The 57,671-nt window shown below is 45.0% G+C and carries 48 protein-coding genes and 1 tRNA gene (2 of these 49 cut by a window edge); 19 read left to right on the top strand and 30 right to left on the bottom strand.

Translation table 11 applies throughout. The features are described 5' to 3' along the window. Window positions 1-760, top strand: partial view of a DUF1853 family protein gene (locus HL061_RS05790; protein WP_186475042.1) — the 3' portion only. 209 nt of this gene lie to the left of the window's left edge; 760 of the gene's 969 nt are visible here — the last part of the coding sequence; its start codon lies beyond the left edge, outside the window; the stop codon is at window positions 758-760. Between the two features lie 62 nt (window positions 761-822). On the opposite strand, the gene HL061_RS05795 is transcribed toward HL061_RS05790, so the two are convergent. The 7 genes from HL061_RS05795 to HL061_RS05825 form a co-directional block, all read right to left on the bottom strand. Continuing rightward, window positions 823-1,353, bottom strand: a complete 531-nt coding sequence (locus HL061_RS05795) for a DUF2726 domain-containing protein (protein ID WP_212563840.1) — start codon at window positions 1,351-1,353, stop codon at window positions 823-825. 291 nt (window positions 1,354-1,644) lie between these two features. Beyond that, window positions 1,645-2,787: a LysM peptidoglycan-binding domain-containing protein gene (locus HL061_RS05800; protein ID WP_212563841.1), complete on the bottom strand. Its 1,143-nt coding sequence runs from the start codon at window positions 2,785-2,787 to the stop codon at window positions 1,645-1,647. 248 nt (window positions 2,788-3,035) lie between these two features. After that, window positions 3,036-4,394, bottom strand: a complete 1,359-nt coding sequence (locus HL061_RS05805; protein ID WP_240365957.1) for a folylpolyglutamate synthase/dihydrofolate synthase family protein — start codon at window positions 4,392-4,394, stop codon at window positions 3,036-3,038. Window positions 4,395-4,580: 186 nt separating this feature from the next. Then, window positions 4,581-5,525, bottom strand: coding sequence for an acetyl-CoA carboxylase, carboxyltransferase subunit beta (gene accD / locus HL061_RS05810; protein ID WP_186475420.1), 945 nt, complete (start codon window positions 5,523-5,525; stop codon window positions 4,581-4,583). Window positions 5,526-6,009: 484 nt separating this feature from the next. Beyond that, the gene (gene trpA, locus HL061_RS05815; RefSeq protein ID WP_212563843.1) at window positions 6,010-6,834 is read right to left on the bottom strand and encodes a tryptophan synthase subunit alpha; all 825 of its coding nucleotides are present in this window, start codon (window positions 6,832-6,834) and stop codon (window positions 6,010-6,012) included. 140 nt (window positions 6,835-6,974) lie between these two features. Beyond that, a complete protein-coding gene (gene trpB, locus HL061_RS05820) occupies window positions 6,975-8,249 on the bottom strand; it encodes a tryptophan synthase subunit beta (RefSeq protein ID WP_240365956.1) in 1,275 nt (424 codons plus the stop codon). Window positions 8,250-8,384: 135 nt separating this feature from the next. Further along, complete coding sequence (locus HL061_RS05825; RefSeq protein WP_252962615.1) at window positions 8,385-9,056, bottom strand: phosphoribosylanthranilate isomerase; 672 nt, start codon at window positions 9,054-9,056, stop codon at window positions 8,385-8,387. A gap of 201 nt (window positions 9,057-9,257) precedes the next feature. On the opposite strand from HL061_RS05825, the gene HL061_RS05830 reads away from it, so the two are divergent. Further along, the gene (locus HL061_RS05830; RefSeq protein WP_252962616.1) at window positions 9,258-10,877 is read left to right on the top strand and encodes an FAD-binding domain-containing protein; all 1,620 of its coding nucleotides are present in this window, start codon (window positions 9,258-9,260) and stop codon (window positions 10,875-10,877) included. A gap of 1 nt (window position 10,878) precedes the next feature. On the opposite strand, the gene HL061_RS05835 is transcribed toward HL061_RS05830, so the two are convergent. Further along, window positions 10,879-11,622: a DUF4230 domain-containing protein gene (locus HL061_RS05835; protein ID WP_240365951.1), complete on the bottom strand. Its 744-nt coding sequence runs from the start codon at window positions 11,620-11,622 to the stop codon at window positions 10,879-10,881. A 594-nt stretch (window positions 11,623-12,216) separates the two neighbouring features. Between HL061_RS05835 and HL061_RS05840 the strand changes: the two genes are divergently transcribed. After that, window positions 12,217-13,935 (top strand): proline--tRNA ligase, encoded by a 1,719-nt coding sequence (locus HL061_RS05840; RefSeq protein ID WP_186475049.1) that lies wholly within the window; start codon window positions 12,217-12,219, stop codon window positions 13,933-13,935. 117 nt (window positions 13,936-14,052) lie between these two features. On the opposite strand, the gene queF is transcribed toward HL061_RS05840, so the two are convergent. From queF to HL061_RS05860, 4 genes are all read right to left on the bottom strand, one after another. Then, window positions 14,053-14,922 (bottom strand): NADPH-dependent 7-cyano-7-deazaguanine reductase QueF, encoded by an 870-nt coding sequence (gene queF, locus HL061_RS05845; protein WP_071002227.1) that lies wholly within the window; start codon window positions 14,920-14,922, stop codon window positions 14,053-14,055. An 84-nt stretch (window positions 14,923-15,006) separates the two neighbouring features. Further along, window positions 15,007-15,780 (bottom strand): ABC transporter permease, encoded by a 774-nt coding sequence (locus tag HL061_RS05850; protein ID WP_071003675.1) that lies wholly within the window; start codon window positions 15,778-15,780, stop codon window positions 15,007-15,009. 29 nt (window positions 15,781-15,809) lie between these two features. Further along, complete coding sequence (locus HL061_RS05855) at window positions 15,810-16,772, bottom strand: ABC transporter ATP-binding protein (protein ID WP_071002228.1); 963 nt, start codon at window positions 16,770-16,772, stop codon at window positions 15,810-15,812. A gap of 299 nt (window positions 16,773-17,071) precedes the next feature. Then, window positions 17,072-17,728, bottom strand: coding sequence for a c-type cytochrome (locus HL061_RS05860; protein WP_186475051.1), 657 nt, complete (start codon window positions 17,726-17,728; stop codon window positions 17,072-17,074). 352 nt (window positions 17,729-18,080) lie between these two features. On the opposite strand from HL061_RS05860, the gene HL061_RS05865 reads away from it, so the two are divergent. Next, window positions 18,081-18,157, top strand: a tRNA-Arg gene (locus tag HL061_RS05865). Window positions 18,158-18,426: 269 nt separating this feature from the next. Here HL061_RS05865 and HL061_RS05870 read toward each other — a convergent pair. Further along, complete coding sequence (locus HL061_RS05870) at window positions 18,427-18,789, bottom strand: hypothetical protein (RefSeq protein ID WP_186475052.1); 363 nt, start codon at window positions 18,787-18,789, stop codon at window positions 18,427-18,429. A gap of 35 nt (window positions 18,790-18,824) precedes the next feature. On the opposite strand from HL061_RS05870, the gene HL061_RS05875 reads away from it, so the two are divergent. Then, window positions 18,825-19,625, top strand: coding sequence for an NAD-dependent deacylase (locus HL061_RS05875; protein WP_186475053.1), 801 nt, complete (start codon window positions 18,825-18,827; stop codon window positions 19,623-19,625). A 133-nt stretch (window positions 19,626-19,758) separates the two neighbouring features. Here the strand turns inward: HL061_RS05875 and HL061_RS05880 are convergent, their stop codons facing one another. The 4 genes from HL061_RS05880 to HL061_RS05895 form a co-directional block, all read right to left on the bottom strand. Beyond that, window positions 19,759-20,754: an adenosine deaminase gene (locus tag HL061_RS05880; RefSeq protein ID WP_071002232.1), complete on the bottom strand. Its 996-nt coding sequence runs from the start codon at window positions 20,752-20,754 to the stop codon at window positions 19,759-19,761. A gap of 167 nt (window positions 20,755-20,921) precedes the next feature. Further along, a complete protein-coding gene (locus HL061_RS05885) occupies window positions 20,922-21,446 on the bottom strand; it encodes a TPM domain-containing protein (protein ID WP_071002233.1) in 525 nt (174 codons plus the stop codon). A 98-nt stretch (window positions 21,447-21,544) separates the two neighbouring features. After that, window positions 21,545-22,732, bottom strand: a complete 1,188-nt coding sequence (locus HL061_RS05890; RefSeq protein ID WP_071002234.1) for a TPM domain-containing protein — start codon at window positions 22,730-22,732, stop codon at window positions 21,545-21,547. Between the two features lie 117 nt (window positions 22,733-22,849). Then, entirely contained in the window at window positions 22,850-23,476 is a 627-nt protein-coding gene (locus HL061_RS05895; protein WP_071002235.1) for a LemA family protein, read from the bottom strand. A gap of 1,018 nt (window positions 23,477-24,494) precedes the next feature. Between HL061_RS05895 and HL061_RS05900 the strand changes: the two genes are divergently transcribed. Then, entirely contained in the window at window positions 24,495-26,033 is a 1,539-nt protein-coding gene (locus HL061_RS05900) for an alanine/glycine:cation symporter family protein (protein WP_071002236.1), read from the top strand. Between the two features lie 220 nt (window positions 26,034-26,253). Here the strand turns inward: HL061_RS05900 and HL061_RS05905 are convergent, their stop codons facing one another. Both HL061_RS05905 and HL061_RS05910 read right to left on the bottom strand, forming a co-directional pair. Next, on the bottom strand, window positions 26,254-26,874 hold the full coding sequence (locus HL061_RS05905) for a fasciclin domain-containing protein (RefSeq protein WP_093069503.1): 621 nt from the start codon (window positions 26,872-26,874) through the stop codon (window positions 26,254-26,256). A 424-nt stretch (window positions 26,875-27,298) separates the two neighbouring features. Then, window positions 27,299-27,853, bottom strand: coding sequence for a fasciclin domain-containing protein (locus HL061_RS05910; protein ID WP_093069500.1), 555 nt, complete (start codon window positions 27,851-27,853; stop codon window positions 27,299-27,301). Window positions 27,854-28,424: 571 nt separating this feature from the next. Here HL061_RS05910 and metH point away from each other — a divergent pair. The 3 genes from metH to HL061_RS05925 are packed head-to-tail and all read left to right on the top strand — an operon-like array spanning window position 28,425 to window position 34,204. Further along, window positions 28,425-32,228 carry a methionine synthase gene (gene metH / locus HL061_RS05915; protein WP_252962617.1) on the top strand — a complete coding sequence of 1,268 codons (3,804 nt, stop codon included), beginning with the start codon at window positions 28,425-28,427 and terminating at the stop codon, window positions 32,226-32,228. Between the two features lie 19 nt (window positions 32,229-32,247). Further along, window positions 32,248-32,712 (top strand): hypothetical protein, encoded by a 465-nt coding sequence (locus HL061_RS05920; protein ID WP_186475060.1) that lies wholly within the window; start codon window positions 32,248-32,250, stop codon window positions 32,710-32,712. A gap of 43 nt (window positions 32,713-32,755) precedes the next feature. Next, window positions 32,756-34,204, top strand: a complete 1,449-nt coding sequence (locus tag HL061_RS05925; RefSeq protein ID WP_355457218.1) for an AAA family ATPase — start codon at window positions 32,756-32,758, stop codon at window positions 34,202-34,204. A gap of 1 nt (window position 34,205) precedes the next feature. Here the strand turns inward: HL061_RS05925 and HL061_RS05930 are convergent, their stop codons facing one another. The 8 genes from HL061_RS05930 to HL061_RS05960 all read right to left on the bottom strand — a co-directional run bounded on the left by HL061_RS05930 (window position 34,206) and on the right by HL061_RS05960 (window position 40,425). Beyond that, complete coding sequence (locus HL061_RS05930; RefSeq protein ID WP_186475062.1) at window positions 34,206-34,706, bottom strand: hypothetical protein; 501 nt, start codon at window positions 34,704-34,706, stop codon at window positions 34,206-34,208. A 26-nt stretch (window positions 34,707-34,732) separates the two neighbouring features. Then, window positions 34,733-34,879 (bottom strand): DUF2256 domain-containing protein, encoded by a 147-nt coding sequence (locus tag HL061_RS05935; protein ID WP_186475063.1) that lies wholly within the window; start codon window positions 34,877-34,879, stop codon window positions 34,733-34,735. 15 nt (window positions 34,880-34,894) lie between these two features. Further along, a complete protein-coding gene (locus HL061_RS05940; RefSeq protein ID WP_186475064.1) occupies window positions 34,895-35,299 on the bottom strand; it encodes a hypothetical protein in 405 nt (134 codons plus the stop codon). A 262-nt stretch (window positions 35,300-35,561) separates the two neighbouring features. Continuing rightward, window positions 35,562-36,581 carry a PD40 domain-containing protein gene (locus HL061_RS05945; RefSeq protein WP_186475065.1) on the bottom strand — a complete coding sequence of 340 codons (1,020 nt, stop codon included), beginning with the start codon at window positions 36,579-36,581 and terminating at the stop codon, window positions 35,562-35,564. 156 nt (window positions 36,582-36,737) lie between these two features. Further along, window positions 36,738-37,226 (bottom strand): META domain-containing protein, encoded by a 489-nt coding sequence (locus tag HL061_RS05950; protein WP_071002243.1) that lies wholly within the window; start codon window positions 37,224-37,226, stop codon window positions 36,738-36,740. Window positions 37,227-37,915: 689 nt separating this feature from the next. Continuing rightward, window positions 37,916-38,047, bottom strand: coding sequence for a hypothetical protein (locus HL061_RS13980; RefSeq protein WP_269778230.1), 132 nt, complete (start codon window positions 38,045-38,047; stop codon window positions 37,916-37,918). Between the two features lie 173 nt (window positions 38,048-38,220). Continuing rightward, window positions 38,221-39,321, bottom strand: coding sequence for a lipase secretion chaperone (locus HL061_RS05955; protein WP_071002244.1), 1,101 nt, complete (start codon window positions 39,319-39,321; stop codon window positions 38,221-38,223). Window positions 39,322-39,348: 27 nt separating this feature from the next. Beyond that, complete coding sequence (locus HL061_RS05960) at window positions 39,349-40,425, bottom strand: triacylglycerol lipase (RefSeq protein ID WP_071002245.1); 1,077 nt, start codon at window positions 40,423-40,425, stop codon at window positions 39,349-39,351. A gap of 296 nt (window positions 40,426-40,721) precedes the next feature. On the opposite strand from HL061_RS05960, the gene map reads away from it, so the two are divergent. After that, entirely contained in the window at window positions 40,722-41,516 is a 795-nt protein-coding gene (map, locus tag HL061_RS05965; protein ID WP_071002246.1) for a type I methionyl aminopeptidase, read from the top strand. Between the two features lie 241 nt (window positions 41,517-41,757). Next, complete coding sequence (gene glnD / locus HL061_RS05970; RefSeq protein WP_071002247.1) at window positions 41,758-44,514, top strand: [protein-PII] uridylyltransferase; 2,757 nt, start codon at window positions 41,758-41,760, stop codon at window positions 44,512-44,514. Between the two features lie 35 nt (window positions 44,515-44,549). Here glnD and HL061_RS05975 read toward each other — a convergent pair whose 3' ends face one another. Next, window positions 44,550-45,221, bottom strand: a complete 672-nt coding sequence (locus HL061_RS05975) for a hypothetical protein (RefSeq protein WP_071002248.1) — start codon at window positions 45,219-45,221, stop codon at window positions 44,550-44,552. 253 nt (window positions 45,222-45,474) lie between these two features. Here HL061_RS05975 and dapC point away from each other — a divergent pair, with 253 nt between their 5' ends. The 8 genes from dapC to HL061_RS06015 all read left to right on the top strand — a co-directional run bounded on the left by dapC (window position 45,475) and on the right by HL061_RS06015 (window position 54,413). Then, window positions 45,475-46,707 carry a succinyldiaminopimelate transaminase gene (gene dapC, locus HL061_RS05980; RefSeq protein WP_071002249.1) on the top strand — a complete coding sequence of 411 codons (1,233 nt, stop codon included), beginning with the start codon at window positions 45,475-45,477 and terminating at the stop codon, window positions 46,705-46,707. A gap of 142 nt (window positions 46,708-46,849) precedes the next feature. Next, window positions 46,850-48,796, top strand: a complete 1,947-nt coding sequence (locus tag HL061_RS05985; protein ID WP_071002250.1) for a DUF294 nucleotidyltransferase-like domain-containing protein — start codon at window positions 46,850-46,852, stop codon at window positions 48,794-48,796. Window positions 48,797-48,830: 34 nt separating this feature from the next. Next, window positions 48,831-49,436: a 3'-5' exonuclease gene (locus HL061_RS05990; protein WP_178379268.1), complete on the top strand. Its 606-nt coding sequence runs from the start codon at window positions 48,831-48,833 to the stop codon at window positions 49,434-49,436. Between the two features lie 99 nt (window positions 49,437-49,535). Next, entirely contained in the window at window positions 49,536-51,524 is a 1,989-nt protein-coding gene (dacB, locus tag HL061_RS05995; protein WP_252962619.1) for a D-alanyl-D-alanine carboxypeptidase/D-alanyl-D-alanine-endopeptidase, read from the top strand. A 152-nt stretch (window positions 51,525-51,676) separates the two neighbouring features. After that, window positions 51,677-52,162, top strand: a complete 486-nt coding sequence (locus HL061_RS06000) for an ABZJ_00895 family protein (RefSeq protein ID WP_240365933.1) — start codon at window positions 51,677-51,679, stop codon at window positions 52,160-52,162. A gap of 149 nt (window positions 52,163-52,311) precedes the next feature. Next, window positions 52,312-52,860, top strand: coding sequence for a YetF domain-containing protein (locus HL061_RS06005; RefSeq protein ID WP_240365932.1), 549 nt, complete (start codon window positions 52,312-52,314; stop codon window positions 52,858-52,860). A gap of 89 nt (window positions 52,861-52,949) precedes the next feature. After that, window positions 52,950-53,438: a 23S rRNA (pseudouridine(1915)-N(3))-methyltransferase RlmH gene (rlmH, locus tag HL061_RS06010; protein WP_075106889.1), complete on the top strand. Its 489-nt coding sequence runs from the start codon at window positions 52,950-52,952 to the stop codon at window positions 53,436-53,438. Window positions 53,439-53,642: 204 nt separating this feature from the next. Next, window positions 53,643-54,413, top strand: a complete 771-nt coding sequence (locus HL061_RS06015; protein WP_071003678.1) for a class III extradiol ring-cleavage dioxygenase — start codon at window positions 53,643-53,645, stop codon at window positions 54,411-54,413. A gap of 49 nt (window positions 54,414-54,462) precedes the next feature. On the opposite strand, the gene HL061_RS06020 is transcribed toward HL061_RS06015, so the two are convergent. Together HL061_RS06020 and HL061_RS06025 are read right to left on the bottom strand one after the other, a co-directional pair. Next, window positions 54,463-55,956, bottom strand: a complete 1,494-nt coding sequence (locus HL061_RS06020; RefSeq protein WP_252962620.1) for an amidase — start codon at window positions 55,954-55,956, stop codon at window positions 54,463-54,465. Window positions 55,957-56,439: 483 nt separating this feature from the next. Next, a protein-coding gene (locus HL061_RS06025) for a DNA translocase FtsK (protein WP_252962621.1) crosses the window boundary here: on the bottom strand, window positions 56,440-57,671 show its final stretch. Its footprint extends 2,098 nt past the window's final position; the window shows 1,232 of its 3,330 coding nt (coding positions 2,099-3,330); its start codon lies off the right edge, out of view; it ends in the stop codon at window positions 56,440-56,442.

Raw genomic sequence — 57,671 nt, forward strand, 5'->3', positions numbered from 1 at the left:
TGAGCAACGATTAACAGAGCTAGACACCACTGCCACCTATCAAGAGCTGACTCGCTATTTACTCAAACGCCCTAGTCCCAATCGATTGGGGTTTCACTTTGAGGGACTACTATCGTTTTGGTTAGAGGATGGGTTTGCGCGTAATCTGCATCCGTACGAGACACTAGCTAATAATGTACAGCTGTACAATGGTAAGCAGACTGTCGGTGAGCTTGATTTGATTTTGTATAATCATGAAGAGAGGCTGGTGGAGCATTGGGAACTAGCCATTAAATTTTTTATGGGATCAGCACCTTTTGAGCCTGTGAACTGGGTAGGGATTAACTCCAATGATAATCTACAGCGTAAGATGACGCACATGCAAACCAAGCAGTTTCGAGCCGTCTGGGTAGATACGGAAGATCACGGGCAGGTCAAAATAGACAAACGCTATGGTGTAATCAAAGGGCGATTCTTTTTACCGATTAACACAACCAACCTTGGTGATTATGATTGGCCTCATTGGCTAACACCCAGCTTTCCGATACATGAATGGTGTGATAAGAGAGATAAAGCCGCTCTTGCGACGATTGACACCACTTCATTGCGAGCCGCGCATTATATTGAATGGTTCACTAAGCGCGACTTTTATGACCGCTATGGTCGGTGTCAGCCGCCCCTTACCTACCCTGACACGCCAAACCTCAGAACAGGATTGTACTTCGAAGGTGAGCGACTGATTGTCATTTATCCAAGGCAGTTAAGCCAAATAAAAGAATAGTCTAAGCTAGATAGTTTGAATAACTGTCTCATTTTAACAACCAAAGAAGCTTAGTGAACCATTTAATAACTCTCAATCACCTGCATTAGCTCGTATCTCAGCATATCGGCACTAGGCATACGCTCAGCGTGAAAACGAACGATGGCGATGCCTGCACTAGCTAGGGCTTTGTCTTTTTTATCATCAGCCTTTTGCCGCGCTTTGCTGCTATGTGTCCAGTCATCAAGCTCGATGGCAACTAGCGTGGTCTGAGCGTCAACATCCACGATTACATAATCAACGCTCTGGCGACAGATACGATTAAACCAAAAGCTGCGCTCGGATGTCTCGTCACTATTGGCTTCAATGATTCGTGACAGCTGAACTTGCACAAAGATATGATACTCTGGCAGCGCATTTTTTAATTTATTAAAAAATATCACTTCAGTGTCGGTCATGATTGGCATTGGGGCAAATGGCCAGATAGCCAGCTCATCACCGCGCACAGGCTTTGACTCAGGCTCTGCGACTGGACGTTTCGCCAATAGCTTTGGTAACGTAATCAGTCCTAAAAACCCAACGGCCAAGATTAAAAATATAGCGCCAAATGACATGGTTTTACCTTATACAATATAACAGTGACCGGCTAGCGTTCAAGACTCTGAAGAGTCAATGATCGGCTGATCACCACAGGGCAACCTTTATAGGCTGACAGGTTATACAAAAATGAGTAATAAAAATGTGCTCATCGTAACCAAGCTTGCGCCAATCGGCAAACGATAAAACAAAAAACACGACAGTGGTTGTCGTGTTTAAAAATAATCATGGTCTAAATCGATAAGATGACAGCTAAGCCATATATCAGCGTGTAGGTCGTGATAAGGGATACCCCACTGATGTCTTATTTAACGCCAATAAAGCACCCAAGCACCGGTCGTATTGACGTTAGAATCACTATTGATCTTATCTTTTAGTGCCAATGCGGCAACCTTTCCACGTTCAGGACCAACAATGACGCGTACACCGCGACTGGTCGGACTGGTCTTCACTTGATATCCAGCCTCTTTGAATTTTTTCGCTAGTTGATCCGCTTTGGCCTGATTATCTGCGAGCGCTACTTGCACCCCAAAGCTGCCTTTCGCATCGGTTTCTTTGACTTTTTGACGAGCCTCACGAAGCTTTTGCTGAGCGTCTCGCTTAGCCTCAGCCGCTTTTTTGGCGGCGGCCGCTTCTCGCTCCAGACGTTGCACTTGACTGCGCGAAGGTATGGTAATGTTTTGACCTAACTGTAATGAAGTCGATGGTGAAATGTTATTTGCTTGAGCCAAGACTTCGACAGGCATGTTGTATTGTCTTGCAAGCTTAATCAACCCATCGCCTTTTTTGACTTGATACTCAGAGGGCGATTTTGGTGGTTCATTTTTAGCCGCTTCAGCTGCCTCTCTCTTTTTTTCGGCCGCAGCTTGAGCGTCCGCTTGTCTTTTCGCTTCTGCTTCTTTTTTACTTTCTGCTAGTTTTTCAGCAGCGGCTTTTTCTTGTTTTGCTTTGGCTTGTTGCTGCTCATCTTCCGCCTGCTTTTTTGCTTTGGCTTCATTCACTGCATCATCGGCTGCCTTGACCAATTTTTCAGCATCTTGCACTTCCTTACTTTTGACACTTTTTTCTGTGTCTTTTACGTCTTCTGAACTCTCACTCTGTTCATTTGTCGCCGCGATATTTTTGACATACTGCTGGCTTTCAGCACGGGCTTTGGCCAACGCTTCTGCTTCAGCCACTTCTTGTTCTGTCAAAAACTCCTGTGCGCGTCTCTCCTGCTCGGCAACACGAGCAGCACGTTCTTTTTGCTTTTGCGCAAGGATACGTTTTTCTGTCTCAATGTCAGTCGTTAGCGGTTGCGGAGATTCTTGCTCGGTCGTTGGTTTCTCTATCATCGCTGATGTTGGCTGTGGCTGGTTGCTCTCGCCAATCTGCTGCACCATGGCGTATAACATCACGCTACCGCCTAGAATCATCCCAATGCCCAATAAGGCTTGTCTCGAAAAGTTCATCCGTTTACGTCTCTTAGTTGGTGATAAGGTTGATTGAGCGGCGCAGGGACTGTCTTACAGCAATATAGATAATTGCGCTAATAAATACCTCGTACCGCCAGTTACTGCCATCAGTGTTCAAAATCTATGCCGACCCATTTATGCCAGTCTTGCAAATCATTTTGATTATAAAGCATATTTTTCGTGCTGTCTGCCATCAGGCAAGTACTAAGATTAACACTAAACAGGCGCCACCTTAACTTAAATGATCATACGGCAAGTGCAGCAAGCGCTTCGCCAATCGTATGAAACGAACCACATACGACGATCAAATCTTGTGGTTGGCTTGCCTGTATGACCGCCTCCGTCGCTGCTTGTAAACCATCAAAATCATGGACATGGCGAGTATCTATGTATTTGGCTAAGACGCCTTGTAGCTGCTCGGTACTCGCGGCACGAGGATAATCAATCTCAGCAATGAACCAATCACTAATCGGCAAGCCTGCTTGAGTCAGACGTTGTACTACTTTGTCGATATCTTTATCACCCAACATAGAGAACAACATTTTGATTTTTGGAAGGTCTCTATCAGCTTGGCTGCCGTGTTTACTCAAATGCTGATGCCAAAATGGCAATAACTGCGCTAATAAAAATTCCACACCTTGCTCGTTGTGCGCCACATCAAACAACCAATGGCGATGATGGCTTTCACGATAATCAAAGCGCCCTGCCAGTTTGACAGTTTGCAATGCCTGCTCGATGGCACTTACATCGACTTTCAACGGGCTTGCAAGTACCGCCGATAGTGCATTAGCAGTATTGGTCAAGGATAGCGCAGGGCATGGTAGTTGCAAGGTAACTGCCGCATTACTGTATTGCCAAATCATTGAGTCAATATCGCGGTAGCTAAAATCTTGCCCAATTTGATAACAAGTCGCTTGCTTATTATCGATAGCGTGCTGCACGCTAGATGGCATTTCAATAGCACCATAAACTAAAGAAATACCTTGGCGCAATATACCTGCTTTCTCGCGACCGATGTCCTCAACATTGTCACCGAGCCAGTCGACATGATCGATACCAATATTAGTAATCACTGCCATATCAGGATCAATAATATTGACCACATCTAACCGTCCGCCTAATCCAACTTCTAACACCCATACATCACAGTCTGCCTCAGCAAATATGAGTAATGCGGCCAGCGTTGTCATCTCAAAGAATGACAAGGTCAAATCGCACTCTAAACGTGCTGCTTCGACTTTGCTAAAAGCATCAATCAGCGTCTCATCGCTGACCATTTCGCCATTGATACGCACGCGCTCATTAAATACGCTCAAGTGTGGCGATTGATATAGTGCCGTCTTATAACCTGCGGCTTTACACATTTCGGCGATAACAGCGGTCGTAGAGCCTTTACCATTGGTGCCTGCCACAGTGAAGACATAAGCGTCATCTTTAGCTGACTTTACTACTCCTAGCGCTTCGGCAACAGGCAATACACGCGATAGTCCCATATCTATCGCAGACACATGTATTTGCTGCATATAATTTAGCCATTCGGTCAAGCTGACCAAACCAACGTTGTCGTTAGGGCTACTAGAGTTGGGCGCTACAAGATCAGACATGGATAAAACCTATAGGAAATTTAATAAGAAACAGAAATATATTTGTTGGCTAAAACCAAAAATAGCATTTACCGTGCAATGACGATAAATGCTATTAGAGGGTCTTGCATATGCAGTAGATGTTAGCACGCGGCTAGGCGTTTATGCACTCAATAATTGACTCATGATACTGAGCCATACATCTTATTAAGCATCTACATTAGGTACGTGGCACAGTTTTGCGAGCAAACGATAGATCGTATCAATCAGTTGATGACGATGCACCACTTCATCTACGACGCCATGCTCTAATAAGAACTCTGCACGTTGGAACGGCTCTTCTAACGTCTCACGCACGGTCTGCTCGATTACACGCTTACCCGCAAAGCCAATCATCGCTTTTGGTTCTGCCAAATGAATATCACCCAGCATGGCCAATGACGCAGTCACACCGCCGTAGACAGGATTGGTCAATACCACAATATACGGAATACCAGCGATTTTTAGACGTTCAATCGCTGCCGCCGTGCGTGCCATTTGCATCAATGACAACAGACCTTCTTGCATACGTGCACCGCCTGACGCGGCAAAGCAGACTAATGGGATTTTTTGCTCAAGCGCTCTTTCAGCGGCTTGTACAAAACGATCGCCAACCACTGAACCCATCGAGCCGCCCATAAAACGGAAATCAAAGGCACAAGCGACAATATCAAGGTTACGCAGCTTGCCGTACATGGCAACCAGCGCTTCACTCTCGCCCGTTTTTTCTTGTGCTTCGCTCATACGCGCAGGATATGGCTTGCTATCCACAAAGCTCAGCGGATCTTTGGCAGTGAATTCTTGCCCTGTCTCACCGTCTATTTGATCAAGCAACCAATTTAAGCGCTCACGAGCACTCATCGGTAAATGATGATCACAGTGCGGACACACATAGCAGTTAAAAATCAGTGCGGTGTTGGTAATCACAGAATGACAATTGCTACATTTGGTCGACGGTTCAGTCTCTACCGCGGTCAATTGCGCAGTTAATTGCTGCTTGATACCTGGTATAGGACGGTTAAACCATGACTGCCTATCCGCGTTGCTGTTTGGCTCGGCTTTAGCAGTATTATTATCGAGTTTTGTTGCTGTATCAGTCATATTATTTGCCATCATAAAAGGCTTATTGACAAGTTGGCTCATTCGCTTGTCATTGAGAGTTTAATGGTTGTCTAAACAAAGCGTCAAACCCAGTCATAACATGAGCAATTATGCGACACGCTAATGTATCAATCTTACGTGTCGATCATTTGGTTAGGTGCTTGTTGATAGATGATGTGCTTGTTGAGACTTTTTGGCAAATGCTTTTTGGCAGATGCTTTTTGAAACTAGTCACTGACAAATCACGGCTATCAGACGCCATATAATAGTCATGTTAGTTTACACTCGTAAACTAAATTTAGCAAAGTCATTTAACGTCATCTTTCAGTAACGTTTTTGAGTCATTGATTCCCATTATTTAACTTCGCGATTCAAGGACAACTACTCAAAATAACCCCTTCAAACCAGCTATTACCTTTATCAAATTGCCTCAATGAGATACTTAAAACATCTTGCCGCTGTTAGATTAATAAAAGCGATACTAGGATAATGAATATTAAGCACTCAGACTGTCTAATGCCGCACGCAGCTCATCCATTTTTGCCATAATGTTTTGCTGAGCCTTGGCCACAGCCGCGGTGTCATTGGCATCAATATCTGCAAAATTCTGTACCAATGCACTACCCACGATAACACCATCCGCATGAGTACCAATTGCTTTTGCAGAAGCGCCATCACGGATACCAAAGCCGACGCATACTGGCAAGTCTGTTTCTGCTTTGATTGCTTGCACTTGAGTTGCTACATCGTCAGTATCTAGCGTGGCTGAGCCCGTCACACCTTTTAGCGATACATAGTAAATATAACCACCGCAATGGGTCAATACTTGCTCACGGCGCTCAGGCAAAGTGGTCGGCGACAGCAAAAAAATCTCATTCATTGAATGGTCGGTCAAATGCTGCGTAAAGCTACCCGCCTCGGCTGGTGGCAAATCTACCATCAATAAACCATCAACGCCTGACTGCTCGCATAGCGTGACAAAATTGTCATAGCCGATAATCTCTACAGGATTAAGATAGCCCATCAAGATGATTGGCGTTTGCGTGTCGGTTTGGCGAAACTCTGCCACCATCTTGAGCGCATCACGCGTACTGGTACCTGCAGCTAATGCACGCTCACCCGCTAGCGATACGGTTGGGCCATCTGCCATTGGATCAGAGAACGGTAAGCCCACTTCAATCATATCTGCGCCGTGCTTGACTAAGTCGTGCAATAGACCAACGGTCGTTGCAGGATTAGGATCGCCTGCCATCACATAAGGAATCAGGGCTTTTTTGTTTTGTGATTTTAAAGTTTCAAAAGTGCTTTCAATTCGGGTCATAGTGGTCTCTTAATTATTATAAACTGGCTTACTTAACCCTTTATCTAACAAGCTATATTAGGTAAAGGGCATTAGGCAATTTTCTTTATGAAGGAGAGTTTAGCAACTTATAAATTGATCATTCATCAAATGACTTGTTACTACATCTCAATCCCTTCTGCCTTCATTACTGAATGCAAATCTTTGTCACCGCGACCTGACATATTAACGATGATTGTCTGATCAGGCGTCATGGTTTTCGCCAGTTTTAAGGCATAAGCGATAGCATGAGAAGTCTCAAGCGCAGGGATGATACCTTCTTTGCGCGTGGCTTCATGGAAACCTTCTAGCGCCTCTTTGTCAGTACAGCCGACATACTCAACGCGTTTCATGTCTTTTAAGAAGCTATGCTCCGGACCAACACCTGGGTAATCAAGACCGGCTGAGATAGAATGCGTCTCTTGAATCTGACCATCATCATCTGCCATGAGGTAAGTACGGTTACCATGCAGCACGCCGATACGACCAGCCGCCAATGGTGCAGAATGACGACCTGACTCGATACCATCACCCGTGGCTTCGACGCCATACATCTTAACGTCGGTATCATTGAGGAAATCAAAGAACAAGCCAATCGCGTTTGAGCCACCACCGACACAAGCAACCAACGCATCTGGCATTTTGCCTGTTTTTTCTAAATGCTGAATGCGCGCTTCTTTTCCAATAATCGCTTGGAAATCACGAACCAATAGCGGATAAGGATGCGGCCCTGCAACGGTACCAATAATATAATACGTGCTATCAACATTGGTCACCCAATCACGCATCGCCTCGTTCATCGCGTCTTTTAGCGTGCGTGAGCCAGACGTTACTGGCACCACTGTCGCACCAAGCAAACGCATACGATAGACGTTCATTTTTTGACGTTCAACATCGTCAGCACCCATATAGACGATACATTCTAGGCCCAAGCGCGCAGCAATCGTTGCGGTCGCGACACCATGCTGTCCTGCGCCAGTTTCGGCGATGATACGTTTTTTGCCACACATCTTGGCAAGCAATGCTTGTCCAATGGTGTTGTTTACTTTGTGCGCGCCAGTATGGTTCAGGTCTTCACGCTTAAAGTAAATTTGCGCGCCGCCGATCTCATCACTCAAGCGTTTGGCATGATACAGCGGCGTTGGACGACCGACATAATTAACCAAATCGTTATGATACTCTTCCCAAAACGCTGGATCTGCTTTGACTTTGGTATAAAGCGTCTCAAGCTCTTCTAATGCGGCCATCAGCGTCTCAGAGACAAAGCGTCCACCATGTACACCGAAATGGCCACGTGCATCAGGGTATTGGTTAAAATCTTGCACGTTTTCAGGATTGGTAAAGGTGTTTACAGATTGTGCTGTAGTAGATAAATCTTTGTTCGCGACATGACTCATGGTAATTCCTACTGTAATAAGTGGTATTTTTTAGAATAAATATAAAGAGAAAAATGAAATAAGATTGGAACGGAAAAATCGGAATAACGACCAAATAAGCCTATTATATATAGAAAATAACCTACGATAACAAACTTAAATGGCGTCAGTGACCGTAGCGTTTTGCCATCGGTCGCGCTTGACCGCTTTCATAAAGGCACGCATCTTGGCAGCATCTTTTTTGCCTTTATCAACCTCGATACCACCACTGACATCGACGCCGTAGATGGGCAGATTTGATGTCTCTGCGACATTTTGCGCATCAAGACCACCAGCCAATACAATTGGTAGCGCGCTGTCATGGGGAATGAGACTCCAGTCAAAGCGCTGCCCTGTCCCGCCATATGCCGCTTGATGATACGCATCCAGCAAAATACTACTGGCACCTGCGTCAGCAAACTGTGCAATCTGAGCACGAACGCTATCTGGCGTGTCTTGCTCTGCATTGATACGCAATGCTTTGATCCAGCGTTTATTGACACGGCTTGCCAGCTGCTCGCATTGTTCAGGCATTTCATCACCGTGAAACTGAAGGATATCAAAAGGTACATCGTTTGCTAATTTGACCAGCTCTTCTTTAGGCATATTGACCACTAACGCCACTACGCTCACAAAAGCAGGTACCGCAGCACTCAATGTCTGTGCTTGCTCTATCGTGACCGCACGCGGACTTGGCGGATAAAACACCAAACCGACTGCGTCTGCACCTAACTGTGCCGCAGTCTGTATATCACTAAGCTGAGTAAATCCGCAAAACTTAACGTGCATTTTGTGACCTTGGATTTTATATTCATAAATCTGACATCGATTCTAGCGACATCAGATAGCGTCAGACTAAAGATAAATCGAGAGATATGATGAGAGTTTGTTACGCAAACGGCAAAGCCATTGCATCCAAAAACTTATCCTAGCATACTTTTATGCCGAGTTTTGTTTATGATTGCGATTGATTCATATAGGGATACTTTGATGTCAAAGACTACTAACAACAATGGTAGCAATAATAAAAACAATGACAGTAGCGATAGCGACAGTCCGTTGCATTACTTGATGTGGTTTCGTCGAGATTTGCGTATTCATGACAATACTGCATTGGCAGCACTGTGCGAGCGGGCTAATGAAGACAATGCATCGGTATCCGCCATATTCTTTTTGACGCCCGAGCAGTGGCAACAGCATGACACCTCTCTGGTGCAAGTCGACCATATTGCCCGTACGTTACCTATACTAGCAAAGGATTTGAAATCACAACTGAATATCACTTTAATGGTACAGCTCTGTCCAAGCTTTTCTGACTGTATAGAGTCTCTGACGAGCTTATGTAAGGACAACGACATCAGCTGCGTCATGGCTAACCATGAATACGAAGGCAATGAGATTGGTCGTGATGAGCAATTGTGTGAGCAGCTTGCAAAAGACGACATCGAGTTTGTCCGCTGGCATGACCAATGTATCTTGCCACCGCTGAGTATCACGACAAATGACGGCGATAGTATGTATAAAGTCTTCACGCCGTTTTATAAGAAATGGCGACATACGCTAGACGTTAGCACCATTCAAATGCATGACGCACCAGCAGTCGACTGCGATGATAAAATCGAGCTAAAATCATCGAAAAATAGTGCCCATACAGCTGACGATATCAAAGCCCTCAGTGAAGAAATGCTTGGCGATTATCAAAAGACGCTGCAAAAAGAGGACTCGTTACAGCATATCGATATAAAAGCCCAACTCACTGCCGCAAGGGACGCCTATCCTGCAGGGGAGTCTGCTGCTTGCCAGCGCTTAGATGAGTTTGTCGCTGATGATATCAATGACTATGATGTCAGCCGTGATGTGCCGCACCTGCATGCCACCAGTCAGCTATCCGCTTATCTCACTATAGGCACCATCAGCCCGCGGCTCTGCTATTTACAAGCCAGCAAAGTACAAGAAAAGCTACACGGTAATGATGGCGATAATGAAGATATCGACCGCTGGATAAGCGAGCTTGCTTGGCGAGATTTTTATCGTCATGTGCTGGTCGATAAGCCAAACCTGATTCGCCATAAAGCGTATAAAGAGGACACTGACACCAAAGTCAGCTGGTCATACGATGACGATGATTTTCAAGCATGGTGCACGGGCAAAACAGGCGTACCACTCGTTGATGCGGCGATGCGCTGTCTGAACGCTACTGGATTTATGCACAATCGACTGCGCATGGTCACAGCAATGTTTTTGACCAAAGACTTGTTGATTGATTGGCGCTTGGGTGAGCGTTACTTTATGCAGCAGCTCATCGATGGGGATTTTGCCTCCAATAATGGCGGCTGGCAATGGAGCGCATCAACAGGTACTGACTCAGCGCCCTACTTCCGTATTATGAACCCCTTTAGCCAAGGCAGCACTCATGATAAAAAAGCGATATTTATCAAAACGTGGCTACCAGAACTAAAAGACATCCCCGCGAGCACTTTGCATAGTGAGGATAAAATGCGTAAAGCACTGGCGAAGGGTGGAGACTTTGCAAATGCTGACTACCCTGCGCCGATAGTCGAACATAAATCAGCACGTAAGCTCGCCATTGCTGAATTTAAAAAAGAGTAAACTAGCTGTTAGTGACTGCTGGCAACTGACATGCGCCTGCACCCTGCGTGTTGACCGTCACGACAGCACCCGTTAAAGCAAACAGCTGCTGCAATTGCGTTTGAGCATTTTGCAGCGCCATATTCATGACATCTCCTCGGCAGGCACGCTCTAGCACTTCTTTTTTTGCCATGGTTTGTGCTTGCGCCAATATCTTAGGATCAACTTGCATCATGCCAAAAGCGCCTGTCTGCCAGTCATAAATCTCGATATCATCTAAATATACTGAAAATATCTCTGTAGGTGGTAAGGTAATATTGATTTGTGGCATGGCTGAGGCAGGTGCATTATTCGCTGCTTGCTCATCCTCTGCATCAGTTATAGTTTGAGTAGGCTGAATGACCTGCACCATCTCAGGCGTCAAAGCACTCAGATCAACCCCTGCTTCGACGCGGCCATGAGCGATGAACAGCGCTTTTTGTTCATCTTGCCACAACTTCATCCAACTCCCCGGACGCTCACTCGTAATCACCGTATCAACACTAAACGCGACGGTATGGAGTCTGTTTAATTGCTGGATTTGCGTGACCACGCCTTCTCGAGTAATGGTTTCTATCGGTTCTTCTTCTGTGATTTTTTGCGCGCTATAAATAGCAAAAACGATGGCTGCTAAGCCGATGAGTAATATTACCCAAGACATTGTGGCAATAGGCTGCTTCGCTGGCTTGTGGGTGCCATTGGTATTGTTCATATCAGGACTACTCATAGAAGTTACCTTTATAAAGGTGCATCGTTATAAGAGTGCATCGTTTTTCAGATGACCAACGGTTTTATACAATTAAAACAAATACTTAACCTGTAACTGCGACTATTGTGCAGTAAATTCAAGTAATGGCTACCAATCTTCTACATAATACGTAAATCAGGCAATCTCCAAAACATACATTACCTTTGGCTTAAAAGCTTATAAACAACTCAATTATTCGAGCCTCATCTCAGCCTTTGTATAACGTTCGGTCTGAAAAGATAAAAAGTCATTGCGTCTTAGGCGAACTTTACCTAACATAGTCAGATTGTATGTATAAAATGTCAGTCTTTTAGCATTATCAGGCTCTTGCCCTGAATATCTTGCATTTCGGCATATTCATACCTTAAATCAAATTTGCCTCTCTTGTTTACTCTTATAAGAGTGGTTCTTACTGATGTGCTTTTTTATACCAGCATGTGAGTAACTAGGAAATACCCTAGAATATTGCTAAGTGATAAAGGTAAGCTTGCGGCGGCAATGAAACGATTAGCCATACGCTCAACATCCTACTATTTCTTATTTTTTTATCAAAGATAAGGTTACGCTTTATTTATGAAAGCCAGTCAATTTTTATTTGCCACACTAAAAGAAACCCCAAGTGATGCCGACATCGCCTCAAGCCAATTGATGGTGCGTGCTGGTCTTATCCGCAAGATCGCTTCTGGATTGTATATTTGGTTGCCCATGGGTCTGCGTATTTTGCAAAAGGTTGAGCGCATCGTTCGTGAAGAGATGCAAAACATCGGCGCACAAGAGTTGCTGATGCCGATGACGCAGCCTGCTGAGCTATGGCAGACCAGCGGACGCTTTGAAGACTACGGCCCTGAGCTACTGCGTTTCAAAGACCGTCATGATCGTGACTTTGTGCTGGGTCCAACGCATGAAGAAGTCATCACCAATCTGGCAAAAGGCGAGCTACGTAGTTATAAGCAACTACCGATTACTTTCTTTCAGATTCAAAGCAAATTCCGTGACGAGATTCGTCCACGCTTTGGTGTGATGCGCGCACGCGAATTTACCATGAAAGATGCTTACTCGTTCCATATCGATCAAGCCTCACTTGCTGAGACTTATCGAGATATGTACGACGCCTATACTCGTATCTTTAGCCGTTTGGGTTTTGACTTTCGCGCGGTACAAGCGGATTCAGGCTCTATCGGCGGCTTTGCCTCACATGAGTTTCATGTTTTGGCAGACAGTGGCGAAGATGACATTGCCTTCTCCACCATCTCTGACTACGCAGCCAATATTGAGCTTGCTGAAGCCATTAGCACAGGCGAGCGTCAGCCTGCGACCCAAGAGCTAACCAACGTTGATACCGTTAATATGCCAACCTGCGAAGCAGTTGCTGAGCATTTAGACATTCCACTTGCCACCACCGTGAAAACCTTGATTGTCAAAGGTCATACGCCAGAAGGCGAAGAGCAGTTGGTTGCGTTGGTACTGCGTGGCGATCATACGCTCAACGACATCAAAGCGGAAAAAATCGAAGAAGTAAACACGCCGCTGACTATGGCGAGCGAAGAGGAGCTAAAAGCCGCAGGACTGCTCAAAGGCTATATCGGTGTCGATCTAGATATCCCTGTGTTCGTCGATCGCGCAGCGGCTATTCTCTCTGACTTTGTCGCTGGTGCCAACGAAGTCAACAAACACGCAACCGGAGTCAATTGGGATCGTGACGCGCACATCACACGCATCGTTGATATCCGCAACGTACTCGAAGGCGACGCCTCACCTGATGGTCAGGGAACCCTACAAATCAAACGCGGTATCGAAGTTGGTCATATCTTCCAGTTGGGTGATAAGTACTCACAAGCACTTGGCTGCAGCGTCTCAGGCGAAGCTGGCAAGCCTGTAACCTTGATGATGGGCTGCTATGGTATCGGCGTCAGCCGTATCATCGCGGCTGCCATCGAGCAAAACCACGATGATAACGGTATCATATGGCCACAAACGCCTGATGTAAAAGACTCACTTGCGCCTTTTGAAGTGGCTATCGTACCGATGAAGTCAAAAGAAGAGACGGTCATGCAGACTGCCACTGAGCTTTATGAGATGCTAAAGGCCAAAGGTGTCAACATCCTACTGGACGATCGTAACGAACGCCCAGGGGTGAAGTTTGCTGATTTAGAATTGATTGGTATTCCACACCGTATCGTCGTGTCTGATCGTAACATCGCTGAAGACAAATACGAATATGTCAATCGTCGTGACGGTGAAAAAGAGTTGCTTAGCCGTGACGAGCTACTGGCAAAATTGGGCTGTGAATAAATCGTAGTCCAAGCATACAGCGTCAGTAAATTGAACGTCAGATATGTTTGATTTGAGACACAAGAAAAGCGCCTATCCCATTAAATGAGATAGGCGCTTTTTTGTACGACTTATAAATTATTGGCGAATCAGGCGACTCGGCGCAGGCAATAGTGCCATATCGCTAACACGGCAAGGATTGATATCGATACCGCCGCGGCGCGTGTACCATGCGCGTACCATCAACTCACTTGGCTGATAATGCTCGCTCAAATCTGCAAATATCTGCTCAACACACTGCTCATGAAAGCCGTTATGCTGACGAAAACTTAATATATAACGTAGCATATTTGCGTTGTTAAAAGTCTTGTCAGTCGTTATCGACACGGCTAGTGTGCCCCAATCTGGCTGATTGGTCACAGGGCAATTACTACGCAGCAGATTAGAATAAAAAACATAAGGCTGATTGCTGTTATTTGCCACACGTTCACTGCTCGCTTCTGTTACATCATTACTCAACAGTGATGCATCAGGATGCTCAGTTAACGCGATTTTTCCCGTGCTACCTGCCAATGTGTCATCAATACAAATACCTGTTGGCTGGGCAACCAGCAGGCTTGCTGCATCATTCAGCGTAAATAACTCCACCTGTACTTCCGCTTGCAAACAGGCTGACAGGTCTTTAGCGATCAACGCTTGAACGTCATTCCAACTGGCGAACTCAGTAAAATTGATACTGTTCAAATATAGCTTGAGCGATTTTGACTCGACAATAAAGGGCGAGCTGGCAGGAATACTAAACCGCGCCATCGCCACTTGCGAAATACCTTGTAGATTTAACCAAGAGATCTCGAATGCCTGCCACCAATCTACGCCGACCGTTAATTTGTCAGCGTGCCAGCCAATCACATCACGTCCCATACTACGTGCAATAGGATATAGCGTCTCTGGGCTATACTCAGTCGGATAATCGGTGGTTTGTTCTCCTAAAATACCATGAATACTCATTTACTTTCCTACTATTTAATCGTTAAACCCTAACTGCTCAACCGACAGCGCTTTGGGCATCGCTATCGCTTCACACGCTGACCATCACAAGCGCACGCGCGAACCGTTACTGAGCAAGCGATAAGCAATGGTATAAAATATTGCACAGAACACAAAAATCGCTGCCATCGAATACCAAACGTTGACATCAGAGTAGCCAAGAATACCGTAACGGAATGAGTTGACCATATACACGATAGGATTTAATAGCGAGATGTTTTGCCAAAATGGTGATAAATTTTCCATCGAATAGAACACGCCGCCAAGATAGGTCAGCGGCGTCAATACAAAGCTTGGAATGATAGAGATATCATCAAATGATCGCGCAAACACCGCATTGATAAAACCGCCTAATGAAAACAAGGTAGACGTGCCAAGTACCGTAAATACAGTGACAAATAAATGCTCAATACCAAGGTCAGTAAAGAATAACGCGACAATCGAAACAATGACACCGATGGCCAGTCCACGGAAGATACCACCGCTGACATAACCCATCAAAATTGCATGCTTGGAGACGGGTGAAACGAGCAGCTCCTCGATACTAGACGTGAATTTGGCACTAAAAAAGCTCGAAACCACGTTCGAGTAACTGTTGGTAATGATCGACATCATGATCAAACCTGGTACGATGAATTGCATGTAGGGCACGCCGCCCATCTCACCTACGCGCGAGCCAATCATCTTACCAAAAATGACAAAGTACAAGCTCATCGTAATCACTGGCGGTAATAGCGTCTGCGGCCAAATACGCAGAATACGGCGCACTTCTTTGAACCAAATAGTACGAAACGCAATCCACTTTTTACTCAGTGACATCGTTTTATTATGATCGATTAGTTCCTGACTCATAATCCCGCCTCCTTCATGCTGTTTGCACTTTCAATATTTTTGTCAACCAAGCGCATAAACAACTCTTCTAGACGGTTGGCTTTATTACGCATACTGCCGACTTTGATGCCTTTATCGGATAACTGATCAAAGACACCATTTAATGACTCGCCTTCTGTCAGGGTGACTTCTAGCGTCTGCTTATCTGGCTGGGAGATGTCTGTCACTCCAGTCAGAGCCAATTGCTCATTGAGCGGCGTCTCTAAATCAAAGACAAACGTCTCTACAGATAACTGCGCCAATAAATCTTTCATTTCTGTATTGATACGAATCTCACCGTGATCCAAGATCGCAATACGTTTACACAACTGCTCGGCTTCTTCGAGATAATGGGTGGTCAATATAATCGTGGTGTTTTCTTCGATATTGATCTGCTGCATAAACTCCCACATCGAGCGGCGCAGCTCAATATCCACCCCTGCTGTGGGCTCATCGAGAATCAGTAATTTTGGTTTATGAATCAAGGCGCGCGCGATCATCAGACGGCGTTTCATACCGCCAGATAAATCACGCGATTTGCTGTCACGCTTGTCCCATAGCCCCAGTGCTGTCAGCAGGCTTTTTGCGCGAGGTCTGGCTTCTTTTGCTGGAATACCAAAGTAACCTGCTTGCGTAATCAAGATATCTTCGACTTTCTCAAACATATTGAAATTAAATTCTTGCGGTACTACGCCAAGGTACTGTTTGGCAATCGAAGGGTTCTCTAATAAATCTGTCCCAAAAATATGGACACTACCCGTTGTTGGCTTAAATAGTGAACTGATAATGCCAATCATGGTGGACTTACCTGCGCCATTTGGGCCAAGCAGTGCAAAGAACCCACCTTGTGGTACGGTTAAATCAACCCCTTTTAACGCCGAAAACCCATTGTCATAGGTTTTGGATAAGCCTTGGATAGAAAGTGCTGGTACATCAGACATGAAGACCTCTTATTTTTTATCAATTTGTATAAAACACGATTTTAGAATAATAGGCCGTGTTGAACATTCGACTGTCATTATCATACTGACCGAGGCCATATAAAAATGTTCAACACGCTCTACTATCTAGAAGACACGGTGTAATCTCATAAAATGAGGCTGCTAATCGCAAATTTCAACTGCTTTATATTTGAAGTACCGTATTAATAATACTTATTATAAAAAAGCGCCTATCTCATTACTGAAATAGGCGCTTTATCGATAACTGTTGTAAGAGCCAGCAAAGCCGCTAGCAAAAATTAGCTGGCTTCTGCAACCATATAGTCTACAGCGTTTTGGACTTCTTCATCAGGAATGTCCGCGCCGCCTTTGGCAGGCATCGCATTGAAACCATTGATAGCATGGGTATATAGCGTATCTTTACCTTTCGCGATACGTGGTCCCCAAGCGCCAGCATCACCAAAGATAGGTGAACCTAACAAACCAGAGGCGTGACAAGTATGGCATACCGCATTGTATACTGCTTTACCATCACGAGGACCGTCACCAGCAGATGGGCCAGATGAGCGTGCTGTTACATCACACACTTCATCGTCTTCAAAACATACAGTTGCAACAGGTTGAATACGGGCAATCAGATTAGGATACAAAGCAATCAGCTTTTGTACTTGCGGCGTATCTTGCGGAATCGGCTCTTCGTCAGCGGCAGGCGCTGCAGCGGCGGTCTCTTCACCTTCTGCTGGAGCGGCACCATCAGCAGGTGCAGCGCCATCTGTTGTGTCTGCAGCAGCTTGGGGCTCACCACCTAGCGTTTGAGGTGCCTCTTCTACGACTTCTTGGCCTTCTGCGACGTCAGTCACAGTTACAGGCGTGTCGACAATATCTTCAGCTTGGCTCACCGCGATACTAGCGATTCCTAGAATGGCAGCTGCCGATAACATAACTACTTTTCTCATTCGTCACGTTCTCTTATTACGTATACAAGGACTAGCACGGCGCGGACATTCTGTCTGTCCTCCTTTGACGACCTCTAAGTCCTCAATAGCAGACAGCCATCCCGCGTGCCAGCGCACTTGCAATCGGTGATTATAAATATGAATTCTCCCCAACATTATAAGGGAAAAGGCAGGTAAATTGCCATGCTTGTTTAATGACTTGGCTGTTTTTTCTTAAAAAACCTCAATCACGACTGTCATTTATTGGCTTTATGCGTTTTATTTGTTAGACTAAGCGGTCTTTATTTCTAGGCATCTTATGCTGGTTATCATGCGCATCTAAGCGTGACAGTCAGACATATCGTTATCATATGCGCTCGTAGCTCAGTTGGATAGAGTATCGGTTTCCGAAGCCGAGGGTCGTGGGTTCGATTCCCGCCGGGCGCACCAATCATCGTATTTCACCCTTCCTCAGCATTACCTAAAACCTCTAAAGCCCTTTAATATCAAAAATTCAAGTCTTTCAATATTACTTGTCATTACCTAGTAGCCTCTATCAAGTGTTGTTAAATTTACTCGCAGCCTCTGACTTGTTATTCGTCACGTGACTATTTAATTGAGCCGCTTCTTTTAAACGGCCAGCTTGTTAAATGACCAGCTCTAAAAAAACTTTCTCTTAAAATACCCACTTGCTCTTTATCCACTGATACAAGCACCGCCTACTCTGCCTCTTGCAAATGAGTAGCAAGCTGGGCGCGGCTGGGCACGCGGTGATAATTGATCACAGAAATATCGCCCAAACGGCGCTGACCGGCTGCCAGTGTTTTATCGATGGTAATCATCGCCACTTTTTTATTGTGTTTACAGATGAGCAAATGCTTGGCTTTACGCATGACTTGATAATCAGGAAAATACTGCTTTAATAATGCGGATGTTTTTTGCAGGGCATCATTCGGTACTGTATTTTTTGACTTGGCACTACCGTGCTTTTCGCCTGCTTTTGCCCCGCGCGATTTCGCTACCAACCATAAAATTACGATGATGGCGATTAATATGACAAGCCACCAAATTCCGTCTATCATAAGTAAAAATATCCATTACTAACAAAGGTTGGCTCATGTTAGCAGAATTATCACCAGCGGTAATAGCAGAAGTAAAACTTGCGGCAACATTGTTGGCATCGAAAGAGCGCATTTGCATTTTGACAGGGGCAGGTATTTCTGCAGAAAGCGGCATCCCAACGTTTCGAGATAAGCAAACAGGGTTATGGGAAAACTACGGCGTCGAGGATTTGGCAACCCCTGAGGCCTTTACTCGTGATCCAAAGCTTGTATGGTCGTGGTATCAGTGGCGCAGGCAGATGGTCGCAGATAAAGTACCAAATCCAGCCCATCATGCATTGGCTCAGTGGCAGTATCATGCGCAAACCTCCGATCAAACAGTGACACTCATCACGCAAAATGTCGATGACCTACATGAGCAGGCTGGAAGCGCAGTGACTCATTTGCACGGTCAACTGTGGCGTGATCGCTGTGGTCAGTGTGAGATACCTTATCCAGAACAATCAAGAGCCGCCTATATTAAGCAAGATACGATACGTTTTGATGATAAGCTGATTACTTGTCCGCATTGCGACGGTTACATCAGACCAGATATTGTATGGTTTGGCGAAGCACTACCTGTACAAGCGTGGCAGACTGCCGAAGAGGCTGCGGCTAACTGTGATGTGTTTATCAGTATCGGTACCTCAAGCTTGGTTTACCCTGCTGCTGGACTCTCACAATTAGCCAAGCAAAATGGTGCGCAAGTTATCGAGATAAACCCTGACCCAACACCCGATACAATTGTTGATATCACATTAGCAGAGAAAGCTGGCGTAGTCTTGCCGCTACTCGTACAAGAGATCACTGATTTATAGCCTTGATGTTATAACAGATAGAGTAGATTGTAATTCGACTGTTTCATTGAGAAATCTATCTTTCACATCGTAAAAAAGGCTTAACGATTGATAGCAATCGTTAAGCCTTCGCGATCAAAGTAATCCGCCTTTATTACAATGCCGCGTCCACTTTCGCTAAGTAAGCTTCTTTTAGCTCGTCACTGATAAATGCCGATCTAAATGAGTTTTTTACTAACGTAATAATATCCTCTTCTGTTATCGGTAGATTCTCATATAAGTTGATAAAATTTTGGTTCACATAGCCCTTGAAATAGGCAGGATCGTCTGAATTGACGCTGATATTAAGCCCATAGTCTAAAAGCGCTTTGATATTATGCTCTTTGTAATTATCAAAAACTCGCAGTTCGATATTTGAGTTCGGGCAAACGGTTAGTGGCATTTGCTCGTCTTTGAGTCTCTGCATCAGCTCTGGGCTTTTTATAGACTGCACACCATGATCGATTCGATTGATATTCAGTAAGTCTAGCGCTTCGTAGATATATGAAAAGTCCGCTTCTTCGCCTGCATGAGCGACCAGTTTAAAGCCTGCTTCTTTGGCCTTTTTGAATACGTCTTTGAACTTCGATGGTGGGTTACCAAGCTCTGATGAGTCCAGACCAACACCGATGATGTCATCTTTAAATGCCATTGCTTGCTCTAATGTTTCAAACGCTGCTTCTTGCGATAAATGGCGTAAAAAACACATGATGATACAAGAGGTGATGCCGTACTTTTCTTTGGCATCGGCAAGCGCATCTTTGATACCTGTGATGACCGCTTCAAAAGCCACGCCGCGTTCGGTATGCGTCTGCGGGTCGAAGAATATTTCTGTGTGGATGACATTGTCTTCAACACACTTCAGAATATATTCCCACGTCAAATCATAAAAGTCGTCTTGGGTGAGTAAGACATTTGCGCCAGCATAGTAGATATCTAAAAAACTTTGCAGATTATTAAAGTTATAGGCGGCGCGCACGTCTTCTACGCTGTCATAAGGGATCTCTACGTTGTTCTTTCTTGCCAGTCTAAACATCAGCTCAGGCTCTAATGACCCTTCGATATGTAAATGAAGTTCCGCTTTTGGTAGTTTCTGTATTAAATCAATCATAGTATTCCAATAATGGTGTCATCGAGACGAGCCGTGGACAATTTATATATTTGTACCGTCTTTAAACGGTACGAACATTTTGCGTGCGATATTTTAGCATCAAAACCCTAGAGACGAGAACAGTCACCTTCGACTCTATCAATAATGCGCTTCAAGAGGCCGTATTACTATTTTAAAAATACCACGGTATCAGACAGCTCATTGCCTGCTGGATTGTGCTCAAGCTGATAGTACTGGCGCAGCACTTGTCCCACTTCATCCAACAATTGGGCCAAGCTCTCTTCTGTCTTCTTGTTGCTGATACCTGATACTGCTTTTTCGCACATAGCACGCCAGACGGTTGGGCTTACATGCGTGCTGATACCGCGATCCGCCACAATCTCTAACTGATGCTCGCAGATATTGACATAGATGAGAACGCCTGTGTTCTCTTCGGTATCCCAAACTCGATATTCACTAAACAGATCAATTGCTCGCTCGCGGCAATCCATATGATAAGCGTCTTGAATCGGTAAATGATTCTCTACAATCAAAAACACTTCACCACGATGTCCACGCTCAGCACGTGTCACTTGATCTGTTAGACGCGCGCGAGCGTCTGCCGTCAGCCACTTGCTATGCAGCAAAGGGACAAACAAGACCTGACGCCACCATCGAGCAAAGCTAGAAGTTGAAGCATGGTTTTCTGCCATTATTTTGTTTCCTAAAATACGTCATTGTTGATGATTACTGGTGTTTGGATAGTTGCAAACGTTCTTATTAAGACTCTAAGCTTTTACGAAGTAGACCGTTACCACGAGCCACCAGCACCGCCACCACCAAAACCGCCGCCACCACCACCAAAGCCGCCGCCACCGAAACCACCACCGCCAAAGCCGCCACCACTACCCCCACCCATACCGGGTAAGAAAATCATGCCACCGCCTCTACGCCCACCTTTACCGCCGCCGCCTTTGCCACCACCGCCGCCACGGGAAATCAAGAACATCCATATAAATATCGCCATGATCAATGTCATAAAAAAGCCGCCGCCAAGCGCTAATGAACCGGCGAAAAAGCCGCCTGCCGTGATAATAGAACCAAATACTCGGCCTAAGATGTTGGTAATAAAACTGCCAAATATCATCGCCATAATAAATAAGAAAATAGGTGATGGTAGCTCATCTGAGCCTTGCACGGCACTACGCTCAGCAGCTTGGGCATCAGCACGTGCCAATACCTCAGGATCAGCCGTTAGGCGTGTCTTAAGTGCATCCACGCCAGCCAGTATTCCAGCACCATAGTTGTTTTGCTTAAATAATGGTGTGATGTCCTCACGGATAATACGATTGACCGCAGCATCTGGCAATACACCCTCTAACCCATAGCCTGTGAGGATATACATGTCACGGTCATTGACTGCTACGACGATGAGCAGACCATCGTCAATATCTTTGTCACCCAATTGCCATTTTTCTGCAACCTGTAAAGCATAGTCAAATATAGGCAAACCATTGGTTGTTGGTACGATGACCACTGCTGCTTGTGCCAAACCCTGCTGATAAATATTTCTTAGCTGCGCCTCTAGACGCTGTTTTTCTTGCGGATTTAAGATATTGGCTTGATCAACGACTGGTTCATTCAGTATGAGTTTGTCAGCATCAACGCTCTGGGCACTTGAGGTTACTGGTGGCTGAGCTGGCGCTTGCGCACTAGCGGTTGCCTCATCATTTGCTGCGCTTTGATTAATAGCGTCATTACCAAGCACCGCGCCATTGATGGCATCATTATTTAATACCGCATCATTGATCGCTTCATTGGATTCACCAGCTTTGGCAATGGCTACCAAGTCTTCAACACTACGATTTTGCAGATTTGAGGGGCTATCTGTCGCTACAGCCGTGCCAACATCGTCACCAGGCGCAGCATGCAGCACTGATGCACCGCTGACGCTCAGTGTAAACAGTAATGCTGATAAGATTGCTTTTGAATTATTCATCTAATCTCTACCACCTCAAATGACATCTTTATAAATTAATAGACATTAACTAATAGTCATCAGCTAAATAAATAGAGCGGCATACACCGCTCTATTTTTGTATATTTCTAATACTTCCTACTCTGCTTTTGCAGAATCGCCAAAATCAACACTTGGCGCTGTCGAAATTGCATCTTCATTAGCAACGGTAAAGTTTGGTTTGGCATCCATGCCAAATACTTTTGCGGTGATATTGGTTGGGAACTGGCGCACGGTGGTGTTGTAGCCTTGCACTTCTTGGATATAGCGGTTACGAGCGACCGCAATACGGTTTTCGGTGCCTTCTAGCTGCGCTTGCAGATCTTGGAACAGCGCATCTGATTTTAGCTCAGGGTAACGCTCAGACACTGCCATCAGGCGTGATAATGCGCCTGTCATCTGATCTTGCGCAGCAGCATAACGCTCCATTGCTTCTGGGTCATTGAGCACTTCAGGCGTCACCGTGATGCCGCCCGCACGCGAGCGCGCTTGTGCCACTTGGGTGAACACCTCTTGCTCTTGTTCAGCATACTGCTGTACGACTTTGACCAAGTTTGGTACCAAATCGCTGCGGCGCTGATATTGGTTGACCACTTCTGACCACGAAGCCGTTACTTGCTCGTCTTGCGCCTGCAGATTGTTATAACCACAGCCGCTCAGACCGACAGTAGAAGTCGTCAATAGTGCTGCTAGCAACATCGGCTTCATAATAGATTTACGCGTCATCGTTGTTTCTCCTAATAATGATAAATAACAAATATCTGGTAACACGTTTTTTAATAATTTTTTTGCGTTTATGCCTTCACAATCATCTAACGGTCATATGCGTTCTATATTTTGTATAAAGGCACGTGCTTGTAGCTTTTATATCTACAGACACAACATGAAAAACCACTCATGCATATTGCTCAGTCTTATAAGCTACAAGATATACTGCTCATAATGACGCTATCATGATGCTTTTACAATTGACCGTTACCAAAACACAACCGCAATAACTGGGTGTCATTTTTTTGGTTATACCTTTATGTGATGCTATTACTTTTTAGATAGACTAAAGTTTATTAAATGGATTGCCAGTTCATAAATTCGCTTCTTTATCAAGGCTAATGATGCATAAATCGATGGTCCAAAAATAAAACTCATCCGTCCATACACAAAGAAATTTCTAGTAATTAGGACAAAAATATGGCAAATTGCAGTTACGTAGCCGTATGGTTTGAATACATTTGGTAGTGGACTTATAGCTTGATACGTATTAGCGAGTTGATCGATGTGTAAAGAAGACATTATTCAACTTACGAATACTCCACCAATACCATCAATTCGCCCTACCAACAGTGTAGCCAATCGGGACGGCTCATAGCAAATTAAATACCCTTATCATGAAGAGTATTTAATTATATAACCGCCTGTTTTATCCGCGGACTTATAATTCATCTCATTCATAACGTGATGATAGGACACCGCAGTAGTTGAGGCTGTAGAACAATCAAACACACAGCTGATATTAATGCTATCAATGACAAGCGCTATAAAAATAGTCTGTGTCACTGATAAAGCCAAGCGGATAAATACAGACAACTACAGTCCATTCTTGGTGGCTAAGCACGTATGAGACTTAAACTAATATAGATATGAGTCGATGCAGATAATTTAACTGCTTAACTTAAATAAGTAAGTTAACCAGTTAATTTACTCCTAGCATACAGAGCCACCTTGAGACAGTACTAGGAATATACATATGGAAGGTTTAGTTAACTTGGTAAACGGAATTATCTGGAGCCCAGCACTGATCTATCTGTGCTTGGGCGCTGGTCTGTTCTATTCCATCATGACGCGCTTCGTACAAGTACGTCTATTCGGTGAAATGATCAAACTACTATTCACTGGTAAGTCCAGTACTGATGGTATTTCGTCATTTCAGGCACTAGCCGTTTCCCTCGCAGGACGTGTGGGTATGGGTAACATCGCTGGGGTAGCTGCTGCTATCGGCTTCGGTGGTCCAGGTGCTGTATTTTGGATGTGGATCGTGGCGTTCTTAGGCGCGTCTACTGCCTATGTCGAGTCTACCCTTGCACAGATTTACAAAGAAAAAGATGTGGTAACTGGCGAATATCGCGGTGGCCCTGCTTATTACTTTGAGCGTGCCCTTGGTCAAAAATGGTACGGCATCCTCTTCGCCATCGCTTCTATTTTATCATGCGGTATGTTCTTACCTGGCGTACAGGCCAACGGTGTTATCAGTGCATTCGCACAGTTAATGGGCGAAGGTACAATCATGAACGTTGCAGGCCTAGAAGTTGGCTCTATGCGCTTGGTTGGCTTGGCCATTATCTTAGTCGTCTTAGGTGTCATCATTTTCGGTGGTATTAAGCGTATTGCAACCTTTACTGAGTTTGCCGTTCCATTTATGGCACTTGGTTACATCGTCCTCGCCTTAATCATCATGCTCAGCAACTTCAGCCTGATTCCAGATGTGTTTGGCATGATCATTGGCGATGCATTCACTGCACAAGCAGGTTTTGGTGCAGCAATCGGTTGGGGTGTTAAGCGTGGTATTTACTCTAACGAAGCCGGTCAGGGTACAGGTCCTCACGCTGCCGCAGCTGCTGAAGTTGAGCATCCATCACAGCAAGGTCTTGTTCAGGCATTCTCAGTATATGTTGATACATTGTTGGTTTGTTCTGCGACTGCATTCATGATCTTATCTACTGGCATGTACAACATCCAAGGTACACTACCAGATGGTCAGTTCATCGTTCAGAACGTTGCCGCTACGACTGAAATCAATGCGCCTGCGTTTACGCAGATGGCAATGGAATCGGTATACGGTACATTTGGTAACGCGTTTATCGCAATTGCTGTATTCTTCTTTGCCTTTACAACTATCTTAGCGTATTACTACATCGCTGAAGTAAACGTCGCTTACTTGACACGCTTCCTTGGTCGTAACGCAAACAAAACTGGTCTATTCCTCGTTAAAGTATTGATCATGGCGATGGTTGCTTATGGTGGTCTTAACTCAGCTGGTTATATCTGGGCCATCGGCGATATCGGTGTTGGTCTTATGGCTTGGCTCAACATTGTTGGTATCCTTGTTATCTTTATCGTGGCTCGTCCAACGCTTACCATGCTTAAAGACTACGAAGCACAACGTAAAGCTGGTGTGGCACGCTATAGTTTTGATCCGGCAAAATTCGGTATCAAAAACGCACCTTATTGGGAAGAGCGTCATCTAGCAGACCAAAAAAGAACGAATGTAGACCCACTACGTAAGTAATATAGATAATATGCGCTAACGTAGCTACTGCTCAATCTTATTCAGTCTTCCTAAAAGCCCGAGGCAATGGTCTCGGGCTTTTTTATTACAAATAAATAACGCAGATTTTTAAGATACCGCTGCTACGCGCCACCATCTTATAGACACAAAAAAGCCCAGCATTATAGCTAGGCTCTTTTACTCTTGTTAAGTCTCAGAGTGACTTAACTAACTATTAATCTTACTCAGGCATCAATACTGTGTCGATTGTATGAATCACGCCGTTGCTTGCCATGATATCAGTACCTGTGATGTTGGCTGTGTTACCAGCCGCATCAGTAATAACATTGTCTTCGCTGATTGAGATGGTTTTGCCGTTCGCCGTTTCGATATCGGTACCATAAGGGATATCAGCTGCTTTCACTTCCATTGGAACAACATGATAAGGCAATACGGTTTTTAATAAGTCTTTATTAGCCAATAGCTCGTCTTTGGTCACGCCTAATTTTTCTAATACAGGGGCAAATGCATCATCAGTTGGTGCAAATACAGTGTATTTGGTGTCTTCCATCAACATGGTGTCAAGACCCGCTGATTTTAGTGCCGCTGTCAGAATAGTGAGATTGTCGTTGTTTGCAGCGATTTCTGCGATGGTTTGTGTCGCTTCCATATTCATGTCATCTGCCATTGGCTCGGCTTCAACCATTGGCTCGGCTTCGGTCTCTGCTACTGGCTCAACCACCACTTCTTCAGTAGTAGCCTCAGGCTCAGCTGGGTCTGCGACTGTTTCAGTATCGTTACATGCTGCTAATGACATCGCTGCTGTTACTACTGCGATCGATAATAAATTCTTCTTTAACATGGGTCATTCCTTTTAATAATTGGATGTCTGGTTTGTCTAGCGAATAACTGTCTTTACTACATGAATAGCTGACGCTAATACGTATATCAATAATTGACATTTTTTAGCTATAGACAATTTGCTGTAAGTAATTATTCGCTATATCAATAGTTTCAATTCTAAATGTTTAATTTTTAATTGATACTTACTTAAGTAGTAGCACTGTATCAATCACGTATATACCATTGTTCACTTGTATATCGGTTATTGTGATGTATGAAGGATCGCGCTTATTGGTCATGCTCACTCATTAAAATAGGCGTTATTTATATCTAAATCATGCCAATTAAATAGTAAAACAGCCGTTATCTAATGAAAAATTCATCAAATAATGGCTGCTCACTAAATCTTCATAATATAAAAAATAATTATTTTTTAATGAATCTTATTTAGGTAGTAGCACTCTATCGATGACATGGACAACGCCATTGGTCGCTGAGATATCTGTTTTTACGATATTGGCAGTGCGACCGTTTTCGTCCATCAACTTACCTTGATTCGTCACCATTAGCGTGTCTTTGCTTGCGGTCATGACATTACCAGGTTTGACATCTTTGGCATACATGGCCATGTCGCCACTGATGACATGATAACCTAGTACTTTTCTTAGCATTGCTTTATCAGCAAACAGTTGCGCTTTAGTCATGCCAGTCTCTTTCATTGCCTGCATAAACGCCTCATTGGTTGGGGCAAATATGGTGTAGTGAGCGTTAGGATCAGACAGCATACCCGTTAGACCTGCTGCTTGTACCGCTTCTACTAAGACTGAAAAATCAGAATTACTTTGAGCAACTTGTACCACGTTCATTTTTGCCATTTGTTGGCTATGCATTGGCGGCTTCATATCTGCGCTTTTTGCTGGCATCATATTGTTACAAGCACTTAAGCCAGCGATAGAGATAGCTAGCGTGCCGATAGTCGCAATTTTAGTCAGTTTCATAACATTATCCTTAATGATTGAGTATGTATTCGCTTATTGTCTTATAGGTTATATTGTCTTCTGATATCAGTTGCTCGTGCTATTCAAACGCTTATTTCTTGATAAGCAAAATCTAGATAGACCAACAGAACAATAATAAATTTTTGCCCATAAGTTATTTATAAGAAAAACTTAACAAATGAATGATTGTCATTAAATAAAATTAACATGTATAAAACCTTTATCAACCTGCCTTTACGCAACTTTTTGTAGTACCGGTGTAAACTCTGTTGGACTTTTAAGCACAAGCGTTGGCTTTCATTTGCATAAGCAAAGCTTTATGTAATCCATAAACGAAATGATATTCATTTGTGCACATATTCTTTACGAAACAGAATTTAATGCTATGCTCAGCAGTTCAATGAATAGGTATCTGCTTGTCTATGGTAAAAGTAGAATGAACAGTATCCATGTGTGCTATATTTTTCATGCTAAAATAATTCAAATTTGATGTTTTCCTTTATAAGACTTTGTACTCTATTGGTTTGTTATTCCTTCCTTTTATAATATTGACGATATAAGCAGCGCACCTATGACTCAAACGATGACCTCACCGACCTCTTCTCAATCTGATACTACTTCTGATGCATCATCCGCTGATGACTTTATTTTGACGCCACCTGCTGTCTTTCCTTATAAGGAACAGCAGCTCACCGCGCGCGCCCGTATCACTGAGCAGATGGCTTCACGCATCTTGATGTTGGACGGTGCAATGGGTACGCAGATTCAGACCTATAAACTAGAAGAGTCAGATTATCGTGGTGAGCGTTTTGCCGATATCGACCAAGATGTGCGCGGCAATAACGATCTGCTCGTGCTCACGCAGCCGCAGATGATTACCGATATCCATCATGACCACCTAGCCGCTGGCGCTGATATTATTGAGACCAATAGCTTTAACGGTACGCGGCTATCGATGGCTGACTATGACATGCAGTACTTGGTGCCTGAGCTCAATAAGACAGCAGCCAAGATTGCGCGCGAGGCGGCCGATGAATTTACCGCCAAGACGCCTGAGAAACCGCGCTTTGTCGCCGGTGTGGTGGGGCCAACCTCACGCACGTGCTCGATATCACCTGATGTCAATGATCCTGCCTTTCGTAATATTACCTTTGATGAGTTGGTCCTAAACTACCGTGAAGCAACCTTGTGCTTGATAGAAGGCGGCGTCGATCTTATTTTGATTGAGACAATCTTTGATACGCTCAATGCCAAGGCAGCGATATTTGCCATCACGGGTGTGTTTGATGATATTGGCTTTGAGCTGCCTATTATGATTTCGGGTACGATTACTGATGCCTCAGGTCGCACGCTATCTGGTCAAACGGCAGAGGCGTTTTATAACTCGATCCGCCATGCCAAGCCATTATCCGTTGGCTTTAACTGTGCGCTTGGCGCGGATGCGCTGCGTCCGCACATCCAAACGCTATCGAACATTGCTGATACTTACGTCTCTGCGCATCCAAACGCGGGGCTGCCCAATGAGTTTGGTGAATATGACGAAACCGCTGAAGAGACCGCCGCCCTACTCGAAGGCTTTGCCAAAGCGGGAATCTTAAACATCGTTGGTGGCTGCTGTGGTACCACCCCTGAGCATATCCGCCACATTGCAGATATGGTGGCGAACTATCCGCCGCGCGCCATCCCAGAGATTGCGCCTGCCTGCCGCCTCTCAGGGCTTGAGCCGTTTAACATCACGCCTGATAGCTTGTTCGTCAACGTCGGTGAGCGTACCAACGTCACAGGCTCCAAGAAGTTTTTGCGCCTAATTAAGACCGAAGCCTATACCGAGGCGCTCGATGTCGCGCGTGATCAAGTCGAGGGCGGTGCGCAGATCGTCGATATCAATATGGACGAAGGCATGCTCGACTCGAAGCAAGCCATGATTCACTTCGTCAACCTCGTCTCAGGCGAGCCAGATATCAGCCGTGTGCCCCTCATGATTGACTCGTCCAAATGGGACATCATCGAAGAAGGCCTCAAACGTACGCAAGGTAAATCTGTCGTCAACTCCATCTCGCTAAAAGAAGGTCATGCTGAGTTCGTTGAGCGCGCCAAATTATGCATGCGCTACGGCGCTGCCATTATCGTCATGGCATTCGATGAAGACGGTCAAGCCGATACCTACGAGCGCAAAATCGAGATATCTAAACGCAGCTACGATGTATTGGTCAACGAAGTAGGCTTCCCTAGCGAGGACATTATTTTTGACCCCAATATCTTTGCGGTCGCCACGGGTATCATCGAGCACAACAACTACGGCGCGGACTTTATCAATGCCACGCGCTGGATCACAGACAACCTGCCCAATGCGATGGTATCAGGCGGCGTGTCCAACGTTTCGTTTAGTTTCCGTGGTAATCCGATTCGTGAAGCGATCAACTCTGTGTTCCTATTTCACGCGATCAAAAATGGCCTGACCATGGGTATCGTCAACCCGTCGATGCTTGAAGTCTATGACGACATCCCTGTCGAGGCGCGCGAGGCGATTGAGGACGTCATGCTCAACCGCAATCAAGGCGAAACTGGTCAGGATGCGACTGAGCGTCTGATGACGGTTGCTGAAAACTACCAGGATGGCGGCAAGAAAAAAGACAGCACCGTCGATATGAGCTGGCGCGAGGGCACGGTAGAAGAGCGCATTGCCCATGCACTGGTCAAAGGTATCACCACCTTTATCGAAGAAGATACAAAAGAAGCGTGGGAGAAATACCCCAAACCGCTAGAAGTTATCGAAGGGCCACTCATGGACGGTATGAATATCGTCGGTGATTTATTTGGCTCGGGTAAAATGTTTTTGCCGCAAGTGGTCAAGTCGGCGCGCGTCATGAAACAATCGGTCGCGTGGCTCAACCCGTATATCGAAGCGGAAAAAATCGAAGGCGAAGTCAAAGGTAAAGTCCTGATGGCAACCGTCAAAGGCGACGTCCATGATATCGGCAAAAACATCGTCGGCGTGGTCCTCGGCTGTAACGGCTACGATATTGTCGATCTGGGCGTGATGGTGCCATGCGAGACCATTCTCGATACCGCTATCAGAGAGAAAGTCGATATCATCGGCCTATCAGGACTGATTACCCCGAGTCTCGATGAGATGGTCTATGTCGCCAAGCAAATGCAAGAGCGCGGCATGACCCTGCCACTGATGATCGGTGGTGCCACCACATCTAAAGCGCATACGGCCGTCAAGGTCGAACCGCAGTATCAAAACGATGCGGTCATCTATGTCTCTGATGCCTCGCGCTCAGTCGGCGTGGTAACCAAGCTGCTATCCAAAGAGCACCGTACCGCCCTCATCGATGAGACCCGCGAAGAGTATGTCAAAGTCCGCGAGCGTCTGGCAAAGCGTCAACCAAAAGCGGCGAAGCTGACTTATGCTGAATCAGTTGAGGGTGGTTTTCAATACGATTGGGACAACTATACCCCGCCTGTACCGAATCAGCTCGGTCAGGTGATATTGGACGACTACCCTATCGATAAGATGCTGCCCTATATCGACTGGACGCCGTTCTTTATCTCGTGGGGTCTGGCAGGTAAGTATCCAAAAATCTTGCAAGATGAGGTCGTTGGTGAAGCGGCGCGTGATCTGTTCGATAATGCGCAAAACCTGATGCAAAAAATGATTGATGAAAAGTTAATCATCGCTAAAGGGGTGTTTAAAATTGCTCCAGCCAAACGCACCGGCGCAGATACGATTAGCGTTTATGACAAATCGCCTACAGATGGTGGCCAACCTACGCATACCTTTGAGCATCTGCGCCAGCAATCGGATAAAGCCAGCGGTAAGCCAAACTTTAGCTTGGCCGACTTTATCTCACCATCAGAGCAGCACACTGACTATCTAGGCGGCTTTACCGTCTCCATCATCGGTACTGAAGATCTCGCTGAAAAGTATAAAGCGGCAGGCGACGATTATAACGCCATTATGGTACAAGCACTATCTGATCGCCTAGCCGAAGCCTTTGCCGAGCATTTGCATGAGCGCGTCCGTAAAGACTACTGGGGCTATCAGGCTGATGAGACTCTAACCAACGATGAGCTGATTAAAGAAAAATACGTTGGCATCCGCCCAGCGCCTGGCTACCCTGCCTGTCCTGAGCATACCGAAAAAGGCAAATTGTTTGATTGGCTCGGTACGGTCGAGGCAATTGGCACGACTTTGACCGAAAGCTATGCGATGTGGCCTGCGTCATCGGTCAGCGGCTTCTATTACTCGCATCCTGAGAGTGAGTACTTTAACGTCGGTAAAATAGGCCGAGATCAGTTAGAGGATTATGCCGAGCGGAAAGATTGGGATATAAAGACGGCTGAGAAGTGGTTGAATCCGAATTTGTAGGAATATTTAGGTTTTAGATATGGAAGAAACTATAAAGCTTTGGTTTAAAGAAGGATATACAGATTTCGATTCAAGCGAAGGTTTGAATCGAGACCGTCCTTTTGAGTTAAAACGCCTGAACGTTATTGTAGGAGCCAATAACTCGGGTAAAAGTCGTTTTATGCGATATTTTGCTTATTCCACCAGCAACGAATTACAGATTATATATAAGACACCTAATTCTATTCTAGAAGTTTTGAATAATACTGAGCAGTTTTTTAGAGGTTTAAATAAAGATATTGATATCGGAACAAACATTACAGATTTTCAAACGTACCACAATCTTGAAAGCAACTACCAAAGCCTAATCAGCAGAGTAAGAGGGGTAAAAAATAGGCTTGAAAATACTTCCACAAACTCATTAAACTCATATCCACATGATTACGAAAGAAATATATTAGATAAATTTCCAAGGCAGAAGCTTAACTTCCCCCCCAATAGATGATTTAGAAGATATTTTAGAAAGTCTCGAGTCTAAAAAAAATAGGATTTACACATTAAAATTACATAGAAATATTTTCTTTTACATAGATACTTTGAGAAGCCTCAAAAACTTAAAGTCTATAGAAAACACTAAAAATTTAGTATCTCCTCTATTATTACGTACTCATCAGGACTACAGGTTTTCAAAGGAGCAAATTATTTCGGGTGAAGACTTCTTTGATTTTTTAACAGATTCATTACTAGGTATGCCTGAAGAACGCCAAAGAATTTATGATTATCAAGTCCAGCTTTCTCATTATTTCTTCAACAATGAAATTATTACCCTTATTCCTCATCGTAAAGAGGAAAGTTTACATATCAAAATAGGAGAAGCAAAACAGTTCCCTATTTCACAATTAGGTGATGGTCTACAGCAAGTTATTATTCTTACTTATAAGGCTTTCTTAACAACTGAACCCTCCTTCTTTTTTATTGAAGAACCAGAAATGCATTTGCATGCAGGCTATGTCAAACAACTGATGAAGTTCTTGCTAAATGAAACTGATCATTACTATATGGCAACCAGTCATTCTAATTATCTACTTGATATGATTAACGAAGATAATCGCATTGCTTTATATCGTGTAGATAAAAAACAAATGAATGACGAAGAGAACAAATACGAGACGGTAATCAAACGTTGTGATGGTGACCGTACTGTATTGCAAACACTTGGCGTATCGCCTTCCTCAGTATTTTTAGCCAATTGTACAATTTGGGTAGAAGGCATCACTGACCGTCTATACTTTGTTCAATACTTAAAGAAATATCTAGAAGAGCTAAAAGAGATTGATAAAACTAAATGGGAAGACTACTCACGCTTTATCGATGGTTATCATTATGCGTTTGTGGAGTATCAAGGCTCAAACTTAGAGCACTGGGATTTCGAGGTTGACTCTTTAGAAGCGGTCGATAGCAGTAAGAATAAGGGTCTGAATGCAATACTTATCACTTCTAATGCCTTAGTGATCGCAGACGCTGATTTAACGAAAAAGCCTAGATTCAATGAACTTGAAAAACAGCTAGGAGATAAAATAGCTATCACTCAAGGCAAAGAGACTGAAAACTCATTGCCTAAGAAATTTCTCATAAAGAAGTTTTTTGAGATGTGTCCTGATAATGGATTAGCTAAACAAGGGAATAAAAAAAAGCTCGACTATAGCGATGATTATGAAAAGTATTTTACTGACAGTTATCAGACATCAACTAAAGGAGTAGGCAAATATTTTGATAATGTTTTAAGTAAAATGCGTAAGGATGGGGTCATACCTAAGCTAGAAAATAATGAAAAATCTTTTACTTTTTCAAATGGTAAGCAAGGCACTATTAAAAGTAAGACAGGTTTTTGTCGAGATATAGTTGAACTGATGCAAAGTGAGTCATGGAAACTAACACCATCAGCAACAGAGTTGTGCGAATCAATATTTCAGCATATAAAGGCTAACAACTATTAATTTATAATTTTGGAATGAACAACACATCGTACAAAGCTTCTATACTGTCGTATTTAGTGAACTGTCCCTTGTTAATTGTCCGTATGTTAGGTCGCTCAGCCTTCACTCCCTCCGCATTACCTTTTGTATGCTTCGCTACTTTAGTATTTTCTAATCCAGTTAATGGCTGTCCAGCTTCAGACCCAAAAAAATAAAACGAGCACAATTCTAAAGTATGTTCATCGAATTCTATCCAAACAATACATCCTGAAGGTTTATTAGCTAAGCGTATATTAACGTTTTGACCTGATTTTTTAGCACCAAATTTTGAGGTTTTCAGTTGAATATGGCGAACAACACTGTTTTCTTCGAGAACAATATCGCAACCTGCGTTATCGACTTCAGGTTTCATGACCTCCAATTGACAGTCATCTTTTTGCCACGAAAGTTTAAGCATTTCACCAATAAATAGACGTTCAATAAGTTTTTCTCGGAAACTTGAATGTTCAAAATGCTTGCTCATAATTTACCTTAATACTTTGTAATAACTCAATCCGCTTTACCCTTCCCCCGCCGACACCGCTCAGAACAATACACGACCTGCTCCCAATCTTTCTCCCACTTCTTACGCCAGGTAAAAGGGCGTTGGCACACGGGGCAGGTTTTTTGTGGTAGGTTTTGTTTTTTATGTGCCATGATGACCCTTACCGATTACTCATAACCGTCAAATATTTTATTGAGGCGATTGAGACTGTTGACAATAAGCTTACCAGATTGATCGGTGCTGCTGTCAATCGCCAGCTTCTCATCCATACGCATCGTTAGCGGTGCAAGCGCATCTTTGAGAGCGTGTGCTATCAGCGCGGCCTGCTCTGTGACATCGGTGGTAGATGCTTGATCGTCAGCACGGCTCGATAGACTCTGAGCCATCTGCTGTGCCAATTGCTCGAGCGCGCCCACCAGTTGCACCATCAGTGCTTTTTGCACGTCTTGGTTTTGCTTGAGGTACTCGCCCTCGGCTTTATGATCATGCTTATATATTTGTAGCAATTGGCTCACGCTTTTCTCAAAGCCATTATCGATGCTATCGCTGACAACTTTGGCATTATTGATCACGCACGCTATCCGCGAGGATTTTTTGTGAGGCGAGCTGCACCTCCATCTGAGTTTCTAACCGGGCCTGACGCTCCGCCTCTCGTAAGCGCGCGATGTGCTCTGGACCATTTTTGGTTTTTAATCACTCAGTTACATAGTTTGGTATGACATGAATGACGATTGCTCGACTTGATGCCGTTATATTTCTATTTTTAGAATAGACTTATGTTTGTTTATTAATGATTATATATACATTTCATTACATAATATATAGCTGTGGCTATTAACGACCCCATATCGGTGAGCGTACGACGCCACCATTTTGGCTATTAATGGCGTAACTTGTGTTCCCTAAGAGCGAATGAATGACCAAATCGCCACCTTTTTGACGTCCTAAACTTTGACCGCCTACTTGCCCGCTGACTTTTGAAAAACGCGTTGGGTAGACCGCATAATTTCCAGAAGGAGATAGACGTGCCGGTTCATCGAGTCCAGTTTCTGCCAGACTAACTACTTGTCCAGTCGCTAGTGTCATGACAGCCGCCTTACGACCATTTAGGTAAGCCATGCGCTGACCATCTACACTGAGCTGAGGACTGGCGACATAGCCATTTGTCGGTACAGGTACGGCTTTACCAGTCGCGAAGTGATAACGATAGATACGTGGGCGCCCAGCACGGACTTTGTCACTGGTATAAACAAAGCTTTTGCCGTCAGCGGCATAGCTGGGCTGTACCTCAGTGCTCGGTAGTGTCGTTAATTGCTCAGTTTTCCCATCACTTAGGCGCATCTTATAAATATCAGCATTGCCGCCGACCGTAGAGCTATAGAGCAGATATTGACCATCAGGTGAAAATGACGCTGACATATTACTGCCTTCAGCATTGACGACCAGATTGCGCGTTTTGCTGCTTTTATCATAAATATATATTTTAGGATGCTCGCGCGGGGCTTGTTTGCTATAAGCAAGCAATTGACCATCAGCCGACCACGCTGGCGCATAGATATAGCCTGTGATCTGATCGATGAGCTGACGATCACTGCCATCAGGACGGATGCTATAGAGTGTCGATACTTTTGCGCTCCCTGACCCTTGCTCTTCCACATAAGCAATGTGTCCTTGACGATCAATGGCAGGCATAGCAGCGGTCAGTGGATTGCTATCCACTGTGCTGGTCGGCTTTTTCATTTCAGCACTAGGCAGTGTCTGACAGCCAGTGAGAGCCACCAATATAGCGATCGTCGTCGCCCCTTTCATCGTGATGTTATTCGTGGTTGGTTTTGACATGATAGGTTTAAACATAAAATAGTATCCAATAAAATCGCTAAGGTGTAACAGCAGCTTTACGCTAGTGTAGCGCAAAATTCGACAAACTTTGGACGAAAAAAAGCCCCACATATTAGTGAGACCTTATCAAATCTAACCAGAATGTCTATATCGCTTTACTCAATCACCAAGTTATTTAGAGACAGCTTTAAAGTAAGCCACTTGATTGTCATTTTTGATGGTTAAGACAGGGACATTTTTGGCATTTTTACTGAGGCTGTATTTGCCTTGTACGGTTGCTAATGCAGCTTTATCAAAACTGGCTTTCGGCTCAGGACAGGCCATCATTGTGCTGATGCCGTTTTTGATCTGCACATCACCATTGACGACACTGTAGCCCGCGCTCATATTGTTGCACGTGTTCATAAATGCCACGTAGTTTCTACCATTGTCGTTCATGAAGCTCAAAGTGAGCGGCTTGGCTGGATCAAAGAACAGCTGAGACACCTGTTCACCGTTGCTACGTTTGGCATCAACCAATTGCCAATTGTGCGCTTGTAATGCCTCTACAGTGACGGGCTGACTGACTGGCGCAGGCAAGGTAGCCGTTGTCTGGCAACCAGCGGCAAGAGCACTAACTGAAAAGGTAGCTGCCATCATCACTTTAGTCATATTTTTCATATACATTCCTTTTTTATTGAATCTTAGATTAACACATGAAGTGCAATACCAAATGCAAGGTGAAAAAAAGACCTAGATGCGCTAGCATCAAAGTTTTTATCCACCGACCAAAGTGAGATTGCAACCATGAGCTATACACATCTAAGCCATAATGAAATACAGGACATTGAGAACAAACTAAACAACAGACCAAGAAAACGATTAGGGTTTAAAACGCCTATGCAGGCGTTCTATAATATTAATTAGCGTTGCACTTGGTGTGTTAATCTAAGAATCCAAAAACCTTGCCGAGCATAAGGTCATACTTGACACAAGACCCAACAAGCGCATTCAGAATTTTGATTTATTATGGTAATTGTCTTATTCACTGTTTCAGACAGTAGCGATATTTTGTTTGACTCACCAGTGACTGTCATTATCAATTGAGTAAGTATTTAGCGGATATTTTTTGCCTCATACATACTACTGACTACTGATATTTACTATTGACGCTATTTCCCAGTGATAATGTCACTTTTCTTGATGAGGTTTTATTTAAACCTTCTCTTGGCAGATGTCAGCTGATACAAAAACACTCCACTAAATAGTGAAGTGTGTTTATCGTGCGACTATCGCATCTGATGACTGATATCGTTTATCGAAACCTTAAGTAATACATATAGGTCTCAGTACACGTATTAGCAACTGCTTTAGATCACATCTGTACCAGTAATATTTGGCTCTTCAGTCGCAGGCACTGTCATACTTGACATCGACTGGCAACCGACGAGTACCGTTACCATGACAATACCAGTCATCAATGCTTTGGTTAAGTTTTTCATATAAGCTCCTAGAATCGTTTTAATAGACTGTTGGTTCAATTGAAAGATTACTGTCATTTTACTAAGGCTATAAATATCAGGCCGTACTTCTCCCAATGATCATAGCTTATTCACACTTTTAGCATACCCATCTCTCATATTGCTGTAAGTTAATTAATGTTAAGGAAATATGCTTACTGGGTTTTGGTTTCCTGCAACGCTGCATAACCGGATAAACGCTTGCGCTCAGCAGCATCAAACAACTGCTGCTCAAGTTGGTCTATCTGAATTTGCGCCTCTGCTGGATTGGCACTTTGACTCAATAGCTGCCCCTTTTGTGCTTCATACTGAGTAAAGCGCTGATCAAAATTGGCATCTTCTTGATCGACTTGGGCTAGCCTCGCCGCTGCGGCCTCGCCAACAAGTTCACGACGCATGTTATACAAGGCTTCAGGTGACGCTCCTTGCGCTTTCATCTGTTCAGTACGAGCCATAAGCTCATTAAGATTGGCTTGCTGCATGATATTGGTTTTGATCGCACCATCTGGTAGACGGCTCACATAATCTTGTCTGGCAGCCTGTTTCTGTGCCTCACTCATTTGCTCATTTTGATTGATTCTGACCATCTCCATACTATAGTCATCATAACTATCGCTAGCACCAAAGAAGGCTTCGATGGTGGTTTTGTCAAAATACTGCTGACGTAAACTCGCCACATCCTGCTTTTGCTGAGCAATGGCATTCAAATCTAGCTCACCATTTTTGGTCGCTTGCAGTTGCAGATTGCCATAACGCTTTTCTATCTCAGGAAGCGCTTTGAGATACGCCACATATTTGCCAAAGATAGCGACCGCTTGGCTGGCAGCTGGCTCTGGCGTGTGGTGACGGATATAACTCTCGACACGCGCAAAAATAACGGCTTCGTCCTCCTCTCCTATTGCTGATAAAAAATAATCGAATAAACGCCGCAGACCTTCAGTGACGACCAACTGCTTGTTTTCATCGATGATGATTTCGCCATCCACTTGCGTGCCCTTTAATGAGGCTGGCAAACGCTCCAATCCAGTGACAAATAAAGCATCGCTTTGAGCAAATGGTGCCTCAGCTTGAGTATTGCTTTGCGCCGTGGACAGTGTACTCTCAGACTTATCAGTGGGTGAAGCAGATAGCGACTGCTGAGTCGCCATCGGTTTATTATCTGGTTTAAACCACACAATCACCGCCGCCGCGATGACTATGATGACCACAGCGATGATAGCGATTGGTAAATAGGCTGGACGACGATTATTCGACATAGATGAGAGTTCTTTTTACAAGTCAGCTTAAAGGTTGGCGTTTTTTAGGCGATTGACCTGAGTACGATAGATAGATTTTGGCTCAGACTCGCCCCATGCGGTCAAACCTAATACCTGATCGGCTGAATCTAGATGGTTCATGATGTAGTTGTCACGAATCACATACCCAAGTCGGCTTGAGCAGACAGAGACCAGACCATCATTGGCATCAGATAAAAACGGTACGCCTGTTACTGCAAGCAGATAATCACTAGGGTCAAGGACGCTTGTGACTTGCCCAACGCCACTAAATGAATAATATTTGATACCGTTTGCAGAGGTACTGGTTGGCTGACCACAGTAACTTGTTGGCATTGCTGCGGGGAATTTGGCATTGAATTTGGCCGCACCATCGGTTGATAGCGCCATGAGTGCTTGCCAGCCATCTTGCGCTTGTATCTCTTTAAAACTGATGCCTGATCCCACATCTGTAAAGCCGCCAATCAAATTAAACACCCCTGATACTAGCTGTGTCGTAACGTTTGATGGCTCACCTGTGTCATTGTTTGGTTCAAGGACGTTTTTGACAAAATCGGCTGTTTTTGAGCCTTGCTCTGGGCTTGATACGGCGGTGACCGAGGCGACGTATTTTGGCGCAACGCCAGCGACATAGCGGATGTCTATACCGCCTTGACTGTGCCCAAACAAATTGACTTTTGGATCGCCTGAAATGGCAGTGATGGTTTTGACTTGCTGTAATAGCTGCTCGCCGCGGACTTCACTATTATTCACCGCTGATGTTTTGGTGGTGTACACCTCTGATCCACCTTTCATCAGCTCACTAGGAATCCCGTTGAAATAATCAATGACGCCAAATAATTTGGTAAAGCCGAAAAGTCCATGCGCCATGACCACTGGATACTGAGTTTTGGTATAATTAGAGGTAAAATACTTGCTGTCGACTAGCGTACAGCCATTGGCGTTGGCACAATTATAGTATTGGCCTGCCGCTTGCGCTGAGGTGGTTTGCATTGTCATTAACAGTACACCAGTACTGATAGAACCCAGTATTGGTAAAAATGCTCTTGGCGTGAGCGCGGCGCGAATAGATGAGGAAAGCGTCATAACAACATCCTTGTTATCATTAATTGTGATTATCTTTACCTCATAGTATCGGCAAAGATGGCAGCTAATCCCTTTAGCATGCAAAATTACATTACTTATATATTCTGCAAGATTCAACTAAATTTTCAAAATATGAATATATTATCGTGACTAAAGAGTCACAACCGTCTCTACCACGCGGTAAAGCAATTATTATCAATAATAATGATAGGTTCACTATCACTTAACATGAAACTGCCATTCATCCATTTATGGTATAATCTATCCACATTAAACTCATAATTATAAGACAGATGATGATGACTAAAAAATCCCTTATCCAGTCCCCAGAGGCCATAGAAAAAATGCGTGTGGCCGGCAAACTTGCCAGCGACGTCCTTGTCATGCTCGACGAACATGTCAAAGTTGGCGTCAGTACCGAAGCCCTCAACCAAATCGCTCATGACTATATCGTCAATGTGCAAAAAGCCATTCCTGCGCCGCTGAACTACAATGGCTTTCCTAAGTCTATTTGTACATCCGTCAACCACGTGGTCTGTCACGGCATCCCAACCGAAAGCAAGCTACTCAAAGATGGTGATATCATCAATATTGATGTGACCGTGATCAAAGACGGCTACTACGGCGACACCTCAAAAATGTGGATCGTTGGTAACGGCTCTATCATGGCGCAGCGTATCTGCAAAGTCGCACAAGACGCGCTTTATGCGGGTATGAGCGTGGTCAAAAACGGCGCGCGTCTCGGCGATGTCGGTGCAGCGATTCAAGCAGTGGTCGAGCCTGAGCGCTTTAGTATCGTTCGTGAGTTTTGTGGTCATGGCATCAGTGATGAATTCCACCACGAGCCACAAGTCATGCACTACGGCAAAAAAGGCACAGGCTTTGAGCTAAAAACGGGCATGACCTTTACCATTGAGCCGATGATTAACCAAGGCACGTGGCAGACTAAGATTTTGCCAGATGAGTGGACAGCGATTACCAAAGACCGCAAACTGTCCGCTCAGTGGGAGCATACGATGGTCGTAACCGACAATGGCTGTGAAGTATTTACCACGCGCCCTGAAGAAGATTTGAGTTTTTTGACACAGTAAGACCATAAAAGATCGCCTAGGCGGTCTTTTTTTTGGCCGATGGTTAGCGTGTATCGAGTTAGGACAGATTGAGTATTGTGCTTACTGGCTTTTTGTCTTTATACTCGATGATGTAATCCCTTATTGTGGTGCCTTTATTCATGCATGCTATTTGAGACTTTTATCAGCATTCAGTATGCTGTTGGTGCGCCGCTTTTTAGCCCAAACGTTTTATTTTTAAACTCTTAACTGGATAACACTCATGTTTACTTGTGATGTCGCTTCTATTGATCTAACGCCCCTACCGCTACTATCAAATGATACGGCGACAGATAACTCGCTGTTGTCAGAGCAAAATACGACAGATAAAGCGCTGCTTGGCATTCCTGAATGGCTGGCACAAATCAATGAGGATATCAGCCGTGCCCTTGAGCGTGGTGCCAATATCCGTCAATTGGTCGAAGCACGTGCCTGCGCGATTGATAGCTTACTCATTGCGCTATTCAAATGGTTTGAGCTAGATAAGACGGATTTGGCATTGTTTGCAACGGGTGGCTATGGACGCGGTGAGCTGTCGCTTTATTCAGATATTGATATCCTGCTGTTATCTCCTGACGAAATTGGCGCTGATGCCAGTAGTAAGATTGATAAATTGGTCGCATTGCTGTGGGATATCGGGTTGGAGCCTGCGCTGTCTGTACGTAGCGTCAACGATGCGTTAGAAGCTGCACTTGACCATACGATAGCCAGTGCCCAGCTCGAAGCTCGATTGTTAATCGGCAATGAAGCACTGCGAGATATGCCCATCCAAATCGTTAACAAGCAGTGGTCTCCTCGTGCCTTTTTTGATGTAAAAATGGAAGAGTCCAAGGCCCGTTATCTACAACATAATGCAACTGAGTATAATCTTGAACCCAATATCAAAACGGCCCCAGGTGGTTTGCGTGACATTCATATCATCGGCTGGGTGACCAAACGCTATTTTCGTGTGGGCAAGCTCTATGACTTGGTACAACAAAACTTTTTGACCGAAAAAGAGTTTGATGAGTTAAGCTTTGCAGAAGGCTATCTATGGCAGATACGGCATTATCTGCATGTGCTGACCGGACGTAACGAAAACAAGCTGTTGTTTGATTATCAGCGTGAGATTGCTCAATTAATGGGTTACGAGACCCAGCCAGATGACCAGCCCAATGCGGCCGTTGAACGCTTTATGCGTGATTACTATCGCTGTGCCATGCAAATATCAACGCTGTCTGAGATGCTGACCAACCACTATTATGAGACCATCATAGAGCCCAGCCTGCCTGATGATGAGCGCCCCAAAAAACAGCCGATCAATGCAAGATTCAACCGTGTTGGTGATCATATTGCTATAGCGCACCATCGGGTTTTTGCTCAGCATCCTGAATCTATTTTAGAGATGTTCTTATTAATGGGTCAGCACGGTATCGACAAGGTTCGCACCCATACCTTGCGGGCGCTAAAAATTGCAGCACGCGGCATTGACCAGACCTATAGAGACAACCCTGTTCACAAAGCTTTATTTTTATCTAATCTAAAAGAGCAAAACTATCTGTTCCATCGTTTGCGCACCATGAATCGCTATGGGGTATTGGGCAACTATATTCCTGCTTTTGCGCAAGTCACGGGTCTGATGCAATATGATTTGTTCCATCGCTATACGGTGGACGCGCATACGTTATTTTTGATTCGAATTTTGCACCGCTTTACCGATCCTATGTTTTCTGAAGAGTTTCCACTGGTCAGCACTATTTTTCAGCGCATCGAACGCAAAGAAATTTTGGTACTGGCCGCGATGTTCCATGATATCGCCAAAGGTCGTGGCGGCGACCATAGCGAGCTTGGTCAGACAGAGTCCATTGAGTTTTGTCTGTCACATGGCATGAGCTTAGCCGACGCCAATTTGGTTGGCTGGCTGACTCGCTACCATCTATTAATGTCGATTACCGCACAGAAAAAAGACATCTCAGACCCTGAGGTGGTGACTGTCTTTGCAGACCTTATCGGTAATGTGACGCACTTGAATCATCTGTACGTACTCACCGTTGCTGATATGAATGCAACCAACCCACAGCTATGGAACAGCTGGCGGGCAACGCTGATGAAACAACTCTACTCGCAGACACGGCGCATTTTGCGCGCCGATATTGATGCGCCGACCAATCGCCAAGATATGATCAGCGCCACTCGTGCGCAGGCGCTCGCGATGCTAGACAATGTCAATAATCAGCACATGAATCGCGAGGAAGTATTGCGACTATGGGACGATTTGGGCGATGAGTACTTTTTACGAGAGATTGCAGAAGACATCTTGTGGCACACCGAAGCCATCTTAAACCATCCACCGATTGGGCTTGCTTCTAATGCGGATAGTCCGCCACTGGTGGTTTTGCGTGAGCATCGCGAGCTGGCACTGGATGCCGTACAGGTATTTGTCTATACCCAAGATCAGATGAATCTGTTTGCCGTTACGATGGCGGTGTTCGATCAGATGAATCTTGATGTATTAGATGCCCGTATTATTACTGCTACCCGCGACTTTGCCTTGGATTCTTATGTGCTGCTAGATCCTAGTGGTACGCTGTTGGTCGATGAAGACAGTCAACAAGAACTTAAACAGCGCCTGATTGATGCCTTTAAAGATCCAACAGTACTAAAGCTCACCAACAAACGTATGCCACGTCAGCTCAGGCATTTTGAAGTGGCTACGGTGATTAACTTTGAGTTTAATGAGGCATCTGACCAGCATATCATGAGCTTAGAGACATTGGATCAGCCAGGACTCTTGGCTCGGGTTGGACAGATATTTTTGCAGGAGCAAATTGAGGTTCATGCGGCTCGTATTACGACCTTAGGCGAGCGCGCAGAAGATATGTTTTATATCAGTGACCAAAATGATAAGCCCTTATCTGCTGAACGACTTGATGCGTTAAAATCAGCACTGCTCGCCAGCCTAGCGACCAAAAGAGAAAACAACGTGGTTTATAGCTATTAATTGAATGACAACATCTTTGATGACAAGAGCGCGCTTTACAGCGTGCTCTTGTATATTATATTGTCAGCATGTTCTATCAGCTCTACATCAGCAAGCTCTGGTGGTAAAACACCTACTTCAAGTAGCTGCTGCTCCATGATTAATCGTCCAGCCTTGATTTCTTTTTGTAATAAGCAATGCAAGCTTGATAAATGAAACTCGCCATTAAGATAGTCACCCAGCTGCCTCAAGGAAATGGGCGACTTGGCATGCACGTCAGGATACAGACTATCCTCTGCCAAAATAATCATTTCATTGAACGTCTCTTCACGCATCAGTTCATCATTGTCTATCTCATCCTGCAACTTATTCGCCAGACGGCCTTTCGCTGCAAGAATACCAACAAAAAATATAGTCTGTAAGATAAATAAAGCAATGTATTGCCACAAAGATAACGATAGATTCAACATATTATTTAGCAGCATCAGCGCCATGGCGACAACCACGTAACCAACCAACTGCCATAGTAACCACATGATTAAGCTATTTTCGCCATACCAAAAGATTTTCTTCTCTTGATGCTCAATCAATTGCTGCCTCGCCTGCCACCAGCACGCTTCACGTTCTTTTAGCAGCGCATATACGTTAATAGGATGCGCACCTGCATCAGGAGTGTCATTATTGATATTTTTAGCGATGAAGTTATTATGATTTAGTACACTAGGCATATCAAACTGTCCTTAAAATGATCTGTCTCTGGCACTGACAGTCATCTTTTATATTGTTATAAGTTATCAGACGCGAAGCGTTCAATGCGCTTTGTAAGTACGACTGAATGGGCTATGATAAGGTCAGCCGTTCAAGCACAATAAATTCGCATTCACGTTATGAGAAGAAAAAGGCAAAAGAGGTATTACACTGCTCTAATGTAAATTTTCTTTATAACTTTATTATTAATTGTCTATTATAGTTATCACACTTATGAATCACAACTTAAAGCATCTACATCCTTATCCCTTTGCCAAGATGGCAACCTTACTCGCTGACAGTATACCTGCCGACGGTTACAGCGAAATCAAGCTGGGTATTGGTGAGCCAAAACATGAGCCACCAGCATTTGTACTGGACGTACTACGCGAAAACTTGGACAAAATAAGTCGTTATCCGACCACCAATGGTATGTTTGAGTTACGTCAGACGATTGCGCACTGGTTAGAGAAGCGTTTTTTTCTTAGCCATGTCGATGCCAACACCCAAGTTTTGCCAGTAATGGGTACTCGCGAGGCCATTTTTAGCTTTGTACAAGCCGTCATAAATCATGATACCGCTGATAACGAAAGCACGTCCTCTTCAGCCTCTAATGCGTCGTCTTTGGTTGTTATGCCCAATCCGTTCTATCAGATATATGAAGGTGCAGCAATATTGGCACAAGCGACGCCCCATTTTGTTCCCTGTACGTTAGACAATGACTTTAAGGGGGATTATCGCGCGGTGCCAAAAGACGTTTGGGCACGCACGCAGCTTGTATTTGTCTGTAGTCCGAATAACCCAACGGGTTCGGTTATGACTATGGAGGATTGGGAATATCTCATTCGTTTATCAGACCAATACGGTTTTGTTATTGCCAGCGACGAGTGCTATAGCGAGCTGTATTTTGATACTGCTCCGATTGGCTTACTGCAAGCTTGCGCGAATCTGGGTCGCCGTAATTTCAAAAACTGTATCGTATTCCATTCGTTATCCAAACGCTCGAACCTACCTGGTTTACGCTCTGGGTTTGTGGCGGGCGATGCCAAGATTTTGCAGTCTTATTTGCAATATCGTACTTACCAAGGCTGTGCGATGCCGATACCGCATCAGCTTGCCTCTATCGCTGCGTGGCAAGATGAAAAGCATGTCGCACACAATCGCGCCCTTTATCAAGAAAAGTTCGCGCTATGGATGTCAGAGCTTGGCGAGTTGCTAGATTTGCGCATGCCAGAAGCTGGATTTTATTTTTGGATAAAAGTACCTGAACCGTTCGATGGCGATGATGAAGTATTTGTCAAAGCATTATACGAGCAGGCCAATATCCACGCATTGGCAGGACGCTACTTGTCACGCGAGGTTGATGGGAATAATCCTGGAAAAGGCTATGTCCGTGTTGCTTTGGTCGCGAGTGTCGAGGAGAGCCGCGAAGCAATCAGTCGTATTCGAAAGTTGCTGGCGGCATAAACAGCCACTCAAAAAGCTTTTATCTTGAGCTAATAAAGCAGCCTCTAATAACCACAATATAAATAGGGTTATTAGAGGCTTTTTGCATGAATAGTGCTATAGTAAAGTCTCTACTGCAAAATATACCATCAAGGATGATGCCATGCCCCATCTTGACTTTACCCAGCCGCCCTTTGACGTACTGAGTCTAGCTGAACGTCAAAGCATCAGAAAAAACACGAAGATCCGCTATCTTGCTAGAGATGAGATCCTACCCGCAGCAGACTTGCAGTATCTATATGTGGTCATCAAAGGACAAATTGAGCAATCACTGGGTGGTGAATTTGTCGCCTCTTATTTGGGCAGCAACCATTCTGATGAGCCAAACAATAATGACTGGTTTGATAGTCGCCGCTTACCTGAGTCACTCATAAAAAATGGTGTGCCAGAAAGTAAAAACACGCCTATACAGCCGTACCAGTTTCGGGCCAGTGAGGAGACATTGCTGCTACAAGTCGATGGTGCCACTGTCGATAAAATCAGCGCGCAAAATCATCTGGTACGCCAAATGCTATCAGACAAGCTACCCGAAAGACTAAAGGCATTGCGACAGCGCCGTAGCAACAAAGCCCTAAACCCTGCTGGCTATACCCATCAACAAGAAGTGCAGCAAATCATGCTGCAACCTGTCATCGACGTCCATTTATTGCCAGTACATATTGTCGATGCCAATAACAGCTTGTACGAAGCTGCGCGTATCATGACCGAGGCTGGGCTAAAACACGTACTGGTACGACCGCTGAACTATGTAGAAAATATACGAGACACTGAGCAGCCAAAACTGCTGTTAGGCATTCTCACCGATACGGATATTTGTCGCGCTGTGAGTGACAGACAAGATCCCGCTATTACGCTTTGCCAGCGCTATACCAATTTTAACCTGCGTACGATCAAGGCCACTGACGAGATTGGCGATGCGTTGCTCACTATGACTCGCTATCGCATTCACAGGCTGCCAGTCATTGATAGCAGTGGTGATGTCGTCGGCGTGCTTGGACAAAACGATATGCTCGCCCACATTGGTCATCACTCACAGCTCATTAGTATTCAAATCGAGCAAGCAACCGATCTATCAAGCCTAGATACCGCAGTCGAGCTTATCGGTCGCTATATTCGTGCGCAGCATCAAAACGGTGTCAAAATCGGTAATATCAGCCGCATGGTACAGACGTTGAATGCGCAAGTATTTACCAAGCTCTGGCAGCTGATCATACCTGATGAAGTGATAAGCAATACTTGTCTCATCGTCATGGGCTCAGAAGGTCGCGGCGAGCAAATCATGCGTACCGATCAAGATAACGCACTAATCATTCGTGATGGCTATACGCATCCGGATTTGGCACAGTTTGCCGATACCTTTAATACTCGTTTGGCGATGCTTGGCTATCCGCTGTGTGATGGCAATATTATGATGACCAATCCTATGTGGCGACAACCGCTCAAGCAGTTTACCGCGCAGATTGGCTCATGGTTTAAAAACACTGACCCCATGCATGGCATCTACTTGTCCGCCATAATGGATGGTGAATACGTCTGCGGTGATGAAACCCTACTTACACAGGTACGTCAGCATTTAAGAATGGCTCACAGACAAGCCGATCCAATGTTTGTCCGGCAATTTGCCCGTGCAGCATTGCAGTTTGGCGATGTCAATCAGTGGTGGCAAAAGTTTGTGCCTTTGATAGGGGGTAAATCTATATCAGCAGATATCGATCTAAAAAAAGCAGGCATCTTCCCATTGGTTCATGGTATTCGTACGTTGGCATTAGAAAATGATGTGCTCGATGTGCCTAGCAGTAAAGATCGCCTAAAGGCATTGGTGCAGTCTCATGCCCTGACCCAAGAGCGCGCCGATACATTATTGGAGGCGCTAGAGTTTTTTATGGCGCAGCGTTTATCAGTCGCACTGTCAACCGATGACAAACAGGCAAGGCAAGTCGATCCAACGACACTAACCGCACTAGAACGCGACCTGCTCAAAGAATGTCTGGCCGTGGTAAAAAGTTTTAAAAATCAGCTGCGTCAACACTATCAGTTAGAAATAGCATAAATATAGCAATAGAATAAATAAATGGATGATCAACATGAGCTGGTTACAGCAGTTATCTTGCGCTTGGCAAAAGACGCAGCTACAGCGTCCGGAGCTGGCATCAATGTTCACCACACCGTCGGCTGAGCAGTGGGTAGCGATTGACTGTGAAATGACTGGCCTGAACCCCAAAAAGCACCATTTATTATCCGTGGCAGCGATACATATCAATGGCAATACGATCGATACGGGTAATGGCATGCACTTAGTTTGCAGACCGCCTGTAATGCCAGATCGGGATACAATTGTCATTCATGGTCTGCGTACTGCTGATGTCGAGCATGGCATGAGTTATGACGAGATGCTGGCTCTCTTGTTACCTTTTATTGATAACCGACCCATCGTCGGGTTCTGCACACAGCTCGACATGGTATTTTTAAACCCTTTGGTCAAACGCTATATGGGAACGACCCTGCCCAACAAAGTCATCGATGTGCGTCAATTATACAGTCGACGTATGGGCGACCGTACGCAAGGTATTCCCAATCAAACGCAGCATTTGACTAATATTCTGGCGCATTATGGTATTCCTGAGCTTGGCGCGCATGACGCTTATAACGATGCAATAATGACGGCGATGGCATTTTTGCATGTACGCTAGCCTTTATTATTGACGATAAAATTGAGCTTCTGAGAGCATATGCGAAAACAGCAACTCATGTTACCATAAGCAGTTTTTGCCACCTGATGAAAGATGCTCATGCGATACCGTTCAAAGCGCGACCATCAGTCGCCCATTACTGCCAAAACTGCCGCAATCTGTAGCCGTGTATTACCCTTTCACTTATCTAATAAACGTCTGGCTACCCTCACGCTATTCGCCACGATGATCATAGCGCCTGCTTATGCACAGGCGGCTCTACCAGCCCCCATTGAAGCATCATTGTCACGTGCCAATCTGACAGCGTCTGATATCAGTCTTATCGTAACGCCTGTGGGTAACAAAAATGCCAGTCGACTGCCCGCGTCTGTGCAAGTGATTGATAGCCGTGATACAGATCGCCAATCGACGCGACCCTCTGACTATAACGCTGTGACTGCTAATGAAAACAATAGCAGCCAAAATGTGACAAAGACAGATAACCTAGCGACCAACATCACCACTCATACTGACTCACAAAGCGCGCTAATCACTATTGAACAGCGTACGATTGAACAGCATGAGCGAAAAATACATACGTATACTAATGATCCTTATACGTATCAGAGTGTAGAGAGCATACCGACGGTTGTACCTGATGAGAACCCCTCCCTTACTAATGATGACAATAGCGCAGTGAGCACGGATAATGCCTCGGTAAAAATCTCCTTTTCACCACTATTGAATCATCAGCCTGATGTACCGCGCACGCCTGCCAGTACCATGAAGTTGGTACCCACTTTTATCGCGCTTGATACATTGGGGGCAGGTTTTGTATGGCACACGCGGGTTTATCATACGGGTATACAAGTCGGTGATACCTTGATGGGCGACTTGATCATTCAAGGCAGCGGCGACCCTAAGATGACTCATGAGCGATTAAAGCAGCTCCTTTATCAAGTGCAAGCGGCGGGTATTCGCCATATCAATGGCGATATCATCGTTGATAGCAGCATTTTTGAGTCGGTGAGCAAAGATCCTGCCGCCTTTGACAATGCGCCACTGCGTCCTTACAACGCCAGTCCAGATGGGTTTTTGGTGAACTTTAGCACCGTCGGTATCAAGACTCACCCTTTGGACAACGACCACGCAAGCTTGACTTATAAGCCGCGACTGGCTAACTATCAACTCCCTAATAAGATCCGCACACGCGACGCGGCTTGCGGACAGGTAAGCTACAGCCTATCGCCGCAGTGGCAAGCGGAGCGGCTAGCACTCAATGCTAGCCTGCCAAAAAGCTGCGGTGAGCATGTGTTTTATGTGGCGTATCCTGATGCCAAAACGTTTGCCGCACACGTCATTGCTGCAAAATGGCAAGCACTAGGCAATACACTGAGCGGACAAGTGATCTCACAAGAAACCCCTTACGATGCCAAAAATACTTCAAAATTAGTACATGGTCTCACGGCTATTACCATGTCGCCTTTGCCTATGGTCAGCTATCCTTCATTGGACTTAACGCAGCAAATTTATGACATCAATCATTTTTCAAACAATGTCATGACAGAGCAAGTTGCCTTATCCATCGGCGCTTATGACACAACTGAGCGCGCCAATATGCCTGCTAAAAACAGCACGCAAAAGGCCGCCAGCTTGTACCAGTATCAGCCGATGCATACTGACTATCTTGCAGCGCTAACACACATCAGCCAATGGTGGCAAACCAACCTAAGCACACCGCCACCTTATTTGACCAATGGCTCGGGACTCTGCCGCGACTGCACCATCACCGCTGCCAATCTAAGCGAGCTGTTGACTTACGCTTATAATCACCCAAGCTTTGATGCGTATGTAGACTCGTTAGGTATCGCTGGAGTCAGTGGCACCATTGCCGCTCATAGTGAGCGACTACCTGACTCAGCAGCGATTGGCCGAGCGTGGATAAAAACAGGCACACTAAATAATGTCACATCGATGGCAGGTTATGTCAAAGGATTATCAGGTCAAGACTATGTGGTTGTCGGACTCATCAATACCGAGCAAGCGCTCAATCCTTATACGGCAAGACCTGTATTAGATGCAGTACTTGACTGGACCGCTCAGCGCTAATGGTTTTGCTAAAGCGATGCTTAGTGAGCAGTAGTAAAGCAGCAGCAGATATTTTGACGCCCGTGGTATGATTATTTGCACAGCAATTATGACTGCTATGTTTATGAATACATTTTTAAAACTTTTATTTTTACCTTTATAAAGGCAAGCTTATGTCACGCCAGACAACCAATCTCAGTAAGCCTCGCACGCTTGCGTCAAGTCAGCCTAAACTGGCGCAATATATTGGGTTTTTCGCCATTGGTTACATCCTTGCCAGCGCCATATTTATGATGATTCAGACCAAGATTGCGCTTAATTCGCAACTGGTCATGGTCGTCTCTATCATCGTCGGTGCCTATATTGCTGTCAGCAAATTCATCAAGCATCAGCAGCGCGCTTTGGCTAAAAATGAAATCAACCGGCTCATGTTTGGCGGTGTTGCGGTGGTTTGGTTATTGACGGTCCTTTATTTTTTAGCCATATGGTTTTTGTTATTTGATGGGGTTAGCCGTGAGGTATTACTCGAGATGGCTATGGCGCGGCCTTTGCCCTTGCTTTCTTCATTGGTGCTGATGCTGGTATTCACCTTGGTCAGTACGCGTATCAGCCTATGGGCCATCAACCATTTCTTGAACCCTGCTCCCAAAACAGTATGAGCACACCAGACCATCTACAACGAGCATAACCGACCACCTACAAGGTAATACAAAGTTTTCTCCTAATCATAGGTAAAATCCGTTAGGCTAACTTTGAGCAGTCAAATTTTAGCGATTATTTGTTTTACTTTATAATAGGAGCAGACATCATGGAAATGGTTTTTTTTGACAACATAGATAAGCTCGGTCGCATTGTTTTAACGACCTTTATGGTCTACGTGTTGATCGTGTTGGTGACCAAAGCCTCTGGTAAACGATCGACGTCACAGCTCAATAACTTTGACTGGATCGTGACCGTCATGATTGGCTCATTGGGTGCCAGTACCATTTTGCTCAAAAGCATCCCTTTCATCGAAGGGGCTTCGTCGATACTCGTACTGTATCTCTTACAGTTTTTGATAACCAAATACGCCTCTATCTCACCGCAATTTAGAAGTGTTATTCTGTCTGATCCACGTATTGTCTTTTATCAAGGGCAGTTTTTGCCAGAAGCGATGCGTGCCGAGCGCCTGACTCGTCAAGAAATCGAATGTGCGATGCGCGCTGAAGGGGTCAATAATTTTGATGATATCGAAGCCATTGTCTTCGAGTCTGATGCCAAACTCAGCGTGATTCCAAAACAACGCCAAGCCGATACGAGTGATGATGAGCAGGATGTAGATCATAGCGTGTCAGAGACCATTACCCCTTTGATGTAGTGATTAGATACTTGAGCACTGATAGCCATCAATACTCAGATTCAGTGCTCGAATGTAAAAATTTTTCAATTTAAAAAATGGTACGTACTATGAAGGTAAGAATTTTGACCGTTGGCAATAAGATGCCTAGCTGGGTGCAAACAGGTTTTGATGAGTATTTTAAGCGTATTCAGCCCATGCTGAGCACAGAGATTGTAGAGATTGCCGCTGCAAAACGGGCAAAAAACCCATCAGATGCCAATCTAGCACAGTACCGTGAGCAAGAAGGTCAAGCGATATTGGCCGCTCATAATGCCGCGAGCCGTGAGCAATTATGGGTACTAGACGTCAAAGGTAAGATGATTTCAACGGAAGGATTGGCTGATAAACTCGCTGATGGCATGCAGCAAGGTGATGATATTGCGTTGGTCATCGGCGGTGCAGATGGCGTATCACCAGCAGTGTTAGCAAAAGCCGACGCAAAGTTATCATTATCAGCACTGACATTGCCGCATCCGCTGGTACGCGTGGTACTAATGGAGCAGCTATACCGCGCGATGAGTATCAACAATAACCACCCTTATCATCGCGGTAATTAACCAAACCCCAAGCTTTTTTTGATTTAAAACGTCAATCCCAAAATAGATTGAAAAACTGGCGTACGCCCTAATAAATGGAACATGACATATCCAAAACGCGCGACATCCAAAGCCTCTCAGACTACGCATCAGCGTGACCATCATCACGACACTGTACAGACACCTATTACCTCTGCTGCGGCATGGGAAAGTGCGTCTGCTATAATGCCTAATGCATCCAAACTACCTGCGTTGTTTATCTCGCACGGGGCACCCACGCTTGCGATTGAGCAATCTGCCACGACCAGTGCATTGGCACGTATCGGGCAAAACTTACCTAAGCCACGTGCTATCGTCATTATGTCGGCGCATTGGCAATCAGCAAAGCTTGAGATTAGCAGTAACCCGCAGCCAAAAACGTGGCATGATTTTTCGGGTTTTGCGCCTGAGCTTTACGATCTTCAGTATCCTGCATCAGGTCAACCAGCGCTGGCTGAGACACTTGCTCAGCAGCTCACCGCACGCGGTATCACATGTAGCGTCAATCCTGTACGTGTCTGTGATCATGGCGTTTGGGCACCGCTCAGACACCTGTACCCAGAGGCAGATGTGCCTATCGTTCAAGTGTCACTGCCGCAGCATTACGATAGCATTGCTTGCTATCAATTGGGCGCGCAGCTCGCGCATCTACGTGATGAGAAAATTCTTGTTATTGGCTCAGGCAATATCACCCACAACTTGCAAGCGCTACGCTGGGATGCCGATAGCATTGACCAAGCTGCCAAATCCTTTAAACAGTGGTTGCTCCAGCAGCTTAAGATAGACATACCCACTGCCCTCGACTGGCAACAATATCCAGAGTACAAAGACATTCATCCAAGTGACGAGCATTTGCTGCCATTGTTTTTTGCGTTAGGTGCCGGTCAGCGCGTCTCGGTTGTTCACCAGAGTATGGCCCATCATAGTTTGGGTATGGATATTTACCGCTTTGATTAGCTTCTATTTACTATTTCCTACTTATCTAATTAAAGCACACAAACCAAACCTACTTCTCAAAGGCAGGTTTGGTAAATAAACCCGCACGCTCCATCTCACCTGCCAGACTAAATAGCGTCGCCTCATCATTCATACGCCCAATCAGCTGCATGCCAATTGGTAAGCCTTTTTTACTCATACCGACCGGCACTGACATTGCTGGCAATCCTGTGACATTGCCCAATAACGTAAAGCCCATTTTTCCTAGCACAGGGGCGCTTAGCTTTTCGATCATGCCTGACTTAAAGGCATATCTACCCATGTCAAACCCTTTATTAATTACCCCAGCGCTACGCATCATCATCTCATCCATGCGGCTGGGTGGTAGCACGCCGTGTTTGACCGCAGGCGTCGGTACCGTCGGGGACAAAATCATATCGTAGGTTTCTAATAACAGTCCCGTTTGATACTGACTGTTATGCCAACCGTGTTTGGCATGAACCAAGTCCACTGCTGATAGCGAACGTCCGAGTAGCGCCATATTGTAGGTTTGCGGCTCTAGGTTTTTGATATGGGCAGTGCCAAACTCGCGCTCGATATTATCAATCGTAAAAGCGGTATGCGCGCAGACCACGACGATAAAGTCATGCCAAAACTGCTCGATATTAATATTTGGCTCAGCGGGTATTACTTGATGCCCCATCGATTCTAGCTGCTTAGCGGTTTGCTCTAGTACAGCAAGTACTTCTTTGTCTACTACGGTATTGGCAATCAGCGGCTGCTGCTGTAACGCGATTTTCAATGGCCTTGGTGCACGCATCGCCGCCTGCAAAAACGTGCCGTCTGGCGGCGCAATGACATAAGGCGCGCCAATCTCTGCACCACTGGTGGCATCGAGCATCGCGGCACTATCACGTACCGAGCGCGTAATCACATGATCGGCCACTGCCCCATCCCAACCTTCACCAAGATTAGGGCCAAGTGGATTGCGGCCACGGCTTGGTTTTAAGCCAAACGCACCGCACCAGGCAGATGGAAACCGTATCGAACCGCCACCATCACCGCCGCCTGCCATCGGTACGATACCGCTCGCCACTGCCGCGGCACTACCACCTGACGAGCCACCAGAGCTATAGCCTTTTTTAAACGGGTTGTGAGTGGCGCCATGGGCTTTTGGCTCAGTGGTGATAATCAAGCCAAACTCTGGCGTATTGGTTTTGCCAAAGGTATTGACGCCTGTCGCTTTCATGCGTTTGACGATTTCGCTGTCTTTTTCTGAGAGGATAGTGACGCTGCGGCTGCCCATCGTAATAGGCTCACCTGCGAAGCTAAATGAGAGATCTTTGAGCAAATACGGCACGCCAGTAAATACGCCAGAAGGCAGTCCTGCCTGCGCCGCGTTGTAAGCGCGCTCATCGAAACGGTGAATAATGGCATTTAGCTTGGGATTGAGTTTATTGGCCTGATAAACGGCGGCGTCTAATAGCTCCTTTGCACTGAGCTCACCTGAGTTAACCAGTGCCGCTAAGGCGAGTGCATCGTACTGGGTATATTCTTTAAACATAACCAACCTTCCTTGGAGAGTAATTGTAGTAAGAATTTTTAAATATCTTAGATTAACACATGAAGTGCAATACCAAATGCAAGGTGAAAAAAAGACCTAGATGCGCTAGCATCAAAGTTTTTATCCACCGACCAAAGTGAGATTGCAACCATGAGCTATACACATCTAAGTAATGAAATACAGGACATTGAGAACAAACTAAACAACAGACCAAGAAAACGATTAGGGTTTAAAACGCCTATGCAGGCGTTCTATAATATTAATTAGCGTTGCACTTGGTGTGTTAATCTAAGTATCTATTTCATCAGTAACTGTCAGTTTATTATAAAAAACCACGACTTATGGTTGATAAACAAACTCACTAGTCATTTGAAAGTTTTGGTAGCTTATTCGCTTATGAGTGAATTAATCTTGAATCTCTTTCACAAAAAAAACGAGCCATTGTCATGACTCGTTTTTTCATTATTCATTCAATACTAAGCACTACATTAACAGTTCGCGCTTACCACTTTTGCCCATCGAGCTGACCAGTCCAGCGTCTTCCATTGAGTCGACAATACGGGCTGCACGGTTATATCCGATACTGAACTTACGCTGGATACTAGAAGCTGAGACCTTACGCGTTTCCATAATAAAGGCGACGGCGTCATTATATAGATCATCATCTTCACCAGAGGCATTAGCCGTGCTACCACCGCCCGGACTAGATAGCTCAAAATTTCCTGCCATGTTGTCAATATAATCGGGCGCACCGCGCTCACGCCATGCGTCACAGACACGGTTGACCTCTTCATCACTGACATAAGCACCATGCACACGATCTGGTTCAATCTGACCTGGTCCCAAGAACAACATATCACCGTTACCGAGCATGTCCTCAGCACCGCCACTATCCAGAATCGTACGCGAATCGACTTTTGAGTTGACTCGTAGTGCTGCACGCACTGGGATATTGGCTTTAATCAAACCCGTAATGACATCGACTGATGGGCGCTGAGTAGCTAGCATTAAGTGAATACCAGCCGCACGTGATTTTTGTGCCAAGCGCGTGATAAGCTCTTCGGCTTGCTTGCCCACCTGCATAATCATATCGGCAAACTCATCTGCGACGATGACAATCATGGGCAGAGTTTTGAGCTTTGGCGCTTGGCTGATACTTACGCTGTCGTTTGGTCGCCATAACGGATCGAGCATTGGATTGCCTGATTTCTCTGCCGCGATGACTTTTTTATTAAACTCATTGAGCTTACGAACCTTTAGCAAGCTCATCAACTGATAGCGGCGCTCCATCTCGGCCACACACCATGACAAGCTGCTAGCGGCCTCGGTCATGTCAGTGACAACTGGGGTAAGTAGATGCGGAATGTCATTATAGTTGGCAAGCTCCAGCTGCTTTGGATCAATCAAGATGAGTCGCAATTGATTGGGCGTGTACTTGAGTAACATCGACAATAGCATTGAGTTGACCAATACCGATTTACCAGAGCCTGTGGTACCAGCAACCAGCATATGCGGGGCACGCGCCAGATCAGTAATAATGGGGTTACCGCCAATGTCTTTACCCATCGCCATGCTGATTTGTGCTTTAGGGTCTTTGAACATCTCGGTACTAAGTAGCTCGATTAAGCGCACCATTTCACGTTTTTTATTGGGCACTTCGATACCAATATACGGCTTACCAGGGATGACCTCAACCACACGCAAAGAAGCCATCG

Origin of the sequence: Psychrobacter sp. PSP (genome assembly GCF_024085615.1) — a bacterium.
In the GTDB taxonomy this organism is placed as follows: Bacteria; Pseudomonadota; Gammaproteobacteria; order Pseudomonadales; family Moraxellaceae; genus Psychrobacter; species Psychrobacter pacificensis.

What these genes read in the sequence shown, in the direction of transcription:
- HL061_RS05795 (WP_212563840.1), bottom strand. Translation starts at nt 1,353, where the DNA reads ATGTCATTTGGCGCTATATTTTTAATCTTGGCCGTTGGGTTTTTAGGA.
- HL061_RS05800 (WP_212563841.1), bottom strand. Translation starts at nt 2,787, where the DNA reads ATGAACTTTTCGAGACAAGCCTTATTGGGCATTGGGATGATTCTAGGC.
- HL061_RS05805 (WP_240365957.1), bottom strand. Translation starts at nt 4,394, where the DNA reads ATGTCTGATCTTGTAGCGCCCAACTCTAGTAGCCCTAACGACAACGTT.
- accD (WP_186475420.1), bottom strand. Translation starts at nt 5,525, where the DNA reads ATGGCAAATAATATGACTGATACAGCAACAAAACTCGATAATAATACT.
- trpA (WP_212563843.1), bottom strand. Translation starts at nt 6,834, where the DNA reads ATGACCCGAATTGAAAGCACTTTTGAAACTTTAAAATCACAAAACAAA.
- trpB (WP_240365956.1), bottom strand. Translation starts at nt 8,249, where the DNA reads ATGAGTCATGTCGCGAACAAAGATTTATCTACTACAGCACAATCTGTA.
- HL061_RS05825 (WP_252962615.1), bottom strand. Translation starts at nt 9,056, where the DNA reads ATGCACGTTAAGTTTTGCGGATTTACTCAGCTTAGTGATATACAGACT.
- HL061_RS05830 (WP_252962616.1), top strand. Translation starts at nt 9,258, where the DNA reads ATGTCAAAGACTACTAACAACAATGGTAGCAATAATAAAAACAATGAC.
- HL061_RS05835 (WP_240365951.1), bottom strand. Translation starts at nt 11,622, where the DNA reads ATGAGTAGTCCTGATATGAACAATACCAATGGCACCCACAAGCCAGCG.
- HL061_RS05840 (WP_186475049.1), top strand. Translation starts at nt 12,217, where the DNA reads ATGAAAGCCAGTCAATTTTTATTTGCCACACTAAAAGAAACCCCAAGT.
- queF (WP_071002227.1), bottom strand. Translation starts at nt 14,922, where the DNA reads ATGAGTATTCATGGTATTTTAGGAGAACAAACCACCGATTATCCGACT.
- HL061_RS05850 (WP_071003675.1), bottom strand. Translation starts at nt 15,780, where the DNA reads ATGTCACTGAGTAAAAAGTGGATTGCGTTTCGTACTATTTGGTTCAAA.
- HL061_RS05855 (WP_071002228.1), bottom strand. Translation starts at nt 16,772, where the DNA reads ATGTCTGATGTACCAGCACTTTCTATCCAAGGCTTATCCAAAACCTAT.
- HL061_RS05860 (WP_186475051.1), bottom strand. Translation starts at nt 17,728, where the DNA reads ATGAGAAAAGTAGTTATGTTATCGGCAGCTGCCATTCTAGGAATCGCT.
- HL061_RS05870 (WP_186475052.1), bottom strand. Translation starts at nt 18,789, where the DNA reads ATGATAGACGGAATTTGGTGGCTTGTCATATTAATCGCCATCATCGTA.
- HL061_RS05875 (WP_186475053.1), top strand. Translation starts at nt 18,825, where the DNA reads ATGTTAGCAGAATTATCACCAGCGGTAATAGCAGAAGTAAAACTTGCG.
- HL061_RS05880 (WP_071002232.1), bottom strand. Translation starts at nt 20,754, where the DNA reads ATGATTGATTTAATACAGAAACTACCAAAAGCGGAACTTCATTTACAT.
- HL061_RS05885 (WP_071002233.1), bottom strand. Translation starts at nt 21,446, where the DNA reads ATGGCAGAAAACCATGCTTCAACTTCTAGCTTTGCTCGATGGTGGCGT.
- HL061_RS05890 (WP_071002234.1), bottom strand. Translation starts at nt 22,732, where the DNA reads ATGAATAATTCAAAAGCAATCTTATCAGCATTACTGTTTACACTGAGC.
- HL061_RS05895 (WP_071002235.1), bottom strand. Translation starts at nt 23,476, where the DNA reads ATGACGCGTAAATCTATTATGAAGCCGATGTTGCTAGCAGCACTATTG.
- HL061_RS05900 (WP_071002236.1), top strand. Translation starts at nt 24,495, where the DNA reads ATGGAAGGTTTAGTTAACTTGGTAAACGGAATTATCTGGAGCCCAGCA.
- HL061_RS05905 (WP_093069503.1), bottom strand. Translation starts at nt 26,874, where the DNA reads ATGTTAAAGAAGAATTTATTATCGATCGCAGTAGTAACAGCAGCGATG.
- HL061_RS05910 (WP_093069500.1), bottom strand. Translation starts at nt 27,853, where the DNA reads ATGAAACTGACTAAAATTGCGACTATCGGCACGCTAGCTATCTCTATC.
- metH (WP_252962617.1), top strand. Translation starts at nt 28,425, where the DNA reads ATGACTCAAACGATGACCTCACCGACCTCTTCTCAATCTGATACTACT.
- HL061_RS05920 (WP_186475060.1), top strand. Translation starts at nt 32,248, where the DNA reads ATGGAAGAAACTATAAAGCTTTGGTTTAAAGAAGGATATACAGATTTC.
- HL061_RS05930 (WP_186475062.1), bottom strand. Translation starts at nt 34,706, where the DNA reads ATGAGCAAGCATTTTGAACATTCAAGTTTCCGAGAAAAACTTATTGAA.
- HL061_RS05935 (WP_186475063.1), bottom strand. Translation starts at nt 34,879, where the DNA reads ATGGCACATAAAAAACAAAACCTACCACAAAAAACCTGCCCCGTGTGC.
- HL061_RS05945 (WP_186475065.1), bottom strand. Translation starts at nt 36,581, where the DNA reads ATGTTTAAACCTATCATGTCAAAACCAACCACGAATAACATCACGATG.
- HL061_RS05950 (WP_071002243.1), bottom strand. Translation starts at nt 37,226, where the DNA reads ATGAAAAATATGACTAAAGTGATGATGGCAGCTACCTTTTCAGTTAGT.
- HL061_RS13980 (WP_269778230.1), bottom strand. Translation starts at nt 38,047, where the DNA reads ATGAAAAACTTAACCAAAGCATTGATGACTGGTATTGTCATGGTAACG.
- HL061_RS05955 (WP_071002244.1), bottom strand. Translation starts at nt 39,321, where the DNA reads ATGTCGAATAATCGTCGTCCAGCCTATTTACCAATCGCTATCATCGCT.
- HL061_RS05960 (WP_071002245.1), bottom strand. Translation starts at nt 40,425, where the DNA reads ATGACGCTTTCCTCATCTATTCGCGCCGCGCTCACGCCAAGAGCATTT.
- map (WP_071002246.1), top strand. Translation starts at nt 40,722, where the DNA reads ATGATGACTAAAAAATCCCTTATCCAGTCCCCAGAGGCCATAGAAAAA.
- glnD (WP_071002247.1), top strand. Translation starts at nt 41,758, where the DNA reads ATGTTTACTTGTGATGTCGCTTCTATTGATCTAACGCCCCTACCGCTA.
- HL061_RS05975 (WP_071002248.1), bottom strand. Translation starts at nt 45,221, where the DNA reads ATGCCTAGTGTACTAAATCATAATAACTTCATCGCTAAAAATATCAAT.
- dapC (WP_071002249.1), top strand. Translation starts at nt 45,475, where the DNA reads ATGAATCACAACTTAAAGCATCTACATCCTTATCCCTTTGCCAAGATG.
- HL061_RS05985 (WP_071002250.1), top strand. Translation starts at nt 46,850, where the DNA reads ATGCCCCATCTTGACTTTACCCAGCCGCCCTTTGACGTACTGAGTCTA.
- HL061_RS05990 (WP_178379268.1), top strand. Translation starts at nt 48,831, where the DNA reads ATGAGCTGGTTACAGCAGTTATCTTGCGCTTGGCAAAAGACGCAGCTA.
- dacB (WP_252962619.1), top strand. Translation starts at nt 49,536, where the DNA reads ATGCGATACCGTTCAAAGCGCGACCATCAGTCGCCCATTACTGCCAAA.
- HL061_RS06000 (WP_240365933.1), top strand. Translation starts at nt 51,677, where the DNA reads ATGTCACGCCAGACAACCAATCTCAGTAAGCCTCGCACGCTTGCGTCA.
- HL061_RS06005 (WP_240365932.1), top strand. Translation starts at nt 52,312, where the DNA reads ATGGAAATGGTTTTTTTTGACAACATAGATAAGCTCGGTCGCATTGTT.
- rlmH (WP_075106889.1), top strand. Translation starts at nt 52,950, where the DNA reads ATGAAGGTAAGAATTTTGACCGTTGGCAATAAGATGCCTAGCTGGGTG.
- HL061_RS06015 (WP_071003678.1), top strand. Translation starts at nt 53,643, where the DNA reads ATGCCTAATGCATCCAAACTACCTGCGTTGTTTATCTCGCACGGGGCA.
- HL061_RS06020 (WP_252962620.1), bottom strand. Translation starts at nt 55,956, where the DNA reads ATGTTTAAAGAATATACCCAGTACGATGCACTCGCCTTAGCGGCACTG.